Here is a 57,671-nt window from a genome sequence, read left to right as displayed (position 1 = left end):
CACGGGTCGCCATTGGTCTTCTCGTCGCCGCGGTCACGCCCCAGCTGGTCGAAGTGGGCGATCTCCAGAGCCTTGCGCGCGGCGCTGGCCAGCGCACCGGGCTCAGCCTGCAGACGCCGCAGCACGCCCGCGCCGCCCTCAGCGCTCTCGATGAACAGCAGCCGCTCACGCGGCCCGTCGTACGGCGGCAGCTCCTCGGTGTCGAGTTCGGCGTCCTCCAGCTGGAACTCGGCCTCGATGCCTCGCTCCAGGGCGTACTGGAGGGTGACGGCGGTCTCCCGGTCGACTGGCTCGGCCAGCTGGAGGACGAGGATGTTCCGGGTGTCCTGCACATACGGGATCACCGGCATCTTGCGGTTGGCCTTCTCGGCGTCCGCGAGCCCTTCCTGCTCCTGGGGGGTCTCCCGGCCACCCTTCTTGGCCGCGCCGCCCGCGAGCCATTCGCCCGTCACCGGGTCCATCCAGAAGCCGATCTCGCCCTTGGCGACCGAGCGGCGGTAGCCGAGATTTGTGAGCCGGACGGTGGCGCTGTCGCCATACGCCAGCTCGGCGAGGGCGCGGCCGGACGCGGTCTGCGCCATGGCGCGCAGTGATCCGTCACGGTCGTCCTCGTGTTTCTTGAAGCGGTAGGAGATCTCCACCTTGTAGCCGGTGCGCTGACGCTCCTCCTCGTCGGAGGAGATCCGGTCGCGGCGGTGCGTGAAGACGGTGTGCAGGTGCAGCAGACCGGTCCGCGCATCGCCGAGGCCGCTACCGCAGCCCCCGCAAACGTCCTCGCGCTGCTCCTCCGGGGACAGATAGCCGCAGCGCCCGCAGACCTTCGCGCTCTCGGTGGTCAGCTCACCCGCGGTGTCCGGCGGCAGTTGCACCCGGTCCACCTTGTAGCGGCTGCCCTCGTGGTAGATCAGCGCACCGGGCCCGAACTCCCGGATCGCGATGAACCTGGAGCGCTGCAGATAGTCGCCGTCGTAGCCGCCGCGGCTGGTGCGGCCGGTGCCCGGGATGTACGCGGCGAGCGGCAGCCGGGGGAAGGAGTAGCCCGGCAGGAAGCCCTCGGAGGCGAAGTAGCGGTAAGGGAAGAAGTCCGACATCACGGTCCGCTCGCCGCCCTGCTCGTTGCGCAGCAGCGCGAGCTGGCTCTCGGCCTGGGCGCGGCGCCGCTTGGCCTGATCCTTGGAGCGGCCCGTGGCGGTGCGGTTGAGAATGTTGCGGTGCTGGATCTCGCGCTCTTCGAGAGCCCGCCTGAAGAGATTCCGCCAGCGCTCGCAGGCCCTGCGGAAGCTGCCCGGCGCGGCCTCGACCGTCTGCTCCAGCCACTTTTCGTGCCACCAGGACGTGGCACGCAGCAGGTCGCCACTGCCGTCCAGGACAGTACGCGCCCGCGCCAGAGCGCGGCGCCGGGCACCCGGTTCGTCGATGGCCCCGGCCACCGACGGCGCCAGTTCCAGCGAGGGGTTGTCGCCGTCGGACTCGATCAGCCTGGCCATGCTGGCGCCGAGATCGAGCCGGGTCTCGGCGAGCCAGATCGCGTGCACATGAGAGGCGAGCAGATCCTCGTTGGCCAGGTCGAGCCGGGGCGGGGCAACGGCACCGGACACCATCTGCGCGCGCCGGGTGAAGTAGTACTGGTCGTGACTGTTACCGGTTGCGCAGTACGTGGTGACGAGCGCGGGCTGCCCGCTGCGGCCGGCACGGCCCGAGCGCTGTGCGTAGTTGGCGGGAGTCGGCGGCACGTTGCGCAGGTTGACCGCGTTGAGGCTCTTGATGTCGACGCCGAGTTCCATCGTCGGCGAGCAGTACAGGAGGGGAAGCCGGGTGCCCTCGCCGAACAGATCCTCGCGCTCCTGCCGGACATCGGGGTGGACCTGGGCCGTGTGCTCGGCGGCGTGCAGACCGGCGAAGGTGGCGGCGATGTCTTGGTAGAGCCGCTTGAAGAAGGCGTTGACGCGGGGGCCGCGCTCGTCACGGTAGGTGCGGCGCAGGCGGTCCACGGCGCCGTGTTCGTCGTCGCGGGCGTGCCAGCGGATGACAGTGTGGTTGATCCGATAGCCGGGCTCCTCGCCCCGCCCCTGGGAGACCTCGGTCAGAACTCCGCCGTCCGCCAGGACCCGGAGCAGGTCGCGGATGACGTCTTGGGCCTCGTCGAGGGAGAGTCCCTGTCCCCAGCCGGGAAAGGTGGTGTCCTTGCGGACATGGCGGCCGAACGCGGTGCGTCCGGTGAGGTTCAGCTCGCTGCGGCCGCGCCCGGTGCGGCCGGGGCGCCCGGCCCGCGCCACGGCGAACTTGGCCGGAGGTGGCGCCGCCTCCGTGTCGGCGATCCCCCATGCGTCGTTGAGCCGCGCCGACTCCTTGCGGAGCTCGGCGAACTTGGCCTCGGTGAAGTAGGGCGTGTCCACGGCCCGTTGGCGGCGCAGTTCATCCATGAGGACCTTGGACAGCCGGTGGCGTCCCTCGGGGGAGGCCGTACGCAGCGGGCCCGCGGTGTCCTTCCACCGGTCCTCGTCGCCAGCGATGGCATCAAGCCCCCCGTACTCCAGACCGAGCAGCCCGGTCTGCTCCAGATTGGGCATGGTGACGCGCCAGCCGCGTTCCAGGTCGAGGAAGAGGCGGTACTCGGCGACCGCGGCCAGTGCCTCAAGCGTGCTCTCGGCGAGCTCCTCGATCTCGGTGGGCTTGGCCGCGTACTCGTGCGGGGAGAGCCCCATCGCCGCCACCACTTCTTCGCCGAGCCGCTTCCAGCGCAGCCCCTTGGCGCCGGCAGCGACCATCGCCCGGTACAGGGCGCCGCGCAGCTGCGTGACCATGACGAAGTCGTTGAAGTGCCCCGACTGCAGGCTCGCGTCCTGCCGGTTGTCGACGAAGGTGAGCAACTTCCGTGCGTCCTTCTTGAGTTCGCCCTCGGGGATACTCTTGAGGTGACGCACGATCGAGGCGCTGATGACGGAGGTGGCGGTCGAGCGGCCCTCCTGGTCAAGGGTCATCAGCTTGGCGAAGTCGCGCTCCTTGACCTGCTCGTACCCGACACCGCACTCCAGGCAGAAGAGGAACGGGGCGGGCAGGTACGCCGCGTAGATGCCACCGTTCGTCTTTCCCCCACCGGTGCCGTCCGGGCGCACCCACACCGGCTGCGGCGCCCGCTTCCTGCGGCTCGCGGTGAGCACCGGGGCGCCCTTGCGCTCGTCGAAGGTGAGCCAGCTGTCGGGGAAGCGCCGCCGCTCGATGGCATCGCCGACCTGCTCCGGCCACGGATTGGCGGCCGAGATGTACAGATAACCCTGCTCGTCGTCCTCGTCCTCGCGCGTGCGGAAGGCGACGCTGCCGTCGTCCCGATCATCGCGGGCCACCATCAGGTACTCGTGTCCGCATTCTCGGCAGAAGGACAGCGGCAGCAGCAGTTTCTCGGGGGCGTTCGGGACGCGCTGCTGGTAGGTGCGGGTGATATGGCGGTCGTTCTCTCCCTCCAGGGAGACGTAGACGGATCCGCCCTTGGACAGGAACTGATGCAGCCTGAAGGCGAACAGCGGACGGTCGCCCTCCTTGCTGCGGGCGGCCGCTCCCGCCTGAAGGGTGGCCCGGATGGCCTCCGCGCAAGCCTCGTACCAACGCTCCTCGGGCTCGCCCTCCGCGATGCCCAACGCCTCGGAGCGCAGGCGCAGAGCGGCGGCCTCCACGGTGACCGGTTCGGCGCGGACCAAGAGCGTACTGCCGTCCTCGTCCTTCTTCTCGACCAGCCCGAAGGTGGTCTCGATCCAGCGGGCCAGCGGATCGGCGGCTAGCCGCCCGTACTCAGCCGGAGGGTTGTTCTCCCTTACCCGCGCCGCGAGTTCGGACGGCGTGGGCACGGCGTCCCCGGTCGCCCGCACCAGGGTCTCGCCCACCACTCGCTCCGGGGAGATCTCCGTGTCGAAGAGGGTCGAGGCGACGCGAGCGACCTCACGGCGGCGCGCGGCGGGCGTGCCCCCGGTGGCCATCGTCGCGGATGTACCCACGCACTGCAGGCCGGGCGACTGGCAGGCCTCGCGTACGCGTCGCACCAGCATGGCAACGTCGGCACCCTGCCGCCCCCGGTAGGTGTGCAACTCGTCGAGGACGAGGAAGCGCAGCCCCTTGGCCGCCCCGATGAGCTTCTCGCGCTCCTTGGGCCGGGTGAGCATCAGCTCCAGCATCACGTAGTTGGTGAGCAGGATGTCAGGCTTGGACTCACGGATGGCTTCCTTCTTGTCCTCCCTCTCCTGACCGGTGTAGCGGGCATAGGAGACCGGCTCGCTATCCTCGCCGTATCCGGCGGTGAGAAACTTCGCCAGCTCCCGTTCCTGGCTGTTGGCGAGGGCGTTCATGGGGTAGACGATGATCGCCTTGATGCCGGGCGCGGCGCCGGCCTCCTTCTCGCGCAGCACCCGGTCGACGATCGGCACGATGTAGCCGAGGCTCTTGCCGGAGCCGGTGCCGGTGGTCAGGACATACGAGTCCCGGGAGTCAGCCGCCTCGATCGCCTCCAGCTGGTGCTGGTGGAAGTGGATCGGGCGGACGGTGGCGCCCCGCTCGTCCTTACCCGTACGGAAGATGTCCGCACACGCCGGATGCAGCAATCCTCCCGGCCGCGCGAGATCCTCGACCAAACCGCCGGGCGCGAAGCTGGGGTTGAGGGAGAGATAGGGATCGGGCCACTGGTCTCCGTCGGCGAGCGACTTCGACACCTTGGCGTCGATGCGGCTGTCGTCGATCACCACCGAACCGGACGTGTACTCCTTGTAGTCCCGGATGAGCCGCTGGTGCACCTTGAAGACGTCCACGTGTTCCCCACTTGTTCCCGAGGCGGTCCGGAGCAACGGTAGCCACCTGCTGGCCGCGGTGCGCCACACTCCCCTTGATCGTACGTCGCACATAACAGCATGCCGGTGTGAACTCAGTCAATAGATAGTAGCGATCGGGGGGTTCATTCACGAATTCTCGTGCGCATGCCACACTCTCTCCCGACGCGCCCAGCCGGCGGGCGCGCCTGGCCATCAAAGGGCCGCACACAGACGGACGCGGACGGAGTCGCCCCGCTCATGGACATCGGACCTGTGATCGCCAAGCGCTACCGACTCAAGCAGGAGATCGGATCCGGCGGCATGGGAGTCGTCTGGCTCGCTCACGACGAACACCTCGGCCGCGACGTCGCTCTCAAAACCATGAACGCGGCCCCTGGCTTGACACAGGAACAGCGAGCCCGCGACGCCGAACGCTTCCGACGCGAGGCGCGCGCCGCCGCACGCCTCGACCACACCGGCATCGCCACCGTCTACGACCTCGGCGAGGAACGCGGCACACGATTCCTGGTCATGCAGTACGTGACCGGCATCGACCTTGAGGACCGGATCGCCGAACAGGAACGGCTGAGCATCGAGGAAGCAGCTTCGGTCGGGGTGCAGATCGCCTCCGTCCTCGGCTCCGTGCACGCCCGCAACGTGGTCCATCGCGACCTCAAGGGCCGCAACGTCATCATCCGCACCGACGGCGTGGTCAAGGTCCTCGACTTCGGCGTCGCAGCCTTCCTCGAACCCGGCACCTCCAAGCTCACCACCACGGGAGAGCGGCCAGGCAGCCTGGAGTGCATGGCGCCCGAACAGATCCTGGGCAAACCAGTGGATCACCGCACCGACCTGTACGCACTCGGCTGCCTGCTCCACAAGATGCTCACCGGCGAATCCGTCTTCGAGCACCGCTCGGAACTCATGCTCCCCGGCCTGATCCTGGACCAGCCGCCGATCCCCTTGCGCGACGAACGCTCCGACACCCCAGTGGACTTAGAGGCCCTCGTACTCGAACTCCTGGCCAAGGCACCGAACGATCGCCCGTCCCACGCTGGCGAGGTCTGGCGGCGGCTCGCCCCCTGGCTCCCCGAACGTGGCGACCCGGCGGACGCGCTCACTCCCTGGGCCGAGGTCGATCCGCTGCGTCCCTTCCAGCACCCGATGGGGCCGGAGGCGCGCCCGGTGCGCTCCTGGGCAAGGTCTCCACGGCCAGGCCGGCCGGGCTGATGCATGCGCCCAGCCCGCGCCTGCCACGCGCGGGGAAATCCTTCCCCGCGGGGGCGCAAGGCGCGGCTCGAATCGTTCTGACTGGCTACCGCGCCACCGCCCATCCGATTCCCGGTGGGGAATCTGCGGCTCTCTGATTCCTGGCGCGCCGGAGTCGGCCCTGACCCGCAACGATGCTCTGCAAACCCGATGCCGAGGCGCGCCAGAACGCGGGACCGCCACTGCCACTGCCGGCGGCGACGGCAGCGGAACCTCCAGCTTGGCGACCCGGACGAGCTGGAGGTTGGCATGTCTGCCACCGAAAGCCCGCCAACGGCGAGGAACGGCTGAACGCGGACGCCGATCCAGGTCCAGGCGCACTTGACTTGATGACACAATTATCGTGTCATGGCCGTGCTGTATGCGACTGCCGCCCTGAACACCGACGACCGGCGGGCCCTCGATGAGATCGAGAGCATGCGCCGCTCCCTGCGGCACATGCTCCGGGCCACCCCGCTAGACCCGCCAGCTGCGCCGCAACCTCACCACCCGCGCGATAGCCGGATCGAACACCATCGAGGGATACGCCGCGACAGTCGATGATGTGGAAGCCCTCATCTCCGGCGAGGAACCACTGGAGACCGGCGAGAAAACGCGCGCCGAGCTGGAGGGCTACCAGCGCGGCATGACCTACATCCAGGCCCTCGCCGACGCCGGAGACGACTTCCGCTACGACGCCGGCCTGCTCAACGGCCTGCACTTCATGCTCCAGGGCCACCACCTCGACAAGCGCCCCGGCCGCTGGCGCGACGGACCTGTCTACGCCACCAGCCCCAACGACCCTCTGGTCCCCGCCTACACCGCACCGGAGCAGGCGGACGTCCCCCTCTGATGGCGGAGTTCACCGAGTGGCTCAATGAGGGCGACCTCGACGCCCCGGTCCATGTCCGCGCTTCCATGGCCCACCTCAACCTCGTCAAGATCCACCCGTGGAAGGACGGCAACGGGCGCATGTCCCGCGCCCTGTCCACCCTGGTGTTCTCCCGCGAGGCTCTGATGCCGCCCGAGTTCTCCTCCATCGAGGAATGGCTCGGCCGGGGCCAGAACACGTACGCCTACTACCAGGTCCTGGAGGACGTGGGCGGCCCGCACTGGAGTCCAGAGCGGGACACCCGGCTCTGGATCCGGTTCTGCCTGACCGCCCACCATCGCCAGGCCCAGCAGGCCCAGCGCCGCTTCGGACGTCATTTCGCGAGCCTGGACCCGCCTGGTCGAAGGCGTCGAAGCAGCCGGCCTGGACGAACGGGTCGTCTACGCCCTGCTGCCCGCGTTCTCGGACGCGAAGGTGCGCCGCACCGTCTTACCAGCAGGACGCCGACCTCAGCGACCAGCAGGCCATCCGAGACATCCGGGAGCTCGTAGCCCGCGGCTGGCTCGTCCCCCACGACAAGGCCCGCGCCCGCTACTACGCCCCTGGCCCGCTCATGGCCCGGTCCGGGAAGAGGTCCGCCAGTCCATGGAGCCGTACACGGATCCCTACCGGCGGGAGCGATGACCCACCCACCCTCGGCGCGGCTATGCCGCCAGGGTGGCCGAGGCGTCCTGCATCTCGTCGAGCCGCTGCCGCAGATCTTGCTCCTGGCCACTGATGCATTGCGCGTACGTGGCGAACAACATGGCAACACTGGTGCCGGCCCACTCGGCCACCTGAGCAGGCGGGATGCCGTTGTTCAGGCACATCGTCAGCCGGGTGCGCCGAAGGTCGTACGCGTCGTCCTGTCAGTGATGCGTATACGTGCGGTGGCAGGATGCACTGCGGGCGTGGTCCCACATGCGGCGGTGGACGGAACCCGCGAGAACTCCGTCGTGCTCCCCAGGAACGAGTCGGTCGTCGGGGAGCAGGCCCGCCTCCTGAATACGCGCCCGCAAAATAATCGACAAGCTCGGAGGGCACGGCACTATGCGCGTTTCACTCTCTGCTCTGCCTTTCAGACCTCGCTGATCGTGCCGGGTTCCACTGTCGGTCCACGTACGCCCGATCTCGGGCTCGGCGGCGTGTACCACGATGTCAGCCCACGTCCCCTCCCCCCGAGGCAGGCACGACAAGGTCTGAGACACGCAGCGCGACAGCTTCTTCCGGCCGGAGCCCCGTGAAGTACAACGTGGCGAAGAACGCATGCAGTCTTTGCCCGCTGCGCGGCCGATCGCGAATCCGCTCGAGCAACTGCGCCGCTTGCTGCTCATTCAGCAGACGGCGTCGGTCGATCACACCAGCAGACCGCGGAACGAGGTTCCGCCCCTCAGGAACCGGATCGGACAGCAGAATCCCGCGAACGATCGCATACCGCATCACCAGATGCAGAACCCGCCGATGTCGCTTCACGGACGAGGCCGCCACCCGTCTCCCGTCCAGCAGCGTGCCCAGTACCAGCAGCACGTCCTGGACGGTCAGCGGATCAGTCCAGGCGTCCATGGTCGGAGTGTGCCGCCGCACCCAGCCGAGTACCGCGACTACGTCCTCCGGGGCATCGTCGCGGCGGCCCGTGTTGAAGGCCCAGTCGCTGAGCGCCGTACGGACCCGCCGAGAAGGGACGCCCGGTGGATCCCGGTCCATCAGCGCAGTGGTGACGATCATCAACGTGCGAGCAGTGTTCTTCCGGTGATTCGCTGACACACGCGGCCACTGAGCGTCCGCGAACTGGACGGCGAAGTCGTACCACCCGACCGAGGAAGCTCTCGGCTCATGTCGTTCCGACAAACCGGTCGACATGCTGAACGGCTCTCCGGTGTGCGTCGCGGTCACCAGCTCCGCTCGGAAACCGTCGGCCAGTGCGAAAGTCTGGAACGTCTTGCGATGACGCTTTCCACCGACAGACCAACGGACCCCATAGGACTCGCGCAGCTTCCCGGAGCCCCTCTCGATCTGCCAGACCCTGACGTCAAAGGTGGTATCTATGGTCCGCACCTCGATCCGGTCCCGCCTGTGGCGCCCCGCCTCGCGGAAGCCAACGTCCTCGAATTGGTACCGGCTCTTCCTCCATGATTCCACCACCCAACCGGCCAGCAAGGTCGTCCCACATGCGTCCCCCAAAACAGCTGACGATGCGTCACTGGGCGACAAAAGAGCAGGTCAGGGCGTTAGAGATATGATTAGACTGAGTGCCTTCTTAGACGGTGTCCTACATGGTGAGTTTGAGGAGCCGCTTGTAGCAGCAGAGTGCGGCGGCGAGGCCGAGGAAGGCCAGGTAGTTGGTGGGGTGACGTTCGTAGCGGTGGTTGAGTCGGCGGTAGCCGGTCAGCCAGGACATGGTCCGCTCGATCACCCACCTTCGGCGCCCGAGGCGCTCGCTGGTTTCGATGCCTTTGCGGGCGATGCGTACGCCGATGCGTTTGCCCCGTAACCATCGTCGCAGGTGAGGGACGTCGTACGCCTTGTCGGCGTGGAGTCGCTGAGGTTTGGAATCAGCTGCGTGGGATTCGTGTCCCATGTGGAATGGGACAGCATCGGCTTCAGTGCGAGGCTGTCGTGGGTGTTGGCCGCGGAGAGTCCGACGCGTAGGGGCAGTCCGTCCGCGTCGGACAGGACGTGCATCTTGGAACCGGGCTTACCCCGGTCCACGGGGCTCGGACCTGCAAGTTCGCCCCTTTTTTAGCGCGCACGTGGGCAGAGTCGAGCATGGCCCGGGACAGATCTACCAGGCCCTGCTCGTCGAGGAGTTGCAGCACCTTCTGATGCAGCCGGCCCCAGACACCTGCCCGCGACCAGATGACGAACTGTCGGTGCACGGTTGGCTTCGACGCTCCGAAGCACGGTGGCAGAGCCCGCCAGGCGCACCCGGACACCAGCACGTAGATGATCGCGGCGAAGACCGCCTCGTCATCGATGTTCGCCACCCCGCCGCCCTGCGGCCGTACCTGCACCGCGGGCAGCAAAGGCTCCGCGATCTCCCACAACCCAACTGGCACAATCCAGTCCCACCGCCCGCTCCCCATAGAAGCGGACTACCCCAACTCACCATGTAGGACACCGTCTAAGCACTTGGCCGCAGGTTCGAGTCCTGCCGGGGGCACTCTTCTCCGCCTGTTCCTCAGCCCTCCGTCGCGGAGGGCTTTTTTGCGGGTCAGGGGCTGTTCAGCGGGCGCGGCGCGGTGGCTTCGGCGGAGCCGGACCGACTGCCGGTGGCGGAGCCGAGTCCGGCTGACGCCGGTTTTGTACGGCTCTCGGCGGCTGTTCTTCCCGAGAACTTCCCGAAGTTTTCGGGCGGGCGCTTCGAGGCCGCGCGTCCCGCAGGCAGTTGCTGTTGCTGGGGGCCTTCGATCCGTCCACGGAGCTCGGTCGGCTGGCGGGTGTCCCCGAAAGCTCGTCCCTTGAGGTCGCGGGGCTCATGGGGCTCGCGGTCGCCCGTTCACTTGCTGCCGGCCTCGGGCTCGGCGGTGTGGAGCAGGAACTCCCCCCACCCGGCGGTCGGCAGCGTGGCGGCATCGACCCGCAGCGCGACGGCTTCCTCCGGATGCAGGCCCGGGTGATAGCGGGTGGCGCAGAACGCACGGAGACGGTGGGCGGTGCGGGGGCGGTCACCGATCCGGGATAAGGATCGTGCGTATCCCGGGACTCAGGAGGGGCCTCGTCGCGGCGGTTCTTGTTGAACGCGTGCTCGCGCAGGGCCTTGCGGGCCTGAACCGGGTCGCAGGGCGTCGGTTGGGCGTGCGGATCAGGGCGGAGGCTGCAACCGGACCGCGCGTGGGTGTCCGCGCCCTGGCCTCGGCTGCCCGTCGCACCGTCAGTTCTTGCCGAGCAGCAGGGAACGGGAGCGGGCGGACCTCGTGACGGGCGCCCGGCCCGGTGTGGCCGGCGGCGGCATGGCGTTGGCGTCGACCACCACATGGGGATCGCGCAGCAGGCCCAGTTCCATGGCGGTGCGGGTGAGGTCGGCCTTGTTACCGACGTTGAGCTTGGCCCGGATGCGCTTGATGTACGTGCTGACGGTCGCCTCCGTCAGGCCCATCCGGCGGCCTATCTGACTGTGCGTCAGCCCTTCGGCGAGCAGCCGCAGGGCCTCCAGTTCGCGGCGGGCGAGCGAACGCGGCTCGACGTCACCGGGCTGCTGCAACTCGTTCCGGAGGCGGGGCACGAGCGTCGACGAGAGGTGGAAGCCGCCGCTGAGAACCGTGTCGACGGCGCGCAGCAGCTCCTCGTCGTCCGCCTGATCGGTGACGCAGCCCAGCACGCCGGCGCGGACGGCCTCCAGGAGGCGGTAGGGCCGGGCGAAGTCCGAGATCAGCAGCACCGGGGCGCAGGCGACGAGGCGGGCGAGGGTCTGTGCGGGCAGTTCCTGCGCGGTGTGGTCGTACGCGGGCGGGCCGTAGAGGATGGCGTCGGGGGCGTCGGCGTCCGGGGCGTCGAACGGAAAGTCCCGCACATGCTCCACCGCGGCGACCACATCGAACCACGAACCCTGGGAGAGCGCCCGCTCCATCCCATAACGGACGAGATTCTGTTGCTCGATAATGGCGATGCGCGCACAGCTAGACATGCGTATTCCTGTCGTCAGATCAACGCGTCACTCCGAGTCCCCCCGAGCGACACAGTAGCGGAGAACCGACTCGGCGCGTCCTCAAGGTACCGGACGGGAATGCACCGGACGAGCTCGGCAGCGCACGGACCAACGAGAATCTGTCACCGAGCGGGACGGAGGCACCGGCGCCTCGGCTCGCGTTTCCAGGTCACGATGGAATGACGCTTCCGCGGTTGCGCAATGGTTGCATACAGATCCCTGAAGACAAATCGCTCAAGGTGAATCCAATTTCCTCTGGGGGCCTTTCGCCTTTACGTCCGCGGGGTATCTTTGCCGCTGTCCCTTACGGCTGGATAATTGGAGTGCGAACGTGGCTGACCAGGAAAAGCCCCCACAGCCTACCGGCAAGGCGCCGGGCCGCCTGCCCGAGGAGGACCGGCACGGCTTCGTCTCCGCGTTCGTGGGCGGCGTACGCCCCGAGGGCGAACAGGGCAAGCCGGGAAAGCGGCTGGTGGCGATCGGCATCGCGGTCGTCGTGGCGATCGGCGTCGGCGCCCTCGCCGTCGGCGCGCTCACCAGCCCCGACGACAAGAAGAACCAGGCGGACAAGGTGTCCCCGGCGGCAGCCACCGGCAAGGCCGACCCCCGCCCGAAGGGCCAGGAGTCCCCCAACGGCACCACCGGGGGCAAGGGCGGCAACGGCGGCGCGGGCCGGCAGGACATCACCCCGGAAGGCCGGCAGGACATCACGCCGAAGGGCCGTCAGGAGATCCCCGCGCCGGACGCCCGGGACACCACGGGCTCCGCGCTGACCCCGCCGAGCCCGTCGACCACCGCCACCACCACCAAGGCGGAGAAGGACAAGACTCTGTCCCGCAGCGCCGTTCCTGCGTTCTCCGCGCTGGCCGGCTACGGCTGCCCGTCGAACGCCTCCGCGGGGATCTGGACGAAGGACGCCAACTTCGACAAGAAGGAGGACGGCTGGCTCAAGACCGCCACCGGCGGTTACACGGGCTCCGGCTGCACCGGCCGGTACCTCTCCGTGCCGATGTCCGGGTCGGCGACGAAGTACGACCCGGCGCAGTACGTCCTGTGGAAGTTCGACTACAGCGCCAAGATCAAGGGCGCCGCGTCCTGCCGGCTGGCCGTGTACGTGCCGGACAACCCGAAGATCCTTTACGTCGGCGGCAGCCCCGCCAAGTACGCGATCTACGACGCCGACCGCAGCGGCGGCACCGCGACCGGTTCCTTCGACATCGACCAGGTCCGCAACCGCGGCAAGTGGCTGTCCCCCGGATCGTTCAAGGTCACCAGCGGCCGGGTGACCGTCAGGATGTTCAACACCGGCATCGACTACACGTCGTCGACGAAGCACGCGCACGACGTCGCGGCGCCGATCCAGCTCAGCTGCACCCCGGCGTGACCGGCCGGTCCGGCGGCGCGGCCGCACCACCCGCGCGGCATCGCGCGCCGCTGGACCGGACGCAGTCGTCACCGCCCGGTACGCACGCCGAGAACCTCACGCCCGGCCGGGCGAATGCGTCAACCAGCGGGCCCGGACGTCCCGTTCAGCCGGTACGCCGGTGCGATCAGGTGTCCACGATCGACTTGCCGGACGGCTCGGGGAAGACCGACTGGTGGTCGGCGCGGGCGTAGTAGGTGCCCGCACGGTCCAGCAGGACGATGTACCGCCCGAGCAGCTCGATGGCGTTGGCGCACTCCATCAGCACGTTCTTCATGCCGGGGTACATGTACGGGCCGAACTTCTCGGCCGCCGAACGCACCCCCGGGTCCGCCTCGACGAGAGGCCCCTCGGGTTCGGCGAACGTCGGCTCGTGCGCGTTCCGCTTGTCCAGCGAGGTGGGGGACGGCTTGGGGATGTGCTCCGTGTAGGTCGCCTGCTCCCCGAAGACGGTGTGGGAGGCGTCGGCGGCGAGGACGAGCGCTTTGAGTCCCTCGTACCGCGTGACCATGTCCTTGGAGGAGTCCAGCAGGACCGACATGCTGTCGGCCATGTCACCGACGTTGACGCTGAAGGCCGAGTGGGTCTCCGCCCTGACCGGCTTCCCGCCACTGCCCTCGCCCTGCGGCATGAAGGTGTCGATGTTCGGGGCGGTCGCCCAGAGCATGTACAGCGTCGGCGGGGCCTCCGCCCCCGGGGGCGGGTCCGTATTCGACCCGCTCGAATCACCGCCGCCATCCGACTTGATGGGCACCCGGTGCGGGCCGTACCGGGAGTCTTTCGGTTCCACTGCCTCAGTCGCCTTCCGCCGCGCTCACCCGGGTAGGGTCCGGTTCGCCTCATCCCATCCGACGCGGCGACCTCCGGACAGGTCCCCGTTCGGTGGCGCCCACCTCCCCGTAACGGGGACGTCAGGACGCCCCGGAATCGGGACATGCCTCCGGACGAAGCGGGCACTTATGGTCACCGAATGGCCTCTCACAGCCTGACCCTCACAGAGTTCCGGATCGAACTCGGCCTGCTCCACGACACCATCGGCACGGTGGACGGGTGCACCACCTCCATCGAGGAGGACATCGCGGCCGTGAAGGAAGCGTTCCGCCTCGCCGAGCTCGTCTGGCAGTCGCCGTCCAGCGCGTCCTTCGGCAGCCTCCAGCGCGAGTTCAGCACCAACATGGACACGCTCGTCACGCTGCTGCACGAGATGAAGCGGCGGATGAAGACGGCGTACGACACCTATCACGAGGTCGAAGAGACGAACACGCGGAACTTCCACAAGAAGCACTAGCGGCCTGGTCACCAGGTCTTGTCGGCCTCCTACCGCACCGGCGCCCGAGGCGGGCCGCCACAACGCGGAGCCGGTGATGTGCCGCGGTCGGCCGGCAGCAGTGTCCCCGGCTCCGGCCGGTCCGGGAGAGCGGGCACCAGCTGCTGTTCGTGAACCGGCAGCGGCCCTGTCGCCGCGGCGAACACCGCGTGCGTCCCGCACTCCGCCAACGCAGCCGGTGTCACCTGGATACGCACTGCGGCCCCAGCCTGCGGCGGGCCCGGCCGATCGCTCCGGTCGTCGGCACCCGCCGCAACTTCTCCCACCGCCGCGTGATCAACGGCCCGGCAGGCGACGGCGCCCGCCGTCCCCTCCCTCGTCATCACACCGGGACAGTGCGGTGCTGCCCCACATCTGATCCCCGTGCTCGGACGCATCCGTGACCCCCCGTCCTGCACCTGGGCGCGGGTGCCAACCCTGTCCGGTGTCAGCGGCGGCTGCCTGCCGGCAGTACGAAGCCCCGGCTCAGGCCCGCCGGCGAGGCCCCGCCCCGGGCACGTCAGCGGAACGTCAGCGTTACGTCAGCGGCGGGCCGGATACTCGTCGGCATGAGCAGACTCAAGGCCGCTCCCGTGGCGGCTGCTGTCGCCGCCCACGTGGACGTCCATGGGTGGGGAGTGGCGCAGCGGCACCGATGTTGACTGCCACCTGCCCGGCCCGGACTGCGACTTCGCCATCGACGTCATGGGCACCGACGGCAAGTGGTGGCACAACGTCCGCCATCGGACGGGGAACCGGGACGGCCGTCCGCAAGACGTACTGCTCTCTCGGCCCACGAGCGGGGAGCCTTCCGGCGCCACCCACGGGGTGGTGGCGCTCCCGTGTACGTACGACCTTCAGGAGCATCGGTGAGCCCCAGTGCGGACCCCACACCCGAAACGCCGGTCGTCTACGGCCAGGTCGGCGGCGTGCACTCCAAGATCACCGTCGACGGTGAACTTCTCCGGACCTACGGGGAGCAGATCGGCGGCCCCGACGGCGGAGGCGGCTACGTCGAGGATCTCGGCTCCCAGGTGTCCCGGCTCTTCAAGGCGCTCGCCGAACTCCAACTCGGCTGGGCGGGCCAGACCCAGGAGGAGGCCGAGGGCTTCTTCAAGCGCCTGGACGCCTGCATGACGAGCCTCTTCGGCAAGACCGGTGACGAGCAGAGCCAGGCGAACAGCGTGCTGGCACGGGTCGCCTTCTCGCTGACGCTCGCGGGCAACAACTACCTGTCCGCGGAGGACGCGATCTCCAAGGAGTTCGGCGACTTCGCTTCCCAGCTTCTTTCCTGGGGAGGAGGAAGCGGGCAGAAGGAGAACGCGACCGACTCCACCAAAACCGCGATCGGCGAAATTTTCTGACCTCCGGACTCCTGCTCTCCTGACCTCTCTCTGGCCCCTCCCGGGTCGCTTCTCTTTCCCGGCGATTCCCCGTAGCGATTTCCTCGCCGGTGGTTCCCCTTAGCGGTTCCCCCTTTCCCTTTCTCTTCACCCAGGTGATGTCGTCATGTACGAGCCCGACCCGACCATTGCCGACAATATCTACGCCCTCGGCAATGCGTGGATCGAATTCGGTGACGCACTGTGGGAAAGACTGGCTGCCATGGACACATCCGTCCAGGGTATGCAATGGAGCGGGGACAGCAGGGAACTGGCCGTCCAGTGGTCCTGGACCCTTCTGCGGGAAAGCAAATTCAAGCCGGCCATCAACCACGCCTGGGATGTCGGAAACGCCATCAACGCGTTCGGCGACTTCGTGAAGGAGGTGCAGGCCAAGGAGCTCCACGCGGCGAAGATGCAGGCGATCAAGATGTTGATCGTCACCCTGCTCCCCCTCCTCGCCGCCGTCGCCCTGGCGGTCCTGCTGCCGCTGGGCGCGATCGTGGCGGCGCTGACCTCGGTTCTTGAGGCCATGGGCGCCGTCATCGAGGGGATCGCGCTCGCGGCCGTCTACGCCGGCGCCGTCGCGATCGACGTGATCTTGAACATCGTCGTTCAGATCGGCTTCGACATCGGCGCGGAGGCCCTCGCCTCCGCCGTCACCCACACCGACATGCCCGACTTCGGGAGCAAGGAGTGGTGGAAGCACGAGGCCCTCAACATCGGCCTCGCGGGGGCGGGAAGCCTCCTCGCTCCGGGGCTGAAGGGCCTCGGCGCGCTGCGGAAGGGGCTGGGTGACCTGACCCGCGGCCCGAAGCTGAATGCGCCGAAGTTCGACCCGAAGGTCGATGTGCCGCCGATGGGAGGCGGTAAGGGCGCGGCCGGGCTCGACCTGCCGAAGGGTTCGTTCGCCCCGCCGCCGGGCGTCGGCAACCTCGACAGCAAGCTCGTCAACAAGCTCCCGGACGGCCCCGGGAGCAACGTGGCGAACGGCGGCAACGTCCTTCCCAGGAAGACGGACACGCTCGGCCCGGTCGGGGGGACCACCCCCAACCCGAAGATCCCGGTGAACGGCGCCGATGCCCACCCCCCGAAGGCCCCCCCGCGCGGGGCCGACAAGAGCGTGATCGCGCCGCCGGACAGCGGTGGCCGTCCCCACACGGAGCCGCCCCTCCAGCGACCGGCCGACCTCGACGGCGCCACGTCGCACGCGAACCCTTCGAAGACGAGCGCGGCACCCGTCCACACGCCGAACACCGGCAAGAACACCGCGCCGTCGAACGGGACGCACGCCGCCGACGGACGGCCCGGCTCCACGCACGCGTCGCGCCCCGAGCAGCACGCCGTTCCGGGGAACGGCCCCGGGGCGGTCGGCACACCGGGCAAGAGCGCCGCGCACGTGGGCGACGAGGGTCTGCGGAACCCGGGCCATCAGACGTCGCCGCAGCCGCCGTCCGGCAGGAATCCCGCGGGTGACATCGCGGCCCCCGGGGGCGACCCGCACGGCGTGCGAGGGCAGGACGCCCCCGCCGGGAACACCGGAAGCCCGAAGCCCCAGGACGTCAACGCGCCCGGGGCGGCGGACGGCAAGTTCCGTCCGGAGAGCGGCAAGCCCGGGACCGACCTCCACCCGGGGGCCGAGGGCAAGGGCCTGACGGAGCGGCCCGCGTCGTCGGTGCGTTCCGGTGAGATGCCGACGCTGGAGAACAAATCGGCCGGCACCGACCACAGGGCCGGGATGGCGAACGAGTCCGCGGCCGCCAAGAACGTCGTGGAGAACAAGGCCCCTGCCACCAAGGGCACATCGGAGGTCAAGCCCTCCGGCGACAGGACCCCCACCGGTCAGCCCAAGCAGGAGACGCCGCCCAAGGGCACGACGCAGTCGGAGACCCCCGGGAACCTCACCAGGAACGAAGCCGGGCACGCGACCGAGACCAACTCCCTCACCCAGAAGTCGCACGAGACCTCGGCGTCCTCCGGCGGCAGGTCCCACGAAGCCGCCGCCGGGGGCACGAACGCCACCGACCGCACCCACGTCTCCCGCACCGCGGACGACTCCGTCCACCACCAGGCGCCCGCGCCCGGCGTGAAGGAGGGCCCCGCCCCCCTTCACGCGGGAAGCGGCCGCGCCGGGGCCGAGGGAACCGCCGCAGCGACGGGACAGACGGACAAGTCGGGGGCCGCCACCGCCAAGGAGAAGGCGTGGGCCACCGAGAGCGAGAACCTGAAGAAGAACACCGCCGAGAAGCTGAACACCGCCGAACGGGTCCAGAAACTCACCTCGGACGAGCACTTCAACGAAGGCGGGAAGAAGCTCCAGGACCGGTTCACGGAGACCACCACGTCGTCCAAGGCGCTCCGGTCGCTGGACGACGTCGAGCGCCAGAAGGTCTTCGACGAGCTGGTGGGCGACGCCCGCGGCACGTTCGACAAGACCTTCGCCCCCTTCCGTGAGGGCGGCAACGTCCACGCCGGCGCTCTCGCGAAGGCCGAGCAGCAGTGGCAGAAGGAACTGGACAAGCTCGGCGACACCATCCGCGGCCGCGCCCAACTGCACAAAATGCAGACGAAGTTGGACGCCCGGATCGAGACCGAAGTGGCGTCGGCCAAGAAGCAGTGGAGCGCCGCAGGCCATGACGCGGACCTCGTCGGCAAGGCCGCCAAGGAGTACGAGGAGGGCCTGGGCCACGTCTCGAAGGTCACCTACGGCGAGCTGAAGACGAAACCGCACTGGCAGGTCAGCAACAAGGGCCAGCGGTTCGACCAGATGGCCCGCGGCCTGCGCGACGGGCTTCCCGACCGGCTGAGCCGGGAGATCGAGTTCCACGGCACGGTCGACAAGCACCTCAGCGCCTGGGACGAATTCGGGGCAGGTCTGACCAAGGAGGAGTCCACCGCCCTGCACGGCCGCTACTCCGACGGCGCGAAGCAGGCGTTCGGCGACCTGGTGGACAAGGAGGCCGGAAAGCTGCTCACGAAGAAGCAGCAGTTCCGGCCCTTGGCCCAACTCACCTCCAAGGAACGGCAGCTGGCCCATGACCTCGCCGTGAAGAAGTGGCCGCTCAAGGAAGAGGACCTGATCAAGCGGCTGGACGCCGAGGTGCAGGCCACCAAGGACATCCGCCGCTTCGCCGACGACCTGCCCACCCGTCTGGACAAGGGCCTCCCGGACCGGCCCGGCACCTCCGGCACCAAGATGCAGCACGCCGACAGCGTCCACGCCTCGCTGAAGCGCGACGCCGAGACGCTGCTCGACGACCTCCGGAACAAGCCGCTGGACACCCGGGCCGGGGAGATCGAGAAGTTCACCCAGGACGGGCTGTCCCGGCTCAACAGGGGCTTCGACGAGCGCTTCCGCTTCGAGAGCGGCGTCCAGGAACGGTGGAACGCCCAGCAGCCCCACGGCTCCCGCCCCACCGGCGGACCGGGCGCGCACGGCGATCAGGTGCGGTCGTGGCAGAACGACCTCACGCACCGGGCCCTCGCCGACACCCGCAAGGGCCTGGGCACCGACTACTCCCCCGCCCGGGTCGACGACGCGCTGGCGAAGCTGGACGCGTCCCTCGCCGACATCGAGAAGTCGGTACCTGAGCTGCGGGCGAGCGCGGAGAAGCTGCCGGATGCGACCGCCGGGGCCGAAGCGGCGTGGAACGAACTCACCGCAGGCCGGGACGGGTTGCACCAGGCCACCGCGGACCGCATGTGGTCGGACTTCCACCACGACTGGATGTCCGGGCACAGCAAAATCTGGTCGGACGGACGGATGGACGGCGTCCGGTGGCACGCCCCGGAGAGGATGCCCGACAGCCCGCACCCCGGCGCCGCGACGGCCGAGCACCAGGCCGCCAGGACCCGGCTCACCGACTACTACGACACCGTTCTCGACGTGGCCGAGAGCCGCAACATGAACCTGTCGCGGCTGACCGACGACGTGAACCGGGCGGCCAAGGACTGGCAGCCGCCGCACCAGCGGTTCGACGGAGCGGCCGGCACCGCCAGGGAAGCCGCCGACGCGGCCCGGGAAGCGGCCGAGGCGGCCAAGCGCGCGGCCACCGCGGCCAAGGAGGCCGCCGAAGCCGCCGAGAAGGCCGCAGGAAAGGGCGGCCGGAGCGGAGCGGCGCCCCAGAGGTCCGTCCCGGCAGAGGGCCGCGCCACCACGTGGGGCGAGCACACCGCCCCCTCGGGGAAGCAGGCCCCCGAGACGCTCCATGGCGGCGTCGCCAAGGCCAAGGAGGCCCACTCCGCGGCCCGGACCGCCGACGACGCCGCGGCCGCGGCCCGGCACTCGGCCGCCAGGGCCACGGACGCCGCGGCGACCGCCAAGGCGGCCACCGACCGGATCGGGCAGGGCGGGACGACCCACGCGACGGCGGACGGACTGGCCGCGGCCCGCGAGTCGGCCGCCGCCGCCCGGGAGGCCGCCGAAGCGGCCGAGCGGGCCGCCGCGAGGGCCGCGGACGCCGCCGACGGGGCCGGCCGGGCCGCGGACGCCGCCCAGCGGGCCGCGGTCGCCGCGGAAGAGTCGGGAGCCCACCACTTCCACGAACTGGCGGGCCGCCGCTCGGCGTTCGAGCCCACCGCCGCCGACATCAAGGCGGTGGTGGACGAAGCGACCGCCGATCTGCACGCGCACTTCACGAAGCTGACCGAGCTGCCCGAGCGGGGCCTGGTCAAGAACCTCGACCGCGACGCGCTGCACGACTCCTGGTCGGCCTACCACCAAAAGCTCATCGACGAACTGCCCGCCCGCTTCGACGCACGGTTCCGCGAGGGCGACTGGGATCCGGCGGCCGGCAAGGCCGTCGACGACGCCCTGGCGACCCCGGAGTTCCGGAAGAACCCCCTGCCCGACGGTCTCGCCCACCTCGTCAAGCAGAAGTACGTGCACGACCTGGCGGAGGCCCGGAAGGCCGGTCCTGGCGGGACCGACCCGGTCGGCACCCTCGGCGACCGGCTCGACTTCGCCCGCGCGGCGGAGCTGCGGGCCGACGAACTGATGAAGCGCTACGACGCCGGCGCCGGCGCAGCCGACGACCTCGGGGAAGGCGCCGCCCGGGAGCTCAGGCGCGAGGAGTGGCGCCAGTCCACCCGTGGACGGCTGCTGGACGCGTACCACGGCATGCGGGACCTGCGCGCGACGGGCATGGGGACGCGGGAGGCGTCCGACCTCGCGCTGAACGGCACCTCGCTGAAGCTGACGGAACACCTGCGGATCGAGCGCGAGCTGCTGCCGGGCCTGGAGACGAAGCTCCAGGACATGGGGTTCCGGCGGGACATGGACAGTTCGGCCGTCGACGCAGCCGTGGGGAGCCTGGAGAAGGACCTCAAGGCCGCCGTGGACGACGCGTTCGGCCCCTTCCCCTCGGGCGGCAGGGCCGAGCCGTACGCCGCCGGGCACGCGGCGGGGCACAGCCGGACGGCCATCGGGGCGATGACGGGCGAGCGCGGTCTTGCCGGCCGGCTGCGCTACCACGAGGAGTTGGACGCCCAGCTCCGCACCCTGCGCTCCGAGGCCGACCGGAGTCACCTGCTGTACGACGAGCACGGCCTCGAACGGGTCCACGACAAGCTCGCCTCGGAGCTGGAGAAGGTTGCCGACACCCACCTGGGCGGCGTGCGGACCGGCCGCGATCCGCTGCTGAACGGGGAGCTGGACCCGCGCTTCCGGGCGTGGCAGAACGATTCCCGGGCCACCCTGGGCCGCTTCGACTCCGAACTGGCCATGGACGAGTCCCGGCAGGTCGCCACCCGTGACGCGGGCGAGGTCTTCGAGAGGCGGTTCGGCGGTCACAGCGTCTTTGATGACTACACCCCGCACGGCGGCCAGAGGTTCGGCGCGGACGACGTGGCGGAATCCTTCCGGCACGACTGGGTCGCCCTGGACGACCACTTCCGCCGCCCCGGCGCCAGTGACCTCAAGAGCTGGCTGGACGCCGAGAAGCACAGCGCCGACGGCTTCCGCAAGGGCCTCGACGGTGCACGGGCGGCGAAGGAGGTCAGGACCCCCCAGGAACTGAAGGAGCACCAGGCGCAGAAGGACGCCGGTGCCGCAGGCGCCAAGGACACCGCGGACGCCCCCGCGGGCCGCAAGGACGCCGCGGACGGGCCGGGCCACGACCTCACCGGGCAGCAGCAGGTGCCGGAGCAGCTTCGCACGGAGAAGCACACCGCAAAGGAGCAACTCCAGACGCAGGAGCGGCGGTCCGCGGACGCGGAGACGCGCGACCAGGCACCGCAGCAGCAGGAGCTCGTCCGGGAACCCGCCCCGAGGCGGGAGCGGGAGCCGGTACCGGACCGGGAGGAATACCTCCGTCAGCGGTCCTGGCAGTACTACCGCTCCCACCTCGACGACGACATGGTGCTGCACGCCTTCGGCAGCACACGGCAAGCCGGCGATCTCAAGGGCGAGTTCACCGTCCTGTTCGCCGACGGCGTCGAGCGCGGGCTCACCGAAGCCGCGGCCGCCGACGCCGCCGCGCGGGCGGTGCGGCCCGCCTATGAGCAGGCGCGGACCGACTGGGGGGTCAGGGAGGGCCTGCGGCGCGAGTTCCGCTCGGTGCTGCGCCAGGGCCCGCTCACGCCCCGTCCCGGCCTGATCAACGGACGGATGTGGGAGAACGACCTCGGCCGTCACCAACCGGACTGGGACAGCCGGGCCGGGGAGTGGTACGAGACCAAGCTGGCCCGGCTGGAGCAGGAGTACATCGACAGTCACGTCGCGCCGGCCGCGGAAGGCCGGGCCCTGACGGACCGGACCGTGCGGGCCACGGCGCTGCGGCTGGCCGACCGCGCCGAGCCGATGTCGCACCTGCTGGAGCGCTTCACGACGTACAGCAAGTCCTACGACTTCCACCCGCGGTCGGCCTGGAGCGGTGAGACCCTCACCGGGGAGGCGCACCTCCACCGGGCGCAGGCGATCGAGTCCCTGGAGCGCGACCCCGGCTCGCTGACCGCCGTCCAGAAGCAGTACGCCGAGCGGATGGCCGTACTGCACCGGGGTGCCGAGCTCCGGGAGCAGCCGGGCCTGCTCGACGGCGCGCACGCCGCCTACACGCCCGTCCCCTCGTACGACGGGTCCGGTGGCTGGCGGGCGACGGTCATGCACGCCGGCGAGCAGAGGCTCCAGGCGGAGTACGACCGGCTGCTCTCCCAGGCGGGCGACGACGCCGCGTACCGGCAGCAGGTGCTCGTGGCCGTCGAGGAGTGGGCGCGCGCCGAGGGCCGCACGCTGTCGGCGCAGCAGGTGGAGCGGCTGGCCGATGAGGCGTCCCGTTTCCGCGAGCTCGGCGACGGCACCCTGGACGAGCTGCGCGCATCCTTCCAGGACCGCATCGCTCTGTACGCCGCGCGCGAGGCCGCCTTCGACCGGGGCCGTGCCGCCTTCGACCGCGCCGTGCGCTCCTGGAGTCTGTCGCTGCGCGAATCCGGCGCCGCGTCGCCGGCCTTCGCACCCGACGAGCAGCTCGTCACGCAGGTCGCGGCGGAGGAGCGGGAACTGTTCGAGCAGCAGCTCGACATCCACGTCCGTGCGACGTTCGCGTCGCCCGCTGACGCCCGGGGCACCCGTCTGTCCGCCAACGTACGCACGGGCCTGACGCAGTTGCAGAAGCTGCTCGGCGCACTCCCCGACGCCCTGGACCTGCGCGCGTTCCACGTGTCGGAACGCGGGCGCGCGGCCCGGGAGTTCGACGCCATCGGCGCGGACCTCGCGGCCCACCTGACAAAGGCGCAGCAGGCGCTGCTGGAGAAGTCGGGGGCGCAGGACCACACTCTCTCGCAGGCGGGCCGCGACACCGTCAGCGACCGGCAGCTCGCCGCGCTCGACAAGGCGCTCGCCGGGCACACGGGCCCCGGCGCTCTCGCGGCCGCACGCGGGGAGAACCCCGAGGCGCTGGCGCGGTGGCACCAGGAGTACGCCGCCGTGCTGGAGGAGCTGCCGTCGCAGCTGGTCATCCAGACCGTCCGCGAGGCGGCCATGGTGCGCTCGCTCAAGGACGTCGAGGACGCCGCCGCGGCGCTCGGCGGGACGTCGGGCTCCGCACAGGAATTCCTGCGGTACTTCCCGGCTCTGGCACCGGACCGGGCGCTGGCCTCGGCCGTGGCGTCGGTCCAGCACGCCACCGCAGCGGCGGTGAACGCCGCGTTCGACCGGGCCGTCGCCGACGACCTGACGGGGGAGCTGCTCGCCGGGTGGGACGCCACGTACGCCGGGCTGACCGGCGAGGAGGCGATCCGGACGCAGCTGACGGCCACCGCCGCCAAGCTGTCCGCGCTGGCCGATGCCGACCGGGTCTTCGCGCAGCAGCTCGCGGAACAGCAGGCCGCGGGCTTGGGACGCCCCCTCACGGACGAGGCGGCCGGCCTGGCTGCGGCCGGCTTCCGCGAGCGCGCAGCGGCCGACTTCGACGCGTCCTTCGGCGGGTCGCGCTTGGGCACGGACGAGCTGTTCGGTGGCGTCGTGGAGTGGCAGCACCGGTTCGCACGCCTGGAGAACGCGCTCCCGGGCCACCTCCACTTCGCGGCGGAGGCGGCGGCCGCCCTACAGGCCGGCGACAAGGCGTACGCCGCTCTCGCCGACGCCCACGCGGTCGACGACGCCGTCCGCGCGCGCTTCGGGGCACCGTTCCGCGCCGACCACTTCGCCCTGTACCGCCGGGTGTGGGCGCCGCACGACCTCTCCCCGTCCTGGCTGCACGACCACGACGCCGCGGCCCCGCACGCGGACCGCGCCGAGCCCGTCACGGCGTACCGGGACGCCCCCGCGAAGACGGAGCGGGACGCCGGGCAGGACGCCGGCGCGGCCACCCTTCCCCAGGCGCCGCTCACCACCGTCCCGCGGCCCGTCGGGGCGCCTGCGCACGCGCCGTCCGCCGCCTCCGCGCTGCTCGCGCACCACGACGTCCGCATGGCGCTCGCGGAGCGGCGCAACGCCGCCGTCGACCAGCTCGACCGGCGGGCCGACGACACCTACCGGGCGTGGCAGGAGACGGCCGAACGGGAACGGCTCGACGCGCCGGAGCACGCGGGCGGCCCCGAGCGGCGGCTGTCCGACGAGGACCGCACGGCGGTGCGTGACGCGCTGCGCGAGGACCTGGTCCGCGACTTCGATGCGCTCGTCGGCGGCCCGTGGAACACCACGCCAGCCGCGCACCCGCGCCCGGCGGACCTGGAGAGGGTCTGGCAGCAGCAGGCCGACCGGCGCCTGGCCGAGCTGACGGAGCGCTACGCCCGGCGGTTCGACGATGTGACGCGGACCGCCGCGGCGCGCCGGGCCGTCGCGGAGTACGCCGAGCGGCACCTGCCGGCGGGCCCGTCCCTGAGCGGCGAACGGCGCGGGCAGCTGGTGCAGCTCGTCACGCAGGCTTACGTCCTGGACGTACGGGCCGCGGCACACGCCGCGCGGGACGGCGCGCAAGCCTCCTCGCCGGCCGGCCCGGTGGACACCCTCGCGGACACCCTTCCGGACCGCTTCGCGCACGCGCAGCGGGTGCTGCTGCGGGTCGACCGCGTCCTCGGCACGTTCGACGAGCTGACCGCCCGGAGCGCCGCCCCGGCCGGCACCGTGCCGGGTGCGCTGCGCGGCGAGCAGCAGGCGCAGGCACTGGCCACCCTCGCCCGCGCCTCGCAACACGACGACGCCTTCCAGGACTTCACCGCGTACGACGCCGCGCAGGCCGAAAAGGCGCTGGACGAGGCCGCGTCGAAGCTCCAGGCGCGCATCGCGGTCGACCACGTCCTCGTCCCGGGGATCGACGCGGCGGTACGGGACGCGGCGCTCGGCCGCGCGGACACGACGGAGGAACTGCTCGCGCAGGTGCGGGCGAGCCTGCCGCGGGACCTGCGCGCCGTCGCGGACACGCACACCGCAAGCGGCGTCTTCACGGCGCTGCCGGAGGAGGTGCACGCGCTGCTCGGCCCGGCCGCCGTGCGGGGCCGGATCGTCTTCCACCAGGAGCTGTCGGACGCCACCGGCCTGCTCAGGGACGAGGTGCTCGGCAGCCCGCAGCAGGTGAGCGAAGCGGGCCGGCGGCGGATCGTCGCGGAGCTGTCCGATGCGCTCGCCGACGCCGCCACGACGTTCCTCGACGGGCTCGCCGACGGCAGCCGTCCGCTGCCCGCCACCGGCACGGACGCGCGGCTGACGTCCTGGCGGGCGGCCGCCGACGCGGTCCTGGAGGGTGTGGGCACCCGGCTGTCCGCCGAGGCACGCCTGGAGGTGAAGGACCGCGCGGCGGGCGAGATCTTCCGGAACCGCTACGGCACCCGCCCGGCTCTCGCCGCGCACCTCGACGACCCGTCCCTGGGCGGCTTCGCGCCCGAGGAACGGGCCTTCCGCGACGACTGGACCGCCCTGCACGAGGAGTTCCGTCCCGCGCGGGACACGGCGGCGGACCCGGCCGTCGTGCACCCGGCCCCGGTGTCCGGTGTGCCGACGCGGCCGCTGACCCGTTCCCAGGCGGCCAAGGAACAGCTGACGGCGGCCGCGGACGCGGTCCGGCGGGCCCGGTCGGACCGGTACGAGGTGCGGCGCCACGCGCAGTGGACGGCGCGGGCGGACGCGGCGGCACAGACCGACCCGGTCCTGGCCGCCCACGACCGGGCGCGGGCCCGCGCCGCCGATGAGGCCCTCGCCGGTATCGACCGCGACGGGGCCGACGCGCTGCCGGCGCAGGCGGAGCGGCGCCTCGCCGCGGCGAAGGCGGAGTGGGAGGCGGCACTGACCGCCGAGGCGGCGGCCGCTCTGGTGACGGCCCGGAAGGCCGAGCGGGAGACCGCGGCCGGCCTGCGGCAGCCGTCGGCGGCGTACCAGGAGGCGCGCACCACTCTCGTAGCGGCCGACACGGCGCACCGGCAGGCACAGGCCGCCCTGGAGGACAGCTTCCGGACGCACGCCGGTCTGGTGCGGACGGAGCGGAACGCGCAGGCCCGCGCCGCGACGCCGGCGCGGGACGCCGATCGGCAGCAGCCGGTCCCGGAGGTGCGGCACCTGCCGTCCGGCCATGTCCACCTGGGCAGCGGCCCGGAGGCCGTCTCCCGGCTCGACGCGGCGCTGCGCGCGCTCGGCCGGGGCGCGCGTGCGCAGGTACTCGCCCGGGACGGCGCGGGCCGGTGGGGCGCGCCGGTGTGGACCGCCGAGCACCTGGGCGCCTACGGCACGGCCTGGACCCGTGCCGACGGCGTCGGGTTCGGATTCCCGTCCGTGCAGGCGATGTTGCCGTCGTCCGTGGCCCCGGGGGCCGGCACGGCACCGGTGGTCGCGCAGCTCCTCGACCCGCGGGGCACGGCCCTGACGCCCGAGGACCTGGCGGCGCTGGTGCCCGAGCGGCAGCCGGGCCGGGGCGCCGACGAGGCCGCGCACCGGCTGGAGCGCGTGCGCGAGGAGCTGCGGGAGGCGAAGACGCGCCTGACGCGGGCGGAGGCGGCCGCGCGGGAGGCGACGACCCGGCTGGAGCAGGCGGGGCAGGACGCGCAGCGGGCCCACGACGCGCTCGGCGCCGCGCGGCGGACCTGGGAGGCGGCGCGGAAGCACGTCGGCGCGGCCGCGCGGCGGGCCGGCCTGTCCCCCGCGCAGACCGACGCGCAAGGCACCCGGCTGCGGGGCTCGTGGTTGATCCCGCTCGACGCCGAGCCGCTCACGCAGGGCACGCCGTCCGCCGCCCCGGCGACGGTCCGCGCGGTGTCCCCCGCCGCGGTGGACGCCGCGCTGGAGAACGCGGAGGACCACGTCACCGCGGCGTTCCGGGCCGCCGACGGGTACGAGCAGGCGCAGTCGGACGTCCAGGCGCGGCTGCGGGAGTACGACGCGCTCGTCCGGGCCGACCGGCGGGCCCGGCGCGGGACGACCGTCCTGGACGAGGCGGGCCTGGAGAACCTGGGCCGGGCTCTCATCGAGGCACGCGCGCACCTCGACGCGGCGGCGGCGGTCCTGCGGGAGGCCCGGGTATGGCGGGACCGGACGCAGCAGGCCGCGTTCGACCGGCTCGCCACGGTGCCGGGGATGATCCCGGTCGGCGTCCCGGCGACGCAGGCCGTGGACCCCGTCTACGCCCAGATCTTCGGCACCGACGACACCACCACCCAACCCCACCCGCAAGCCACCCAACCGACCCACGCCGTGGACCCCGTCTACGCCCAGATCTTCGGCACCGACGACACCACCACCCACCACGACGAGCAGTTCGTCCGTGACCTCGCCCGGATGCTGGCCCTGCCGCTCATCGACTTCGGCGCGCTGACCGGGCTGCTGAACGGGCATATCCGCCCGGTCGGCAGCTTCGCCCTCGACGACTTCGACGGCGAGTTCCACCGGCAGACGCAGACCACGCTCCCCGACGCCGTCGCCCGTGCCATGGCGGGCAACAGGCTGAACCCGACGGGCGCGATGCAGGTCCTGGAGCACTTCTACGGACCCCAGGCACCGCAGGCCGTCTGGGACATCGATCTGCGGTACGTCGCGGAGGGGGTGCCGTTCGAGCGGCTGCCGCAGGTGCAGGCGTTCGCGCTGCGGCTCTACTTCCAGATGGTCCACGGCCGCGACGAGCAGGCCCTGACCGACGTCAGCGGTCTCGGCCGCGACCTGCGCAAGATCTGGGCCGTCGAGGACGCGTTCCAGCAGCTCATCGGTACGAGCCTGCGGGCCGCCCTCGAAGCCCCCGCCCAGACGCCGGAACGCGGATGGCTCATCGCTCACGCGCTCGGTGACGTCACCCGCTCGACGCCCGTCTCCGAGCAGGAAGTCCGGTCCTGGTACGAGCAGTTGGCGGTGCTGGAGTACCAGCACCCCGAGTACGGCCCGCTGCCGTTGCCGAACCGGCATCCGGAGGACGGGTGCTTCCTGCGGGCTCACATGATCACGATGAGGCTCCAGCAGTGGAACGCTCCGGTCCGTAAGGTCATCGTCTCCCGCACCGGCCCCCAGCTGACCACGCACTCGCTCAACGGCGAGGGCGCCGCCAACCTGCTGACCACCGTGCCCATTCGGTGGGACTACCACATCGCCGCGGCCGTCACCGTCAGGACGGCGGCCGGCACGGACGACCTCGTGGTGCTGGACCCTGCCCTGGAGCGCGGGCCGTTGCCCGTCGCGCAGTGGCTGGCAGCGGTCGGCGTGCGTCCCGAGGACACGCAGGTGCAGCTCGACGGGACGCTCGCCGAAGTCTCCCGGCAGACCCGCGAGAGCCTCGCGTCGCACCCCGACAGGTGGACGACGGTCGACGGCCGGCACTTCCCCGCCGGAAACCACACGATCGTGATCCGCACCGATCCGTTCGCCTACTTCTTCCCCAACCCCGGGTCCACGGAGTTCACCTCCCTGCGGGAAGCGGACGCGTACCACCGGGCGATCGGTCTCACCTTCCTCAGCGAGCAGACGGCGCTGCACCTCACCCGCTCGCGGCTGCGCGCGGCCAGGGAGGGCGTGGAGAGCCGCCTGGGGCAGGTCGACGCCGCGGCGCGGCAGTGGGCCGCCCACACCTACGACAATCTGACGCAGGAAGGACTGCTGACGCACGACAGCCCGCTGTCCCTGGCGCTGCGCGGGATGCTGCCGACGGAGCACCCCGCCGGTGTTCAGCAGCAGCCCGCCGTCGACGTCCTCGCGAACCCGCTCGACGGCGGTCAGGTGCCGCAGGGCGTCGCCGCTCAGCCGCAGCCGTTCTTCGACCCCCTCGACCCCTTCGCGGACGACCCCGAGTTCGAGCAGCTGCTGGCCGCCTACTCAGGTCACGCGCCGGAGGACATGGTCCTGGACTTCCCGCCGCCGGACGCGCAGGGCAACGTGATGTCCCGGCCGGTCCCGGACGACCTGCCGCGGACGGTCGGGGCGTGGCTGCGGAACACCGGCGCGAGTGACCGCGAGGCGGAGCTGACCCGCCGGTTCGGCACGACCATCGGTGCCGGGGAGAGCAGCGCCGGGTACCACTTCAGCCACTCCATGCTCGACAAGATCGAGCAGGTTCTCGACGCCCTGCCCCGGCGGGACGTGGAGGACAACCCGCTGCTCGAAGCGATCACCAACGACGAGACCGGCGTGGCCGTCAGCTCGTACAGGTACGACGACCGGTCCCTCCGCATCGCCCGCCCGTTCCGTATGCCCTTCTGGATGTACACGTGGCTCGGCCGTGACGGCGCCGCGCTCCGGTGGGTGATGGACCTGGTAGCGCTGAACGGCTACTCGGGCCTGAAGATCGCCGACATTCTCGGGATCACGGAACCGCGCCGCCATGTGATGGCCGGTGTCTCCGACGTCCTGGCGCACGGCAACCTCGCCGAGTGGACGCTGCGGCACGAGGTGGGCCACTCCGCCGACGCGCGGACACAGTGGTCCCAAGAACACGCCCGCAAGCCGGAGTTCGGCGGCTGGCGGGCCCATGACCTCGACCGGGAGGTCGTCGAGGTCGCGGAGGCGTTCCTCGCAGGCGCGGGCATCACCGCCGACAGCCACGTCCCGGGCGCCCCGGGTGCCGACACGTTCGAGACGCTGGTCACGAAGGTGACGCTCCGCATCAAGCACATGCCGCAGCACCGGGGGCCCGACCCCCAAAAGATCGAGCGGATCCCCTCCCAGCTCGCCGGCGGCGACGAGGCGCTGTTCCAGAAGCTGACGACGATGGTCACCCACCTTCAGGCCGCCATGGCGCAGCCGTGGACGCTCGACGACGGCGGCGCAGGACAGCTGGAGCACAACGGGCGCATCTACCAGGTCGGCAAGGACGCCGGCGGCTGGATCAGCTACGCCGCCGCGGCCCGCGCCCACGCCGTCTCCAACTACCAGTTCTCCACACCGGCCGAATGGTTCGCGGAGGCGTACGCGGCCTACCACGACCCGCGGCCGGTCAACCCGCCCCGGGACCGTCTGCACCCGGAAGCACGGGAGTGGTTCCGGGACCAGTCCGCCCTGCGGGACCTGGAACTCCAGCAGGAGAACGCCGGCTACGAGGACCTGGAGCTGACGACGTCGAACGGTGTGACCGTCAAGGCCGCCGACATCGACAACCTGCTCATCGTCGCCCCCGGCTCCCTGCGGCCGGCCGGCCGGTCCTTCCACACCGAGAGCGACGTGCGGGAGCGGCTGCTCACCCACACCGATCTCGACCTCACCAAGCGGCACTTCGCGCACTACGACCCGAACCGTCAGGTGAGCACCCCGGACGGAGCGCCCGTACGGCACACGGTGTCAGGGGCCGACCTCGACACCGTGCCCTGGCAGCCCGGGGACGAGCTGTACCTGGCCCTGCTGCACGGCGAGAAGGGCTGGCTGACCGTTCCGGTGAACGGCAGGCCGGTCCGGATGTCGGGAGCGGCCTTCGGCCGGGCGCTCGGGCGGCGTGGCAGCGTCGTCGAGCTGAGGGAGCGTGCCGGGAAGCACGCCTTGATCATCCTGGGCGCCTGCGAGGCGGCCGCCACGGACGCGGACGGCCACTCGATCGCGCAGCAGATCGCGGACGCGACCGGCATGAGCGTCGTGGCGCCCACCACCAAACTGGCCGCCACGCCGCATGTGAAGGAATTCAGCTTCCTCCTCTACCACGACGCCCAGGGCAACCGCGGTGCGTGGCGGACGTTCCTGCCGCAGATCGCGGCGGCCACCTCATCGGCGCAGACCGGCGGCAGCGGCGCGCAGTCGGCGGCCGGGGCCACGGTGCCGCCCGCCACGATCGACGTACCGCGGCCGATGCCGCAGTCCGATCAGCACCTGCCGCAGGCCGAACAGGAACTGCCGGAGGTTCAGCCCGCCGAGCCGTTCAGCCAGGCCGCACTCCAGCACGAACTCGACGTACGTGTCGCGGAAGGCAACTGGGGGGCCTTGCAGTCCCTCACGTTCCAGCAGATGCCGGAGACTCTGACGGTCGGCGGCACCCACGGCACGTTGGCCACCGTCCCGCGCGAGCTGCATTTCGTGTGGCTGGGCGGCCGGATGGCGGACGGCGCCCTGGACAACCTGCGCTCCTGGGTGGGCAACGCCGGCAACTCCGGCTGGACGGTGAACCTCTGGCTCGACGGTGACGCCCGCGAGGCCAACGAGCCGCTGCTCACCGGCGACCTCGCCACCGTCACCGTCCAGCACATCAACGACGCGAACCTCTACGACCCGCTCCCGGAAGAGGTCCGCGACAAGGCCCGCGACCTCGTCGGCTTCGCCCTGTCCCGCGGCGCCTTCGCGGCCGCCAGTGACGTCGTCCGGTACGGCGTGCTGTGGCAGCGCGGCGGCGTGTACCTGGACGTCGACCTCGCTCCGGGCGCGTTCACGCTGCCCACGGACGACCTCCGGCTCGCCGTGGACGGCCCCAACCTCCCGCTGCTGGCACCGCTGCTCCGTGACAACGCCTCGTTCCAGCGGATCCGTGGTGGCCTGCGGAACGCGGACATCGGCATCGGGACGACCCGCGAGCAGCAGTTGGAGAGCGTCGCGCGCTACCGGTACGCCCGGGGCGACCACGGCAACAACCTCATCGTCACGCCGCCCGGGTCCGCCTTCCTGCGCGCGCTGCTGACCGGACTGCCCGTCGTCCGGATCCCCGCCCTGGAGTCGCGCAAGGACCACGCGGCCTGGGGATTGACGCACTTCGGCGCCCTGACCAAGTACCAGCACTTCATCGACGCCAGTTCCGCGATGACCGGCCCCGAGTACGTCGTCAACGTCGCCCGGACGTACTCGACGACGGCCCAGCGGCCGCCGGGCGAGGCATCCGCCCCGCTCAACACCGCGCTGCGGGACCAGTGGCTGCCGCTCCAGTGGATCACCGACGCCAGCGACGTCAGCGCCGCCGGGACCGCCCCGGCAGCCACCCCGCGCCCCCGGCTGTCCCCCGCGCAGCAGGCGGACCTGGCGTACCGCCTCCGCCCGCGCGGCGAACTGGGCACCGTGAGACGGCTGGTGGGGATGGCCGCACCGCTGCCGATGGAACTGGCGGAATACCTGCGGGCCGGCGACTTGATGGACGTCCACGACGCGCTCTACCCGGTGGCGGAGTTCGGGGCCGGCCGGGACACGGCCGTGCTCGTGACCCTGCGCCGGCTGGCCGGACTGGCCGAGCGGGAACGCCTCAGCGGCCCCGGCCGTCTGACGCCCTCGTCGCTCGACGGTCTCGTCCGGCACGCCTTCGGCGCCGCACCGGTCACCCACGGGAGCCGCAGGCTGCTCGTCACGGCCGCGCAGGACGCCAAGCGGCGGGGGCAGGCCCTCACTCTGGAGGGCCTGCGCAGGGCCGCCGCCCGCCACACGGTCACCATCGACGTCGGCGCGCCGCTGGCCCAGTCGGCGGCCGGGAGTCAGGCGCCGGGCGGGCAAGCGGCCGGTGCGGAGCAGCCGTCGGACCTCCTGGAGCAGTGGAACACGCTGCGGTACGCCGTGGCCTCCGTGGTCCGCAGCGACGCCCCGCTGTCGGCGGCCTCGGAGATCACCTCGCAGCTCCTGGAGGCCGGTCCCGGCGCGGCTTCCCTCGTGCTCTTCCACACCCCGCGCCCCTCGCTGCGCGCCGTCAACCTCGACGGCCGGGTGCTGTGGTCCGAGTCCGGTCACTCCATGTGGCGCCAGGATCCCGCTCCGCTGCTCCCCGTCGAGCAGGGGACGATCGTCTCCGTGGACGTGGCTGCCGACGGCAGGCTGCTCGCGGCGCCGCACGAGCTGCACGCGCTGGGCGAGGGCGCGGACACCTTCCCCGAACTGCTGCCCGACCTCGACGCACTCCGCGCACGCTTCGCCTCGGCCGAACAGACCGACGACATCCTGGAGAACACCCAGCGCCTCCTCCCCGAAGCATCCGAGGACGAGGAAACCGACGAGGTCTACGAGGTCTACGAGACCTACGAGTTGACCGGGAACACCCAGCACCTCCTCTCCGAAACACCCGAGGACGAGGAAACCGACGAGGTCTACGAGGTCTACGAGACCTACGAGTTGACCGGGAACACCCAGCAGTTCCCCGAGACCGACCAGGTCCGCACGGTCCACCGGATCCACACGGTCCAGGAAATCCACGAGACGACCTACACGCCCGTCCAGAACACGCAGCGGCGTTCCCCGGCGCCCGTGCCGCCGGTCGGGTTCGGCGCGGTGCACGTTCCCGGCCGGGCGCCGCAGTTCCCGCTCGGGGTGTTCGGCTCCGTGGTGTCCTTCGGCGGGGTCCGCTTCGACGGCGCCGATCTGCCCGGTGCCCGGCAGGACCGCGGCCTCGGCGACCTGGTCACCGCGCTGCTGCCGGCCGCGGAGCACATCGACGCCGGCCTCCGCGCACGCCTGGAGTCCTCGGTACGCGCCCAACTCGGGGCGCACCTCGACCGGTTGGGTGCGAACAACCTCGCGCGCCGCCTGGTCGACGGCGGCCTGACACTCACCGTGCCCGGCGGCTCCGGGCACCGCGCGCACACCGTCCACGTCCGGCTGACCGACATCCACCACCACCGGGCCACCCACACCGAGGCGCCGTACCGGCCGTACGGCGAGAAGAACATCGGCCCGCAGGAGGCGACGACCGACCGCTCGACGGGCAGTTCGGAGAGCGCCGGCGCCTCCCGTGGCGTCAACGCCGCCTTCAAGGTGCCGCTGACGGCCGGCGGCGCCACGATCACCCCCAAGGCGGGCATCGGCCTGTCGTCGTCCCGCTCGTACGACCAGAGCCGGAGCACCAACGCGTACACCAACCCGTCGCTGGGCTACAGCGGCGCGCTGGAGCATTTCTCCTTCGCCGATGCCCAGTTGGCGGTCACCACGTCCGGACCCGGCGTGAGCGTGCAGGGCAGGACGCGCACGACGGCCGGTGACCTTCTCGTCGCCTTCCCCGCCGAGCTGGTGGAGCCGGCCGCGAACCTGACCCGTACGCGGTGGCAGGCCCAGCTGCCCGCCACCGCGGGCGACGCGCTGCGCCGCCGGTTCACGCAGGAGGCCCTGCGGTTCTTCTCCGTCGCGCAGCAGATCGGCGGCCTCGGGCACCTCCGCGACCAGGTGGTCCGTGACTACCCGACGGACGCCCGGCCCGGCACCGCCCTGCACGAGTTCTGGCACCACCGGCTCGGTGAGCTGAGCGTGCTCAACGACCTCGCCCGGATCCTGAACGGCGGCATGTCGCTGCCGCCGGTGCCGCTGGGCGGCGGCGGGACGCTGCACGGCGGCCTGTCGGGCCAGGTCACCGGTGTCGAGCGGATCGGTGACGCGACCGACCTGCCCGCCGTGCTCAACCTCCGCTGGCTGGAGCTGCAGGGCGCGTCCACCAGCACCGGCGGCGGCTTCTCCGTCAACGCCGGTGCGACCACCGCCCTGGGCACCGCCCTGCCGTCCTTCCAGTTCCCGGTGAAGCTCGACCTCGGCACATCGACGTCGTTCGGCTCCGCGGGCGACACCGGCGGCGGCCGCTGGCACAGCGTCCGCTTCAACGGCCGCAGCGTGCCGTTCCTGATGACCGTCCGCCTGGAGGCCGGTGCGCGGCCCCTCGGCGACGCCGTCGGCCGGGAGCACACCGCGAACGTCGCGGCCGTCGTGCGGGTTCCCGAGGAACTGGCCGACACGTTCCAGGACGCGCTGCGCCACATCGTGGACGAGGAGCGCATCGGCCACGTGCCCGGCAGCCCCCTGCCGCTCACGTACGCGCCGCAGGACGGCGCCCCGGCGGCGGTGATCCCGGCCGACCTGGCGCAGCCGACCGGCAGTTCGGGCCTGTACGGGCCCGTCGGACTGTCCCGCCTGACGTCGCGCGGCCACGCCACCGACGTACGGGAGCAGCTGCGAGAGCAGTTCCTGCACGCCCGGACGTCCACCCGCGCTCCGGCGTGGACGGCGGCCGAGCTGGCGTCCCTCGACACGTTCCTCGACACGCACTTCCACACGCAGTCGCTGGACACCCGCTTCACGGAGCTGTTCGGCGAGCGGGACGCCGCATCGGCCGCCGACGAGCAGGGGCTGCACCGGACCTTCGTGCGGCCGCTGGCCGACGGCGGGACGGAGACGGTCCGCTTCCGGGTGCGCGCCGAGCGGGTGCCCGTGCAGCAGGGCGCGGGCATCGCGCCGCAGTCCGCCGTGTACCTGGAGAAGGCCGGGTTCGACCTGTGGCCCAGCGCCATGCGGGACTTCGCCAACTCCGAGTCGCACGGCTCCCGTGCGGCCCTGACCGTGGGTGCGGCGACGGGCTGGGGTGACCACGCCGGCCACGAAAGCGACCTGAAGCTGTTCTCCCGCGGCCACACCGCCAAGAACGGCCTCACCTCCTACGGGTACCTCCTGTCCGGCCTCAACTACTCGGGCGCCGCACACCAGTTGACGTACCGGGTCCGCCTGCACACATCCGTCACGGTGCAGCAGGTACCGGCGCCGGGACCGGCCGGCACGGTGCACCGGATCGCGCGCGCACTGACGCACGCGGCGCCCGGCGCGGCGGACGCCGAGACCACCGCCCCCCCGCGGGTGATCGAGGCCGAGGCGCGCTGGCTGGTCCCGGTCCCCACGCAGTCCGCGGCGGCACAGACGCCGCACACCGACGCGCTGACGACGACCGGCGGCCCGGTCACCCTCACCCAGCACGACCGGGTGCTCGGCGTGGCCGGTACCGCCGCGGTCCGCCGGCGCGCCCTGGAGCTGCTGACGGACTACGGCGTCCCGGCCCACCAGGCACGGACCCACCTCGAAACGGCGGTCACCCACGACCAGTTGGTGGCGGCGCTGCACACCGGTGCCGGTTCGGCCGTCACGCAGGTGATCCTGGACGGCCTCCTCACCAACCGCAGGGTCCGGCTGATCTTCCGGGCGGAGATCACCGACGTGGTGGACTCCGAGGAGACGATCGCGCTGTCCACGATGGACCTCGCCGAGTACTCGGCGGGCTTCTCCGGCGTCGACAGCGTCGCCACCAACCACCTCAACCACGCCCACTCCGCCACCTTCAGCGGCGGCTCCGGTGAGCTGACGGGCGGGGCGGGATACGAGCGGTCGTCCTCCCCGAGCAAGGGCCACAGCGTCGCGGAGATCACCAACGTCTCCCCGGGCTCGTTCGTCCTGCGCGACGCGCTCCCGCACCGCACCCGGGTGGGCCGGGTGGTGTGGCGCCTGACGGTCCAGGCCAAGAACGTCAACCAGCTCGGCGACTGGTCGCCCGCCGAGCGCACGGAACAGGTGAACGTCCCCGAGGGCCTCACCTTCCTGAGCCCGCAGTGGCCGGAACTCACCCCCGCGCAGGCGGCGGAGGTCCCCGCCACGCTCCCGGTCGCCACGCTTCCCTACGCGTCGGTCAGCGAGCGCTTCCTGCCGCCTGCCGACGCGGCGGCCGCGGCAGCCGGGCACAACCTGGAGAGCCCGGCCACGCTCACCGAGATGATCATGAGTGAGGTCGGGAACCTCCTCGGCACCCACGCCAGGGGCGCCCTGGACTCCCAGTGGACGGCGCACACCCCCGGCACGGCCCTGCCCGGCACCCTGGACACGGTCCTCACCCCGCGCACCCTGCACGCGATGACCGACGCGATGGCCGGCGCCGGCATGGTGCTGCACACCACCGTGCCAGGCCCCGGTCACACCACCCATCTCCAGCTGGTGTTCCGCCTCGACCGCGACCCGGAAGGCCACGGCGCGCAGTTCACCCGGCGGCTCACACCAGGCACCGTCAGCCGGTACACCCAGTGGAACACCCGCAAGGAGTACGGGGTCAGCCACGGCACGGCGACGGGCGACGCGTTCACCGCCCTGTTCTCGGGCGGCTCGGCGGCGTACAGCCGCTCGACGAGCAGCTCGCAGAGCCTCAGCGAGAGCGTGCTGACCCGCCGCCACGACGGGTACACCCTCTCGGGCACGCTGGCCACCTTCCGGCTGGACGGTGTGCTGGAGATCAGCCTCCGCCGGTCCGTGGTGCCGTCCCGGGGCGTCAACACCGTCAGCCTCGACCTGGCCCGGCAGACCACCCGCGTCTTCCAGGCCATGAGCCGGGGCGCCGTTCCCACGCGGCGGATCCGGCTGCGCGAAGAGATCACCGTCCCGCTGTCCGAACTCCAGGGCCCCCGGCCCGCGCAGCGGACCGGGCCGCTCACGGTGGAACGGCTGCCCGTGCCGCGCGCGAACCCCGCGTTCGAGGACGCCGGACGGTTCCGGATCGCCGCGTCCGAACTGGCCCGCAAGTCCGTGAGCGTGGTCTTCAACCCGGCTGCGGTGCGGCAGCTGTTCGACCAGGTGGTCACGGCGCTGAAGGACTACGGCAAGGAGCCGGGCGACCTGGTCCGCGACGGCCAGTTCTCGCAGGACGGCTTCCACCGCTACTTCGACCCGCACGTCCTCACCCGCCATGTGCTGCTCCACGGACTCGGCACCGCACCGGCCGCCGTCGGCCCACTCCTGCGAAGCCTCGGCGGCCCCCTCACCGACACCACCGGCGTGCTCGGCGTCGCCGTCATCCCCGCCGCTGAGGCCCGGTCGCTCGGCTGGCGCCCCGGCACGTCGGAGCGCAGCGACTACGGCTCCCAGAACAACGGGATGACGCTCGGCACCGGCCTCGGGCAGGGCGTCTCGACGGGCTGGGGCCGAAAGGCCCCGGTCGGCACCGCGAGCGACGGGATGTCGTTCGACCGCTCCGCCGGCCAGTCCCTCAGCAGCTCCGGCTGGGCGATGAGCCGGGTCGACGGCGCGGCACAGACCACGCTCTGGCACGCCCACGACTTCACGGACGCCTACGTCAAGGTGGAGGTCAAGGGCGCCAACGCACGCGGCGGGGTCCGCTACGGCGGCGCGACGCGGAGCATGGTCTTCCGCGTGGCGGACCTGCTGGCCGTCCGGTACTCACCGGAGGCGGCCCTGCTGGGCCTCGGCGGCGCACCGGCCACCGCCATCCACACACCGTCCGGCCGCTTCGTCCCGCCGAGTAGGGCGGAGGATCGGCACGACCCGCTGTTCACCGACCTGGCCCGCGCCCAGCGGATCCCGGCCACGGAGGGCGTCCTCCTGTGGCGCGTCCGGGCCGGTGCCGAGGGCACCGTCCTCGCCTACGGCGAGACGCTGACGCACGAGCAGTTCGAAACGCGCTATGTCCGCCGCGAACTCGACAGGAACCCGGCCACCGCGGCGTACACCCTGACGTGGGGCCGACCCGACGCGGACGAATATGTGCACGTCACCGCGCAGGCTCCGGCAGCCGTCGAGGTGACGGCCGTCACCGAGCACGAGGACCAGCTCGGCCAGGGGGAGAGCTCTGCCTCAATCCAGGAGGCCCAGGAGACCCGGGAAGACCAGGAACAGCAGCCGCACGCCAACGACACCGACACGACCGGCGAAACCACAGTCCTGCACCTGGTCGGCAACAACGACGACGGCGCCGCCGCATCCACGACCGACGTCCTCGACGAGCCCAACAGGACCGCCGAGACCACTGAGATCGCTGAGATCGCTGAGATCGCTGAGATCGCTGAGATCACCGAGATCACCGAGATCACCGAGATCGAGGAGATCGAGGAGATCGAGGAGATCGAGGAGACCAAGGAGACCGAAGAATCTGAAGAAACCGCCGAGACCGTCGAGACCGCCGAGACCGCCGACGGCCTCACCTCGGTGTCCGCCCCGCCCCCGCGGGTACCGAACGGCTTCGCCGAGACGGCGCGTTCCTTCCCGCTGGGCACGTTCGGGACCGTGGTCTCCCTCGGCGGCGTCCGCTTCGACGGCCTGGAGCTGCCGGAGGACCCGGCGCACACGGACGCCGGACGGGGCGACCGCACCGGCGCCTCCCGGAACACCGAGGACGCGGCGCCAGGGACGATCGACCCGGACAGCGGCATCGCCGACGTCATCGCCGGTCTTGTGCCGGAGAACCTCCGGGACGCCACCCGCGCGGAGGTCGACCGCCTGCTGACCGCTCTGAGTCCTGGCACCTTCGCGCGACGGCTGCTCGACGGCGGGCTGACGCTGCGCGAGGCCGACACGTCCCGGGCGTCCACCGTCCGGATCGAGCTCACCGGTGTCGACCGGGACCGGGCGACGGCGCTCGCACCGCAGTACCGGCCGCACGGCGAACGGAACATCGGCCTCCAGGAGGCCGGCTCCAGCCGCGGCACCTCCGTCTCCACGGGCCTGACCGCTTCGCGCGGCCTCAGCGCCGGTGACGCGGGCTCGCTCGGCTCCCTCGCGGGGGGCGCCCTCGCCCTCGGCCCCAAGGCCGGCGTCGGCGCGACATCGACCCGCAGTGCGGGCAACAGCAGGACCGACCTGGTGTACGCCAACCCGTCACTGGGCCTCGACGGCCGGCTGACGCACTTCTCGTTCCCCGACGTCCAGCTCACCGTCACCACCACGCCGCGGCACGGCGCGGCGGCGCCCCGCACGGCGCGCGGCGACCTCGTCGTGGCCTTCCCGAGCGAACTGGTCACGCTGGCGGCGAACACCCCCGCCGTTCCCTGGAGCACCGCGCCGCTGCCCGCCGGGGTGCCGGATTCCGCGTACGTCCTGCTCACCGAGCAGGCCCTGCGCTTCCCGATGGTGCCCCAGCAGGTCGGTGACCTCGGAGTACTCCACCGCCAACTGTTCGACGCGCACCTGGACGCGCGCGCCGGCTCCGCCCTGCACGAGTATCTGCACAGCCGCCTGGGCGAGCTGAACGTCATGACGGACTTCACCCGGATCCTCGGCGGGGAGACGCAGCTTCCGCCGGTCCGCACGGGCGACGGCGCCGTCCTGCTCTTCTCGCTCCGGGGCCTGATCGTCGCGGCCCGGCAGGCGGGCGACCCCACGACCGTCCCCACCCACCACAACACCCGCAGGCTCGGCCTGCACGGCGCCAACACCGGCGTCGGCAGCGGCCGTTCGCTGAGCGTCGGGATGTCGCTTGCGCCCGGCGCCGACCTGGCGCCGTTCTCGGGGAAGGCGTCGCCGCTCACCTTCAGCGCGAGCACCGCCACGGGCTCCAGCTCCTCGTACGAGATCGGCGGCGGCCGGTGGCAGACGCTGCGCTACGGCGACACCAGCGTGCCGTTCCTGCTCACCCTCCGCCTCGACGTCAGCTCCCGCCGCCTCGGCCACCCCAATCCGGCGCCGCACAGCGGGCAGGTCTCCGTCGTGGTCCGGGTGCCCGCCGCACACGCCGACGCCTTCCGTACGGCCCTCGAATGGGCGGTCCGCGAGGCGACGGAGCGTCAGGTCAACCCCGCGCACACCCCGGCGCCCGACCCGTTCGCGCAGCAGCACGACACCGTCGCGCAGGAGGAGTTGGCCACCGCTCCCGCGCCGCCGCAGGAACTGGCGACGCCGACCGGGCCCACCGGGCTGTTCGCCCCCGCCGGACTCTCCGGCACTGCGGCCTTGCGCGGTGAGCTGGTCCAGGCGCTGAACCAGGCCGAGCGGCAGACCGGGATCGGGGCCTGGAGCCCCGTCGAGCTGGTGGCCAGGTCCGGTTTCCTGGACGCCCACTTCCACCCCGAGTCGCTGACCTATCAGATGGCGGAGCTGTTCTCGCCCGTCGGCGTCTCGCACACGATGACCCGTCAACTCCCGGACAACGTACGGGAGGTGATCGTCTTCACGGTGCACGCCGAGCGGGTGCCCGTGGCGCGGTCCACCGGGCAGGTCGCACCCGTGGCCGCCCGGGTGCTGCCCCACACCGGGTTCGACCACTGGCCCGCCGCCATGCGTGACACCGCCAACTCCGACACCCACAGCGCCACCTTCGGGCTGAGCAGCAGCGTCTCCGCGGGCCTTGGCACCACCGCCGCCGTCGGGTACACACCGGGCTTCTCGATGACGTACACCGGCGGCCGGCAGCACACGAACGCGTACTACACGTACCAGATCCACGGCTACGCGCGGCCCGCGTCCGCGGAGAACGAGAACGTGCTCTACACCTACCGGGTGCGTCTGCGGCCGTCCGTCACCGTCCACCGTCTCGCGCCGCAGGGCGTGGTCGGCAAGGCCGAGAAGGCGCTGCTCGACACCTGGACCGCGTGGCACGGCGAGCAGCCGCCGGTGGTGAGGGGGCAGCACACCTCCCGCGGCCGGCAACTGGACGGCGAGGCACGGTGGCTGGTTCCCGTCTGGCCGCAGGAGCAGACGCCCGCACCGGTGCAGAACGCCGACGGCGCGCTCACCCAGCGGGACCGGGTGATCGACGTGCAGGGGATCACGGAGGTACGGGAACGCGTGGTCGGGGTGCTGACGGATCTCGGCGTCCCGGAGCCGGTCGCCGTCCTCCAGGCGCAGGCGATGGTCACCTTCGACCAGCTCATCGCGGCACTGCACAGCGCGTCCGACGCGGCGCCGGGAGGGCTCGTCCTCGACGGGGCGTTCACCGACCGGCGGATCCGTCTGGTGCTCCAGGCGCGGATCGACGAGATCGGGCAGAGCCGCCCCGGCACCCTCCCGCTCAGCACGATGGACCTCAACGAGTACTCGGCCGGATTCACCGGCAACCGGTCCGTCACCACCGGCAACTTCTTCCGCAACCACAGCAACACCGTGGGACTCAGCGGCGGTTCGGGCATGGAGCAGGGCGGCGGATCGCTCACCCACACGGCGTCGGACAGCCGCGGCCGCAGCGTCTCCCGGCTCCTGAACGTCAATCCGGGCAGCTTCAGCATCCGCACCGACGTGCCGCACTCCCTGCACACCGGGCGCATCACCTGGACGGTCACCGCGCTCGGCGAGGACGTCAACCAGCTGGGCACCTGGACGCGGAAGAAGCCCGAGCCGCGGTACGCCGAGATCAACAACGGCGTCCGCTTCCTGCGCCCGCAGCCCACCGCCGCCACGGACACCGGCGCCCCGGCGGTCACCGTTCCGCAGCAACTGCCGGTGCAGGCGCTGCCGCTGACCACCGTCACCGAGCGGCTGCTGCCGGTCGAGGGCACCGAGGGCACGCTGTCCCGGCAGATCATGCGGGCCGTCAACACACTGCTGGGCCGCGACGCGCGCGGCAGCCGCGACGCCCTGTGGCAGCTGGAGGTTCCGGGCACCGCCCTGACCGGCACGCTGGACATGCTGCTCACGCCGGGCTCACTGGTGGCCATGACCGACGCCCTGCGGGGAGCCGGTGTGGTCCTGCACGCACTGTCGTCCGGCGGACCCGGGTTCCGCTCGCACACCCAGATCGTGCTCCGCCTGAACCGCGGACACCGCCCCGAGCACCCCGGCACCCGCACGGACGCCGAGCACACCGGCGAGATCACCGAGGGCGTCCTCAGCAAGTACACCCAGTCCAACTTCCGTACGGAGGAAGGGCAGACGAAGAAGAAGGGCACGGGCACCACGCTCGGCGCCACCGCCTCCGCGGCGTCGCCGTCCTTCACCCGCTCCCGTTCACAGGCACAGTCCACGGCGGACAGCTCGATGGCGCGCCGCCACGACGGCTTCACCCTCAGCGGACCACTGGCCGGCTTCGCCGTGCAGGGCACGCTGGAGATCTCCGTCCAGCAGACCGTCCGGATCTCGCCGGCCGGGGCGGCCCTCAGCCTCGGTCTGGGCCGGCCGGTGGCCAGGGCGCTCCAGCCCGAGCGCCGCACCCCGGCGTCCGTGCACGTTCCGCTGACCGAAGAGGTGCTGATCGCGGTCTCGGAGCTGGAGGGCCGGGCCGACGAGGCATCGGCCGCGGCCGCGCGGCAGGACGGCCGGGCCGAGGCCCCGGAACTCCGCGTGGCAAGGCGCGTGCCCGGCATGCCCGCGCCCCGGACCGGCCACGGCATCGACGCCGAGGACCTGGCACGGAAGGCGGCGCTGGTCCAGCTCAGCCCGGAGGCCGTCCGCACGCTGTTCGAGGCGCTGCACGACGATCTGCTGCGGTTCGGCGGCGCGATGAGCGACCTCGCAGGACGCGGCCGGCTCGCGCAGGACGCACTGCGCAAGCTGATCGACCCGCACGTCCTGGCCCGGCACCTGGTCCAGCACGGCCTGACCGATTCCCTCGGCGAGCTCCAGGCCGATCTGCTGACGGTGGATCAGGTCGTGGCGGACACGCACGGCACGGTGCACCTCGCGATCGTCCCGGCCGGGCCGGGCCCCTTCCTGGCCGCCCGGCCGGGCACCGGCGAACGCAGCGACTACGGCTCACAGAACACCAGCTTCTCCACCACCGATGGCCGCAGCAACACCACGGACACCTCCGCCGCCCACGCCCACCCCCTGGCCGGCTCCGCGACGGGCTCGGCGAGCGGTGGATTGTCCGCCGGCCAGTCCACGAGCCTGACCCATGGCACCAGCGGCTGGGCCATGAACCGTGTCGAAGGCGCGGCGACGGACACCTTCTGGAACGTGCACGGCCTCACCGACGCGTACGTCCGGGTCGTGGTCCGCACCCGAAGCGTCATGAGCGGCATCAGCTGGAGCAGCGACGTCTTCGACGCCACCTTCCTCGTCCGCGACCTGCTGTCCGTGAGGCTGTCCCCGGAGGGGACGCTGCTCAACCTCGGCAACGCCGGTGCACGGGCGATCCGTACGCCGTCCGGCTGGTACGTGCCGCCGCGCCTCGCGCGCGACCGGCGCGATTCGCTGCTCCTCGGCCTGCGGCACGCACAGCAGGTCGCAGCGCCGGAGAGCGGGCTGATCTGGCAGGTCGCGGCGGGCCCCGACGACACCGTCACGGCCTTCGGCGAGCACCTGACCCGCGCGGAGTTCACGGACCGGTACATCCGCCCGGAGCTGGACCGCAGCCCGGCCACCCGCGGACACCGGCTCACCTGGGCCCCGGCCACCGACGGCCTCGTGCGGATCACGGCCGCCCCGGCGACGGCGGAAGGACAGGAGGAACGGGAAGAACAGCAGGGCCAGGACCAGGACCGGAACCGGGACGCCCTCGCGCAACAGGAACAGGAACAGGCACAGGACACCTCCGCACAGGAGCGGCAGCAGCAGGCCGCCGCGGCGGAGCGGGACGCCCGGCGCCGGGCATGGGCCGCGCTCCGGGTGGACGGAGAGCAGACGGCCGTCCTGGAGCAGTCCGGGCTTGAGCCCCGGACCGTCGCCGCCGACGGCGACTGCTTCTTCCACGCCGTGGTCGAGACGCTCCGTGCCCACGGGCAGGACCCTCGGCTGCTCGGCATCGACGCGCCGGACGACATACAGGCCCTGCGCGCCGCCTTTGTGCCCCGGCTCCGCACGCTGCTCAACGGCACGGACCCGGATTTCTGGTACCACGTCCTGCCGCCGCTGGCCGAAGCCTTCCGGACCGGGGAAGAGGACTCCCCGCAGTACCTCGCCCACGCGAGCGACGTCCGGCGGATCCGGGACCACGTCGCGGGGCAGTCGGAGCAGGTGGCGCGGCTGATGTCGGAGCCCCCCGACCTCGCGGCCTGGCGCGATGTGCTGAACGCTGCCGGGATCACCGAGCGGATCGTCGCGGACGTCGCGACGCCGGGCCGCTACAACAGCATCGGCGGCGACTTCGTCCCGCTGCTGTTCTCCCAGGTGTACCCGGAGATCCAGCTGTCGGTGCTGAACCTGCGCGGCACCGGATGGCATGCGCTCACCGACCACGGCCACCCGGTCCACCTGGTCCGGGGCCTGACCGCGGCCGGGCAGGAGCACTACCACGCCACCGCCCCGGTCACCTCGACGACCACCACCGACGGGCAGGGCCCGGAGACCACACCCGCGCCGCGCCGCACGCCCGAGGACGTGACGGCGTCCACGTCCGCCGCCAGCACCACCCGCGCCTCCACGTCGGCGCCCAAGGACGTACAGGACCAGCCCCTCGCCCCCGAGAAGACGGACGCGACGACGGAGACGACGTCCGCTCCGCGGTTGCCGGCTCCGCCCGCCCGGCTGGCCGATGGCCGGATCGGCGCGAGCGACCACGTACACGTCCTCGGGGACCACGAGGAAGCCCTCGTCGACGAGTTGATGCCCGCCCTGCGCCGGATGCTCGGCAGCGCGGCCGCCGAAGAGGCGCGCCTGCAGTTCCTCGACCACCTGGGCACGGAGGAGATCAAGCCGTGGCTGTCCGGCCTGAGCCGCGGGGGCACGCGCTGGGTGCCGGTCAATGTGCCGGGCTGGGCCGGTGAGGTCGAGATCGGTGCGCTGCTGCGCGACGCGGTGACGGCCGAGGTCCTGCCCAAGGTCGAGTTCGAGAACGGCGCGGAGTCCGCCGCGGGCACCGGCCACATGGCGGAGCGGACCCGCCACCTCACCTACGGTGCCGCGCTGCGCGTGGCGTTCCCCTACGGGCGGGTCGATCTCTCGGCGACCGCACAGCACCAGAAGTCCGGCGGCGGGGGCACCGAGCAGCTGGACCGGATGATCGCGCGGGCCAAGACCTCGTCCAAGGCGCTGCGGGTACGGGCGGTCGCCGACTTCACGCTCGACTTCTCCGGCGTGTTCGCCACCACCGGCAAGGGCGGCCGGGTGCTGCCCGTCCAGGATCCGCGGCCGGGTGTCTCCCCGTCCGCCCCGCACCGGCTCACCGTCTCACTGCCCACGGAGCTGCTGGTCCCCGCGTGGGATGCGGCCGACCACACCGGCCCGGACCTCCACCGGCTGCCCCCTGCCCGGGTACGGGAACTGCTCGCCATCGGCTCCACCGATGTCGTCCTGGACGTCTATGCCGCCGGCCTCGGCGGAGAGCGGCTCCGGGGTGTGGCGGACCTGCTCACGCAGCGGCTCGCCGGTGGCCGGTCGGTCGACGACCTCGGCCGCGAGGAGTTCGGCGACGCCTGGCCGCAGGTGCGCAGGCAGCTGCTCGCCCGGATCGACTTCGGGCTGCTGCACGAGCAGTTCACCGCGACGATGAACGGTGAGCCGCTGGAGATCGACCTGCCGGACGGCCTGGGCTCGGTGCTGTTCTCCACCGAGGTCGCGTCGATGCGGCACGTGCACGACACCGTGGAGACGGAGTTCACCGTCGGTACCGACGTGACCCGCACGGTCAACCAGGTGACATCGGCGGGCTTCAGCACGTCGTACACGGGTGGCGGCCAGATCGCGCCGTTCGGCGTGCTGCCGCTCAAGGGCGCAGCCCAGCGCCGGGAGCAGTACGGCAGCGACGGCGTCACCATCGAGTCGCACTCCGCCCGTACCGGCACGGCCGTCAAGAACAAGACGCCGGGTTCGGTCTTCGACGGCGTGGCCCTCGTACGCGTCCGGTTCGTCCGTCCGGACAGCGACCGGACGGCCCTGCTCACGGCCTGTACCACCGTCGGGTTCCGTTCACTGTCCGAGACCGTGGAGACCGAACAGACCGACGAGGCCACGGTCTTCACGGCGCCCTGGGTGCAGAAGCTGACGGAAGCCGCCGGGAGGGGGCAGGAGGCGCCGGCCCTGGAACTACTGCCGCGGCGCCTTTCGCCGCCGGAGTTCTCCGGTGAGGAGACCCGTTACCGGCCGCCGTTCTCGGTGTGGAACGTCACGCCGGGCCGCGGCGGCCTGCCGGACTCGTCCGTCGTCCTCGACGTGTTCCCCGGCGGCGGCTTCGACCTCTTCCCGGAGCACGTCCGTCCCGGCGAGAGCCCCGGCGCGCAGGCGACGTGGATCCGTCAGCGGATCGACGCGATCGGCGGCTCGGTCTTCACGAAGGAGGAGTGGCAGCGCCTCGGCGCGCACTACCGCAGCAGCTTCCGCCGCGAGCACTTCGCGGCGGGGCTCTGCGGCCTGACCCGCGGCGGCAGGCTGACCAGTGCGCCGCTGGGCAGCGCCGCAGGCAAGGAACTCACCACGTTCTCGGCTCGGGCCACCCTCCAGTCACTGCGGTACCTGAGGACGATCGACACCGCCGACCTCAACGTCCTCAGCGAGACCGGCAGCGGCAACGCGCTGCGCAACCTGGTCTGGCGCGAGGGCGGTTGGCAGGCGCTCGGCGGCGTCGACGCCACCCTGCCGAACGACGGCTACCTCCAGCCGACGGGCGGCCGCGGCAAGAGCACCCGCACCCGTACCGGCACCCGCGCCGCCGAGCAGGCCAAGAGCCTCGCCAACGCCAGGTACCGGGAGCCGATGGTGGTGTTCGCTGCCGAGGCGGCCATCGGCTTCGACGTCACCGATGAGAACGGGCGGCGGATCCCGGCGCCCGCCGCGGCGCAGACCTCCGTCCTCCCCTTCGTCGTGGCGATCCCGAAGTCGCTGTGCACGCCCTACACGCAGGGCACCCACGTCTTCACCCGCCACCGGCAGCACGCCGCGGGCGAACTCCGGGCACAAAAGGCCGCCCGGGAGACCGCGCCGCTGACCCCGGCGGTACGGCCGCCGCTCCGCGTCACCGAACAGCACCGCCTCGCGACGGCCGACCACGTGCTGAGCCTCCGAGGCGGCCGGTGGCCGCTGACGGCGCTCCGCGACGAGCTGGCGGCGCTCTTCGGGGCGCACTGGCCGGCGGCCGAGTCCCAGCTGGCGGCCTTCCTGGACCCGCAGGCGCTGCGACCTCGCATCCCCCAACTCACCCGGCACCCGGACGCGTTGGAGACGATCACGGTGCAGGCCGGCGGCATCGTCGCCGAGGTGTCGCTGAGCGGGCTCACGGTCCACGGCATGCGGCACCTGCGGACCGTGCCCAAGTTCGAGTCGGAGACCGGAACCGAGCGGACCGGAACCACCGGTTCGATGCGGGACCGGCGCGAGCGCACCCAGCTCATCGGTGACGTGCCCCTCAAACTCCCGGCCGTGGCCACGCTGCGGTACACCCACACCCGCAACTCCGACACCACCACGGGGCACGCCGTGGACACCGGCGGTGCCTCGGTGGCCAAGGGCAAGACCGTCGAGTCGTACGAACTGTTCGACGGGACGCTCTCGTTCCGCTTCGACCTCACGGTGACGCGGCCCGAGCTGTCCGTACCGGAACAGCTGCCGGCCGGACTCCTGATGGACGGTCCCGCCACACCCGGCACCCGGACCACGAGGACGACGCTGACGGCAGGCGCCGACGTCCTTGCGGTCTTCGCCTTCCCGTCCCGTGAAGCCCTCACCGGCGACGGGCGGTCCCCCGCCGCCCCGACCCCCCGCAGCGAGGTGCCCGAACGGATCCTCCGTACGCGCCGCCTCGGGGACAGCGACATCGTCCGGCACGTCACGTTGCCGGACTCCGCGACGGACCTGCACACGCTGCTCGGCGCCCTGGACGACCGGGGCCGGCGGGTCTTCGGCTCGTCGCAGCGCTGGCAACGGGCCAAGAAGGACCTGGCGGCCGCGCTGCCCACCGACCGGATCACGCAGAACCTGCGCGACATGTCGGCGGACCAGCCGCTGATCATCGACGTACCCGGCGGCATCGTCCTCGTCACCGCCGCCGTGGAGGAGATGACATCCGGCGTGCGGGCCGGCGTCACGGAGTTCACCGTCGGCGCCGAGCGGACCTTCGGCGAGGGCGGCACGGACGGGGTGTCCGCGCTCGCCGGCGGTTCGTCCACGGGCCACAACCTGGCGTTCACCGGCAGCGGCCGGATCGCGCCCGGCGTCAGCCTGGTGGGCGGCGTCAACGTCACCACGGTGACCGGCAACGACACGGTGTCGATCACCGGGACCACCGGCAAGACCGCCAAGACCACCAAGAGCAAGGTCACTTCGGCGCTCCATCACGGCCGGATCCTGCTCCGCTTCGACATGCAGGCGACGGACAACGGCGCCCACCACGCGGTGCTCCGCGCGCTGTACCGCAGCGGGGCCCGCACGGTGCAGGAGGCGCTCGGCAGCCTGCAGACCAGGCGTGATCGGCTGTCGGCCGACCAGGCGGCGGCGTCCACCGGCGCCGCGACGCAGCTTCCGGGGGTCGCTGGCATCCTGCGGCAGTGGCGCGCGAACGAGCGGTCCTGGCTGCTCAGGGCCGCCGAGGAGTGGCGCACCCGGCTGACGCCCCTCCAGGCGTCGCTGACCCGGAAGGGAGCCGGCCGCTCGATCGGCACCGTCCCCGTCGGCTTCGCCGTGCTGGTGGAGGACGTCGCGCCGGACGCAGACCGGCGGCCCGCGCCGGCGCGGCCCACCGACGCGTGGGTGATCCGCAGCCTCGACTCCATCGGCGGACTGCACCAGATGCTGTCGGCTGGCGCCGTCGAGCACCTCGGCACGTCGCGGTGGAACACCAGGCCGGGGAGCAGCAGCCGGACCTGGAAGCAGCAGGCGGAGTACGCCTTCAACCGCGAAACGCTCAAGGCGTGGCTGGTGCACATGGCGACCGTGCGGGTACCGGAGAACGGCTACCTGCCGCCCGGTACCTCGCTCGGCTTCGACCTGTGGACGGAACCCGGCGGGCAACTGCGGGTCACGGCCACCGTCGACCTGCCGCACGAGCTGGAACTGGTCCGGGTCGACGAGACGGCCGAGCTGACACGGACCGGCGAGGCCGGGCACCGCTACGGCGCTGCCCAGCACGACACCAAGCAGCATTCCGGCCGGGTGCAGTTCGGCGTCGAGGGCAGCGCGACGGGCACGTCCAAGGCGCGGGGCACCGTCTCCGTCGGCGGCGGCAGCCAGTCACGTGACGGCGGCACCCTGATCGAGAACGGCCGCGTGATCACCGGCACCAAGACGCCCCAACCGCACGAGATCCGCACCGGCCAGGTACGGGTGACGTTCCGGTACTACCGCGGTCGGGAACTCCTGGGCACGGTCCAGGGCATGACACCGGTATCGGTCGGCATCCCGGTGCAGCCGGCCACCGAGCCGTCCACCGAACGATCCACCGGACCGGCACAGCCGAAGGACGCGTCGACGACGGAGGACTCGTCGGCGCAGCGGGATGCGTCCACGACACAGGACGCGCCGGCGCAGCGGGAGACGCAGCAGGATGCGTCCACCTCACAGGACTCCTCCACCTCACAGGACCTGACCGCCTCACAGGACCTGTCGACGTCCGAGGACCTGACCGCCTCCCTGGACGTGCCCAAGTCCCAGGGCGAGCAGCAGACGACGGACGCACGGGGCGGATCCCGGACGTCTGCGCCCCAGGAGCAGAGCACCCCGCGGAGCACCACGGACGGCGGGAAGTCCGCGCCGTCCCAGCCGCGGACCGTCACGGTGCCGCAGCCGTCGGCGCTCACGACGCCGCCCGTGGACACGTTCCTGAAGAGCCTGCCTGCGGCCACCACGGCGGCGCCGTCGCAGGCGGCCGCGGCGCAGCCGTCACGGTCGGCCCCGGTGCCGCAGGCGCCACTGCCGCTCGCCAACCTGGGCACCGCTCCGCAGCACACGGCCACCGCCTCCCGGGCGGACGCCGAGCCGGCCGCCCCCGCTCCCCTGGTTCCGCTCGTCGTCGACCAGGAGCTGGTCCAGGGACGTCTCCAGGTGACCCGGTGGGAGCCCTCCGCCGCACCGGAGCGGTCCGGGGCGGCGATCGGCCAGATCCGCTACCGGATGGGCACGCTGGATTCCGGAAGCCTCCCGGCCCAGGACCCCGTTCTGGAGCTGGCCGGGGCGGCGGGCGGCGGGCAGCCGCCGCGGGTCCTGCACCTGAGCGGGGCGATGTTCCGGGACGACCCCGACGACGCCCGGCAGATCGTCGCGGCACTGCTGCGGCGGGCCGCGACGCTGGCCGAGGGCGGCCGTATCGACCCGGGGGCCGAGCTGGTGCTCGTGGAGACCAACGGGGCCGTACTGACGCCCGAGCTGCTCGGCGTGTTCGGCTTCGAGCGGCTGGGTGACGGCGGGCTGTGGCATCTCGGCACCGACGGTTTGATCGCGGGGATGAGCCGTCGGCCCAAGCCGGAGGGCCTGATCGTCGACAACTGCGAGTCGACGCGGTAGCCGAAGGACCGGGGCGCTCCGGATCGAGCGCCCCGGTGCCGGCCGGCGGCTTCGCCGCACCCAGGGGCGGAGATCCCCGAACAGGGACATGGGCACGCGCCGGGCCGGGCAGGAGGATGGCCGTGGACCGGTGCCGCCCCGCTCTCGATGCCGCGCGGCCGCCGGCACGCCGCCCACCGGAGCCCCCCCGCGGGTCCGTCCGGTCAGTCATGCGCCGCCCGGCCCGCGCCCACTCCACACCGCACGAGGAGCACCACCCATGTCCGACAGCCCGTCATTCGACATCAGCGCCCTCACCGCGCGCATGCACGACCTTCAAGGGCGCCTGGCCGGCCTGGGCGGGATGAAGGACAGCGAGATGACCGGGCACGCGGGCGGCGGCCTGGTCACCGCGAAGGTGAACCCCGACGGGATCCTGACCTCGCTGCGCGTGGACCCGTCGGTCATCGACCCGGACGACCCGCAGACGCTGGAGGACCTGGTCATCGCGGCCGTCAGCGCGGCGCAGTCGACTCTCCGGGAGATGCGGGCGAAGCAGGTCGGCGACTTCACCGAAAGCATGCTGGGCCTGACGGAGGGCCTGACCGAACAGAACAAGCAGCAGCAGAACGCCCGGACCACCGATCCGCTCGGCGCCCTCAAGACCATCGCCGACCTCGGCGCCGCCTCTCCCCCCTCCGCCACCAAGGACGGCCCCGCGCCGCGCTGACCCCGCCGGGCCGCCGGTTACGGGGCCCGGCCATCGATCCGGACCACGTCCACTTCGTGCACGTGGTCCACAGCACCGACCTCGCCTCGGCAGCGGTGGTGCCACCGGCCGGGTGCCCGTACACGCCGACCCGCCGCCGCGCGGGCGGCGGAGCCCCGGGTCAGGACCCCAAGATCACCTCTTGGCGCTCCCGGACTCGCCGGTCACCGCTCCCTCCGCACACAGGCCACCGAGCGCACAACGCGGCGCGGCTGGGCACCCACCGTCGTGTGAGCGGTGGGCGCCCAGCCGTGGGCCGGTCGGTCGGCGGTTCAAGTGGCGCGGTGACGATGAGCGGGACCACGCCACGCGCGTCGTTACTTCTGGGACGGTGCCGGGGTGTCGGAACTGTCGTCGGGCAGAGCTGCCGTGACCGGCTTTCGGTACCAGATGACCACGAGGACCGAGGTCGCCAGTACGGCCGCGGCGATCACCAGGAAGCCGTTGTCCATGGCGTCGGTGAACGCCCGGATGACCTGGGCGTGCTCGGTGGGGCCCACCTGCTCGGCCGCCGCGAGGGCGCTGGCGGTGGAGTGGCGTACGGCATCACCCTTGGCGAGTACCGACTGCGGCAGGTGGCCGGCGAGTTGGAAGCTGAGGATGGTGCCGATCACGGCGACGCCGATCGCGCTGCCGAGTTCTCGGGTGGAGCTGTTGATTCCGGAGCCCAGTCCCGAGCGGTTCGCCGGCAGCGAGGAGATGATGCCGATGGACAGCGGCGGTACAGCCATGCCCGTGCTGACGGCGAAGACCAGCAGGTAGATCACGTACAGCCAGTACGGGGTCTGCGGTGTGGCCAGTGCGAGCAGCACCAGCCCTCCTGCGGTGCCGAGCAGGCCCACGGTGACGACGGGTGTCGAGCCGAAGCGGCGGGTCAGGATCAGGCTGTTGCGGGAGGTGGTGAACGTGCCGAGCGACAGCGGAAGAACCCCGATACCGGCCAGGAGGGGCGAGAAGCCCTTGGCGTACTGGAGGTACTGCGCGTTGACGTAGAACAGTGCGAAGACCGCGACGAATGACATGGCGATGCCCAACGCCCCGGCACGCAGCCGCGGTTCGGCGAAGACCCTGGGGTCCATCAGCGGGTGCGGATGGCGCAGCTCGTAGCGTACGAAGGCGGCGAACAGCAGCACTGCCGCGAGGAGGGCCACCAGCACCGGGACCGAGGTCCAGCCCAGTTCGGGGGCCTCGATGACTCCGTAGAGCAGCCCGACGAAGGCGGCTGCGAGCAGGACGGAACCGCCCGGGTCCAGCGGGCTGTCCTGGGTGGCGGTGCGCGGCGAGACCTTGGCCGTCAGCAGCAGCAGGATCAACGCGACGGGTACCACCGTGAGGAACAGGCCCTGCCACGGCAGAAACTGAAGGACCAGGCCGCTGACCGCGTTGCCGATGATCCCGCCGAGTCCGCTCATGGCGGTCCAGGTGGCGATGGCCACGGGCTTGCGGTCATCCGCGAGTACGCCGAGAAGCAGTGACAGGGTGTTCGGCAGCACGAAGGCCGCGCCTGCCCCGGTCACCGCACGGGCCAGCAGCAGGACCGAGATGTTCGGGGCCGCGGCGGACAGCAGGCAGCCCGCCGCGAACAGGCCGAGCCCCACCATCAGCGTGCCCTTGCGGCCGCGGCGGTCCCCAATGGCGCCGGCCGGGATCAGCAGGCAGGCGAAGACGATGGCGTAGGCGTCGACCACCCACAGCATCTCGGTCGATGACGGCCGCAGAGCGCTGGCCGACAGCTTGGGGACCGCCATGTTGATGGCGCTGATCATGCCGAAGACCAGGATGACGCAGGCGCACATCACGGCCGTCAAGGCCCGGTGCCCGCCCGGTCGGTCGGAGGTTCCGGCGGCACCGTCAGCGCCTGCGTCGATGGCTCTGTCCGTGGCGCCCTGCCTGGTGGTCACGCGGTCCTCCTGTGAACGTCGATCGGGACACATCCAGGCTCGCGGGGGAGTGCGTGTAAGTACAGTTACGAAATTCTCCCCAGCCTTAAGCAGCGCTTGACGCTGATTCTTGAGGCCGACGCGTGAGGCTAGTTGGCGCCCTTGGTGAACTTCGGCGAGTCCACGTCCACCACGATGTTGTCCGGCACCCTGCTCACCAGCACGATCAGCCCGGAGGTCTCGCTCCGGTTGGCCTCCACGTGCACCAACTGGGGCGGTACGTAGACGAAGTCCCCCTCTTCCATGTCGAGGTGGTACTCAAGGTTGTCGCCGTAGTGCATACGTGCCTGCCCCTGCAGTACGTATCCGGCGGTTTCCGCAACACCGTGATGGTGGACGGAGGTGGCCACACCGGGCGGCGTGTAGACCTTGCCGAGCCAGATATTCTGCGCCCCTGCCGACTTCTGGTAAATCCCGCCCATGCGCTGCACTTCCGGCGACTCATCGGAATCCGGCGACATGTCCCAGCCCCGAATAACTTGAATTCCGCCCAACTTCGGGTTCTTCGCCTCGTCCCGCTCAACCACCGCATTCTCCATTCCATGGGGTCCTGCGCACTCGCGCTCCGAGGAGCGTCGACCGGCTTTCGATCTCAGCTTCTGCCGCCGGCTCAGGGAACGACAATCGACCGTTGGGCGTACTCCTTACGGTCGATTGTCAGCGTCGCTGATCTGCGTTGATGCTCGATGCGACGACTCCCTTCAGGCAGGCCGATGGCCTCCTTCGGGCAGGCCGGCGGCGACTGCCGGGCCGACGTGCTCACGCGAGCGGTCACGGCCGGCGCCGTGCGGCGCCACAAAATCCCGGTGGAATCCCCTGGAAGGGAGCAAGAACGGAAGTCGTGGTCGAGGCGGAATCGCGCCGACCATCGTCACGCCTTGGCCGATTTGTATGCCCCGCAGTCAGTTTACGTCTCTTATCGTGGAGTTGAGTCTTCTCATCCGTCCGGACAGCGCAACGGCCCGAAGCGGCGCACCGAGCCGCCATGCCTGCCCAACCGGCTGCGAAGAGGCGGTATGCCGAGCTGGGCCACGACGCTTCAGCCGCTTGGGCTGGACGGCACGAGGGAGTGGGCGGGATGTCTTTGAGTGGGAGCGGACGCACAGCGGGAAGTTCACGCCGGAGTTCATGCAGGGGGCAGTCCGCCACCGGGTCGAGTCCGTTTCGGCGGGCATGGGGAACGGCGTCAGATCACGCGGGCGACGACAACGCCCCTGGTTCTGAATAGACTTGACGACATGCTGGACTTCCGACGACTCCACGTCCTGCACACGGTTGCCGAAGCCGGCTCGATGACCAAGGCGGCCGAAATTCTCGCGTTCACCCCCTCGGCGGTTTCCCAGCAGATCAGCGCCCTGGAACGGCAGGCGGGAACCCCGCTGGTCATCAGGCTGCGACGCGGAATCCAACTCACCGAAGCGGGACGGCTACTGGCCGATCACACCTCGGCTCTGCTGGACAGACTCGACACGGCACAACGTGAACTCGACGACCTGGTCCATCTGCGGGCCGGCCGGCTGCGCATGGCGACCTTTCCCACCGCGAGCGCCCGCCTGCTCCCCGAGGCCATCGCCACCTTCCGGCGTATGCATCCCGAAGTCGAACTCACCTTGCGCAGCCACCCGTCCGATCACAGCATCGAACTGCTGCGGTCGGGAAGCGTCGACCTCGCCGTCGTCTTCACCTACGCCTTCGCGGACGTCATCGACCTGCACGATCTGCACGCCGTTCCGCTGCTCCGCGATGTCATGCACGTCGTACTCCCCGCCGATCACCGGCTCGCCAACGAGCCCACGGTGAATGCCGAAGAATTACGCGGCGAGTCGTGGATCCAGAACCACGACCCGCTGTGCTCCCGCATGCTGACGCACATCTGCGGACTGGCCGGCTTCACACCCCGAGTGGTTTTCGACAGCGACGACTTCACGACCGTCAGCCGTCTCGTCGAGGCCGGCCTCGGCATGGCCGTCGTGCCCCACATGGCCTCCGATCAAATGACCAGCGGGGTTGTTCTCAAGCCCCTCCGGCCGCAATTCTCGCGGCAGATTTACGCGGTGACCGCCGAGAAAGCGAACCCGGCGACCCTGGGAATGCTCGGCATACTGGCCCGGACGCACCAAGCCTCCAGTTCGTGGAGGGAACCGGTCGCCCTCAGCGGTTAGGGCCTTGCGGTGGCCGGCACGGTGGGAGGGAACGGTCCGCCCCGCCGGGGAATGTGCTTGGGCACACGGCTGGGCGGGCGGGCTCGCAGGGGCGAACGAGTGGTCATACCGACCGAAGTCGCCCGTGCGCGCGGGTCGTTGTGCGTCTCGCCCGTCTCCGCCGCGATGGCGCACCTCCGCCGACGAGTCCCCGCTGCTTCGCCTCCACGCTGACCAGCTGCGGGACCGTGTCCCGGTGCTCGCGATCTTGATCGTCGGGACAGCGGAACTGAGCGTCCCGGTTCGGGCGTCTTACCGTCGGCACGGGGGCTCCGCACCAAGGGCGCGGCGGACGTGGCTGATGCAAACATATCGACGCACCTGGGACAGCGGGGGCCGGCGTGGGGCCGCGGCCTGCCGAGACCGCCCATGGAGACGAGGACAACTGGGGACGGCCGGTAAACGAGAGAGCTGTCGGCAGGAATCCGGCGGGGTCGGGCGCGTCACACGTCGGCAATGTTTCGGGCACCTTTCCTGGATCCACCATATCGGGATAACCGAGTGCTGAACGCAACACGAAGATCATTGACAGTGAATGAGCAGCTTGCTAGCGTATGCAAAGGGGTTCGAAAATGAGTTCTCAGCTGCCAGGCGAGTGGGAGGACGAGCCCCACGGGACGTCAGGCGACGACAGGGATCCGCCTTCCGGCGAATTGCGTCCAGCAGACCAGTCGACCGCGGACAGGACAGATCGCCCGCAGCTGACACCCCGGGAAACCGAGGTAATGCAGAGCATCGCCATCGGTTTATCCAATCGGGCCATAGGCCGCGCGCTGGGGATTTCGGAACGTACCGTCAAGGTCCACATACGGTCCATATTCATCAAGATGAATGTGTCGAGTCGCACTCAGGCGGCGGTTCTCGCGCTTCAGAACGGCGATATCTCTATGCCGACCCCGGATCCTGACCCGGACCCGGGACCGACGTGCGCCCTGTGAACCTTCCGGTGCGGACTCCACATCGAGCATCCAGAGGATTCGCCGAGTTCGCCGATTTCCGCCGGACCGGGTGGTTCTCCTTATCCGCGGCCCGACCGTGACGTGGCCGGCGGGGTGACGGGCGGTGGCCTGGCGCATTGGGGTGCCGGCCGGCCCTGCGGGACGTGGCGCGGGGCCGGCGGAATCGACATTCCAGCGTTCAGCTGCCCTTAACGTCTGGCGATATTCCGTCACTGGACTTATGGTCCGCCACCGGCCAGCATGGATTCATGACCTTCGCGTCGCCTTTCCTCTCCTGGTCCGGCGGAACACCCGCACGCCGCCCATCGAGCCATGGGCCCCGGACCACTGGGCCGTCAGGCCAGCGACACCATGCCCAGCCGCAGTCCGGCCATCGCCGCCTCGGTGCGCGATGCCACCCGGAGTTTCGCGAAGATCGACCGGATGTGCGCTTTGACCGTGTGCTCGGAAATTCTCAGATCACGCCCTATGCTTCGGTTCGATTTTCCTTGTATAATCGCGGCCAGGACTTGGATCTCACGCCCTGTCAGATCTTTTCTGCTACGGCCATGAG

Annotated in this window: 19 protein-coding genes and 1 pseudogene (2 of these 20 cut by a window edge); 11 read left to right on the top strand and 9 right to left on the bottom strand. The window is 71.4% G+C overall.

Going from position 1 to position 57,671, the window contains the following annotated elements; translation table 11 throughout:
* Window positions 1-4,793, bottom strand: the 5' portion of a protein-coding gene (locus LIU39_RS11695; RefSeq protein ID WP_227046581.1) for a DEAD/DEAH box helicase. Its footprint begins 481 nt before the window's first position; 4,793 of the gene's 5,274 nt are visible here — the first part of the coding sequence; the start codon lies at window positions 4,791-4,793; its stop codon lies off the left edge, out of view.
* 258 nt (window positions 4,794-5,051) lie between these two features.
* Between LIU39_RS11695 and LIU39_RS11690 the strand changes: the two genes are divergently transcribed.
* From LIU39_RS11690 to LIU39_RS11680, 3 genes are all read left to right on the top strand, one after another.
* Window positions 5,052-6,023: a serine/threonine-protein kinase gene (locus tag LIU39_RS11690; protein WP_227046580.1), complete on the top strand. Its 972-nt coding sequence runs from the start codon at window positions 5,052-5,054 to the stop codon at window positions 6,021-6,023.
* 583 nt (window positions 6,024-6,606) lie between these two features.
* On the top strand, window positions 6,607-6,894 hold the full coding sequence (locus LIU39_RS11685; protein WP_227046579.1) for a Fic family protein: 288 nt from the start codon (window positions 6,607-6,609) through the stop codon (window positions 6,892-6,894).
* A complete protein-coding gene (locus tag LIU39_RS11680; RefSeq protein ID WP_227046578.1) occupies window positions 6,894-7,424 on the top strand; it encodes a Fic family protein in 531 nt (176 codons plus the stop codon). The genes LIU39_RS11685 and LIU39_RS11680 overlap by 1 nt, the downstream gene beginning before the upstream one ends.
* Window positions 7,425-7,577: 153 nt before the next feature.
* Here LIU39_RS11680 and LIU39_RS11675 read toward each other — a convergent pair whose 3' ends face one another.
* The 3 genes and pseudogenes from LIU39_RS11675 to LIU39_RS11665 all read right to left on the bottom strand — a co-directional run bounded on the left by LIU39_RS11675 (window position 7,578) and on the right by LIU39_RS11665 (window position 9,995).
* Entirely contained in the window at window positions 7,578-7,742 is a 165-nt protein-coding gene (locus tag LIU39_RS11675) for a hypothetical protein (RefSeq protein ID WP_227046577.1), read from the bottom strand.
* A gap of 328 nt (window positions 7,743-8,070) precedes the next feature.
* Window positions 8,071-8,967 carry a tyrosine-type recombinase/integrase gene (locus tag LIU39_RS11670; protein WP_227046576.1) on the bottom strand — a complete coding sequence of 299 codons (897 nt, stop codon included), beginning with the start codon at window positions 8,965-8,967 and terminating at the stop codon, window positions 8,071-8,073.
* 214 nt (window positions 8,968-9,181) lie between these two features.
* Window positions 9,182-9,995 (bottom strand): annotated as a pseudogene (locus LIU39_RS11665) (IS5 family transposase).
* 392 nt (window positions 9,996-10,387) lie between these two features.
* On the opposite strand from LIU39_RS11665, the gene LIU39_RS11660 reads away from it, so the two are divergent.
* A complete protein-coding gene (locus tag LIU39_RS11660; protein ID WP_227046575.1) occupies window positions 10,388-10,594 on the top strand; it encodes a hypothetical protein in 207 nt (68 codons plus the stop codon).
* 189 nt (window positions 10,595-10,783) lie between these two features.
* On the opposite strand, the gene LIU39_RS11655 is transcribed toward LIU39_RS11660, so the two are convergent.
* On the bottom strand, window positions 10,784-11,536 hold the full coding sequence (locus LIU39_RS11655; protein WP_227046574.1) for a helix-turn-helix transcriptional regulator: 753 nt from the start codon (window positions 11,534-11,536) through the stop codon (window positions 10,784-10,786).
* 352 nt (window positions 11,537-11,888) lie between these two features.
* Here LIU39_RS11655 and LIU39_RS11650 point away from each other — a divergent pair, with 352 nt between their 5' ends.
* Window positions 11,889-12,941, top strand: a complete 1,053-nt coding sequence (locus LIU39_RS11650; RefSeq protein ID WP_227046573.1) for a DUF1616 domain-containing protein — start codon at window positions 11,889-11,891, stop codon at window positions 12,939-12,941.
* Between the two features lie 166 nt (window positions 12,942-13,107).
* Here the strand turns inward: LIU39_RS11650 and LIU39_RS11645 are convergent, their stop codons facing one another.
* Complete coding sequence (locus LIU39_RS11645) at window positions 13,108-13,647, bottom strand: hypothetical protein (protein WP_227046572.1); 540 nt, start codon at window positions 13,645-13,647, stop codon at window positions 13,108-13,110.
* A gap of 303 nt (window positions 13,648-13,950) precedes the next feature.
* Here LIU39_RS11645 and LIU39_RS11640 point away from each other — a divergent pair, with 303 nt between their 5' ends.
* From LIU39_RS11640 to LIU39_RS11625, 4 genes are all read left to right on the top strand, one after another.
* On the top strand, window positions 13,951-14,268 hold the full coding sequence (locus tag LIU39_RS11640; protein ID WP_227046571.1) for a WXG100 family type VII secretion target: 318 nt from the start codon (window positions 13,951-13,953) through the stop codon (window positions 14,266-14,268).
* A gap of 887 nt (window positions 14,269-15,155) precedes the next feature.
* Window positions 15,156-15,650 carry a hypothetical protein gene (locus tag LIU39_RS11635; RefSeq protein WP_227046570.1) on the top strand — a complete coding sequence of 165 codons (495 nt, stop codon included), beginning with the start codon at window positions 15,156-15,158 and terminating at the stop codon, window positions 15,648-15,650.
* Window positions 15,651-15,795: 145 nt separating this feature from the next.
* Window positions 15,796-51,270: a protein-glutamine glutaminase family protein gene (locus LIU39_RS11630; RefSeq protein WP_227046569.1), complete on the top strand. Its 35,475-nt coding sequence runs from the start codon at window positions 15,796-15,798 to the stop codon at window positions 51,268-51,270.
* A gap of 259 nt (window positions 51,271-51,529) precedes the next feature.
* A complete protein-coding gene (locus LIU39_RS11625) occupies window positions 51,530-51,979 on the top strand; it encodes a YbaB/EbfC family nucleoid-associated protein (RefSeq protein ID WP_227046568.1) in 450 nt (149 codons plus the stop codon).
* Window positions 51,980-52,335: 356 nt separating this feature from the next.
* Here the strand turns inward: LIU39_RS11625 and LIU39_RS11620 are convergent, their stop codons facing one another.
* Together LIU39_RS11620 and LIU39_RS11615 are read right to left on the bottom strand one after the other, a co-directional pair.
* Complete coding sequence (locus LIU39_RS11620) at window positions 52,336-53,919, bottom strand: MFS transporter (RefSeq protein WP_227046567.1); 1,584 nt, start codon at window positions 53,917-53,919, stop codon at window positions 52,336-52,338.
* Window positions 53,920-54,047: 128 nt separating this feature from the next.
* Window positions 54,048-54,485, bottom strand: coding sequence for a cupin domain-containing protein (locus LIU39_RS11615; RefSeq protein WP_227046566.1), 438 nt, complete (start codon window positions 54,483-54,485; stop codon window positions 54,048-54,050).
* A 711-nt stretch (window positions 54,486-55,196) separates the two neighbouring features.
* On the opposite strand from LIU39_RS11615, the gene LIU39_RS11610 reads away from it, so the two are divergent.
* Together LIU39_RS11610 and LIU39_RS35540 are read left to right on the top strand one after the other, a co-directional pair.
* Window positions 55,197-56,120 carry a LysR family transcriptional regulator gene (locus tag LIU39_RS11610; RefSeq protein ID WP_227046565.1) on the top strand — a complete coding sequence of 308 codons (924 nt, stop codon included), beginning with the start codon at window positions 55,197-55,199 and terminating at the stop codon, window positions 56,118-56,120.
* 593 nt (window positions 56,121-56,713) lie between these two features.
* The gene (locus LIU39_RS35540) at window positions 56,714-57,097 is read left to right on the top strand and encodes a response regulator transcription factor (RefSeq protein WP_372463845.1); all 384 of its coding nucleotides are present in this window, start codon (window positions 56,714-56,716) and stop codon (window positions 57,095-57,097) included.
* A gap of 356 nt (window positions 57,098-57,453) precedes the next feature.
* On the opposite strand, the gene LIU39_RS11600 is transcribed toward LIU39_RS35540, so the two are convergent.
* Window positions 57,454-57,671, bottom strand: the 3' portion of a protein-coding gene (locus LIU39_RS11600) for a response regulator transcription factor (RefSeq protein WP_227046563.1). It continues 157 nt past the right edge of the window; 218 of the gene's 375 nt are visible here — the last part of the coding sequence; its start codon lies beyond the right edge, outside the window — the gene reads right to left on this strand; the stop codon is at window positions 57,454-57,456.

Origin of the sequence: Streptomyces pinistramenti (genome assembly GCF_020564935.1) — a bacterium.
Lineage (GTDB): Bacteria > Actinomycetota > Actinomycetes > Streptomycetales > Streptomycetaceae > Streptomyces > Streptomyces pinistramenti.
Note: the sequence above shows the minus strand (reverse complement) of the source record. Positions and strands in the feature narration are given on the sequence as shown.

Bases quoted from the DNA above. Each gene is read 5' to 3' on its own strand.
- LIU39_RS11680 (WP_227046578.1), top strand. From the start codon at position 6,894: ATGGCGGAGTTCACCGAGTGGCTCAATGAGGGCGACCTCGACGCCCCG.
- LIU39_RS11645 (WP_227046572.1), bottom strand. From the start codon at position 13,647: ATGCTCTGGGCGACCGCCCCGAACATCGACACCTTCATGCCGCAGGGC.
- LIU39_RS11610 (WP_227046565.1), top strand. From the start codon at position 55,197: ATGCTGGACTTCCGACGACTCCACGTCCTGCACACGGTTGCCGAAGCC.
- LIU39_RS11675 (WP_227046577.1), bottom strand. From the start codon at position 7,742: ATGTGCCTGAACAACGGCATCCCGCCTGCTCAGGTGGCCGAGTGGGCC.
- LIU39_RS11630 (WP_227046569.1), top strand. From the start codon at position 15,796: ATGTACGAGCCCGACCCGACCATTGCCGACAATATCTACGCCCTCGGC.
- LIU39_RS11640 (WP_227046571.1), top strand. From the start codon at position 13,951: ATGGCCTCTCACAGCCTGACCCTCACAGAGTTCCGGATCGAACTCGGC.
- LIU39_RS11655 (WP_227046574.1), bottom strand. From the start codon at position 11,536: ATGTCTAGCTGTGCGCGCATCGCCATTATCGAGCAACAGAATCTCGTC.
- LIU39_RS11660 (WP_227046575.1), top strand. From the start codon at position 10,388: ATGGGGCTCGCGGTCGCCCGTTCACTTGCTGCCGGCCTCGGGCTCGGC.
- LIU39_RS11625 (WP_227046568.1), top strand. From the start codon at position 51,530: ATGTCCGACAGCCCGTCATTCGACATCAGCGCCCTCACCGCGCGCATG.
- LIU39_RS35540 (WP_372463845.1), top strand. From the start codon at position 56,714: ATGCAAAGGGGTTCGAAAATGAGTTCTCAGCTGCCAGGCGAGTGGGAG.
- LIU39_RS11690 (WP_227046580.1), top strand. From the start codon at position 5,052: ATGGACATCGGACCTGTGATCGCCAAGCGCTACCGACTCAAGCAGGAG.